Below are 57,671 nucleotides of genomic sequence, written 5' to 3' on the forward strand. Positions count from 1 at the left end.
GCGGGCGGCGCCGAGGCGCCAACCTATGCCCAGCTTTATTCGGGAGCATGGGTCCACCCCACATGTAGTGGGTGTCTGACTTAACCGGATAGGCACGCAGTCATGGTCCGGCATTGCGTCATCCGCGGTCATCGACCGTCCTTCCTTTCTGCGTGCGATACTCGATCAGACCAATCTGTGCTCGACCAGGTTGCGACGCGAATCGCGCGACGCACGCTAAGAATCGCTATTCACTGTCTACAGATGCGATGTCAACAAAAAGCGGCAGATTTACAGATCATTCGCATGATTTTTTTGTAAGCGTGGCGCAAACGACAATCGAGATCCAATGCCCCGAACGCGCTACACCAGCGCGCCGATGCACGATCAATTTGGAAATGGCATTGCCAGCCCTAAGCTTTTTGAAATCTTAACATTTGTAGGGCACAGTTTCCCATCGCGTTTCAGGCATGCGCCGTATGCAGTCACCTTCGCACTTGCAACGCAACCCGATCGGGCGGAACATGGCAGGCGAGCTCATCGTTTTTCGTGAAAGAATCCAGCCCGTGTCCGACCCGATGCCCAATGAATGGCGACCCCAACGCGCGGCGACACCACCGGTCGTCGCCATGCCGGGCTGGGCCACCGCACTCAGGCGCGGCCTCGCCATGCGTTGCCCCGCCTGCGGCGAAGCCTCGGCCTTCGCCGGCTACCTCACCGTGCAACCCGTCTGCCCGCATTGCGACGCACCCCTGGGCCGCGTGCCATGCGATGATGCGCCGCCCTACATCACCCTGCTGATCGCGCTGCATTTCATCATCATCACCATGGTCCTCGCCGATTACGATGGCGGCATGAGCTGGATCACCTCGATGCTGATTTTCGTCCCGCTCACCATCGTGCTGCTGCTTGCCATGTTGCGCCCGATCAAAGGTGCGCTGCTCGCCATCATGCTGAAAATCAACATGCTGCGCCCCCTGCCACCGTCAGTGAAACCGGCCGCAATCGCCCATGGCTGAACCCAGCGCCGGCCGGCTGATCCGCGTCGTCCTCGCTGACGATCCGTCCGGCAGCCTCACCCCGATGCAGGAGGCCGATCGCAACCAGGCGATCGCCGATCTCGCCGCCGATAACAATTTCGCCCTCACCACCCACCCCGAGCGCCAGACCATCCTGCATCTCTCGGTGCAGGATGGCCGCCTCGTGTTCGACATCCGCACCGAAACCGACGAGACATTGCAAACCCTCGTGCTCGCACCGGGACCGTTCCGCTCGATGATCCGCGACTACCAGATGCTGCTCGACAGCTACGCCGCCGCCGTCGCCGAAGGCCGCGAAGCCCGCATCCAGGCGATCGACATGGGCCGCCGCGGCCTGCACAACGAAGGTGCCGAACTCGTCATGGCCCGGCTCGACGGCAAAGTCCTGCTCGATTTCGATACCGCGCGCCGCATCTTCACCCTGGTCTGCGCGCTGCACCGGCGGATGTAGAAAATCCACATTCGTGGTATGCAGGCGCGCAACCTCCAGCGCGGATCTTCAATATGAAAATCGACGGCACCGCCTTTCGCTCCCTCTGGCTCGACGAGACCGACCATTGGTCGCTCCGCATCATCGACCAGACCAAACTGCCCTGGGCGCTCGAAATGCCGCGCCTTGCCACACTCGATGAAGTCGCCCACGCCATCAGCGCCATGCTGGTGCGCGGCGCCCCGCTGATCGGCGCCACCGCCGCCTACGGCGTGGCCATCGCAATGCGCGCCGATCCGTCCGACCACGCCTTGCAACACGCCATCACCACCCTCGCCGCAACCCGCCCCACCGCGATCAATCTGCGCTGGGCGCTCCAGCGCATGCAGGGCGTGTTGCAGGATCACCCGAAGCCCGAACGCGCCGAAACCGCCTATGCCGAAGCCGCCGCCATCTGCGATGAAGACGTCGCCACCAACCGCGCCATCGGCAAACATGGCCTGGCGCTGATCAAATCCCGCGCCACCGCAGGCAAGCGCGTCAACATCCTCACCCATTGCAACGCCGGCTGGATCGCCACGGTCGATTGGGGCACGGCACTCGCGCCGATCTACATGGCGCACGATGCCGGCATCGATGTTCACGTCTATGTCGATGAAACCCGCCCCCGCAACCAGGGCGCCTCGCTCACCGCCTGGGAACTCGGCAAGCACGGTGTCAAACACACCGTCATCGTCGATAACGCCGGCGGCCACCTGATGCAGCGCGGCGAGATCGACATGGTCATCGTCGGTACCGATCGCGTCACCAACGCGGGCGACGTCTGCAACAAGATCGGCACCTATCTCAAAGCCCTCGCGGCGCGCGACAACGGCATCCCCTTCTACGTCGCCCTGCCGTCCTCCACGATCGATTGGACCATCGCCGATGGCCTGACCGACATCCCGATCGAGGAACGCGCCGCCACCGAAGTTACCACCATGACCGGCCGCGCCCTCGATGGCAGCATCGCCACCATCCGCATCGTCCCGAAAGACAGCCCCGCCGCCAACCCCGCGTTCGACGTCACGCCCGCACGGCTGGTCTCCGGCCTGATCACCGAACGCGGTATCTGCACCGCCGATGCGGCTTCACTTGCGGCGATGTTTCCGGAGTATCGGACGCAGGAGGCAGCGTAAGCAGTTCTTTTTTGAAAAAAAGAACCAAAAAACTTTTGTTCGTTGGCGCTGTGCTGTCGGCGCTGTCCGGGTGCGCGGTGCAGCCGGATGCGCATGCGCCGGCGTTTGCTAACAAGCGATACGAGATGTTTTCGCGCGCCGCCGCCATCGCTATCGCGTTGGGTCAGTGGCGTTACTGGGGCAGTCCTGTGGTCGATACCCCACCATCGGCCTACCACCCGGCCGATGCGCAGGCGATGCAGGAACGCGACCCGGGGGATTGGCAGCAGGTCGGCCTCTACTGGTGGCTCGGCATGAACGCCGGCCATTTCTACGACCGCTGGACCGGCAAACACGACGCCACCGGCAAAAAATTCTCCCCCGCCATCAACGGGCGCTTCGCCTGGTCCGCCGCCTTCATCTCCTACATCATGCGCATCGCCGGCGCCGGGCCGGATTTTCCTTACTCACCTAACCACGCCAAATACATCGACTACGCCTGGAACGCTGCCCGCGGCACGATTGCGAACCCGCTGCTGCTGGCGGAAAACCCCACCACCTACGCCCCGGTCCCCGGCGATCTGATCTGCGCCGGCCGCGACCGCGCCAGCACCATCACCTACGCTGCCCTGCCCAGCCACGGCTTCTTCCCCGCCCATTGCGCCATCGTCGTCAACCAGACCCCAGGCATGCTGTCGGTGATCGGCGGCAATGTCGATGACAAAGTCGCGCTCACCCACGTCCCCACCACCACCCGCAACACGCTGCAACACCGCGATGGCACCATCGTCGACCCGCGCTACGACTGGTTTGTGGCGCTGAAGGTGCTTTACCAGCGGTGACACCGGCGTTGAGTATGGCTTTCAGCGCACCTTCATGTAAAAAACCGACCGCCCAGGAAGTCTGCGACAGGAAACGGATTTCGGTGAAAACACTTTGCATATTTGTCGTTATCGCCCCTCTCCTGATCCCTGCCGCATCCGGGAAGGTCGCAAGCCCGCCCCACCGACTCGTGCAGGCGCAGAACCAGTTTGCCCTCGCTCTCTTCCAAAGCCTTCGCCAGCAGGCGGGCAATCTGTTCGTCTCGCCCTACAGCATCTCAACCTCGATCGGCATGGTATTCGCGGGCGCGAAGGGCCAAGCCGCAGCCCAAATCGCCAAACTGCTCCATCTTGACCTGCTCGGCACGATTGGATCACCGAACGCTCTGAAGGCGCGTTATCTGAACGCGGTCCTGCGCGAGACGCACGATCTTTCACACCCAGCCGCCGGCTTCAATCTGCAAGCAGCCAATGCCCTCTGGGGTTCGGCAAATTTCCACTTCAACCGAGCGTTCATTTCGACAATCAAGACCGATTTCGCCGGCAGCCTCAAGCCGATCGATTTTACCAACCCGGCGATTGCGGCGAACCGTATCGACCAATGGGTTGCGCAGCGCACCAATAATAAAATCGAAGGCCTGATCCAGCCGGGCGACATCCGTCCCAAAACGCCGCTGATCCTGACAAATGCGATCTACTTCAAGGCGCGATGGGAGCAACCGTTCGACTATGAGGCAACATACCAAAAGCCCCCGTTCCGCGTCTCGCCGACCAAGCACGTCACCGTCGATATGATGAACCAGATCGAGACATTTCCACTGGCCATCCGTCATGGCGTCAAAATTCTCTCGTTGCCCTACAAAGGCGGCGCGTCGATGATCATCATTCTGCCCGACGATCCGTACGGCCTGCGGGCAGTGCAGGCCCGTTTGACCACCGCGCGCTTGAATGATTGGCTGAACCACAGCGTGAATACGCGGGTCTTTCTCACCTTGCCGAAATTCAAGACATCAAGCACCACGTTCCTCCAATCGCCCCTCGCGTCGATGGGCATGACCCGGGTATTCAACCCGTCTCAGGCCGACCTCGCCGGCATTGCCCCCCAAACCAGGCCCCGCCTCTATATCGGTGACATGATCCACAAGGCGTTCATCAAAATCGACGAAACCGGCACCGAGGCAGCCGCCGCGACAGCCACGGTTTCTGTCGGTGAGGCCGGTATTTCAGATGGACCGCCGCCGCCGAACCCGATCCCTTTTGTCGCAGATCATCCGTTCATCTATTTGATTCGCGACAACAACAGCGGTCTGATCCTGTTCATGGGCCGCCTCGCGAACCCTGCATTGAATTGAATGCAGCCACCCGTGTTTAACCCGAGGTTCAACGACGACTCCGTCCAAAACGTTTAGGAATGTGAAATTCAATGACTGGCACGCAAACCGCCGTTGCCCCGCGGAAGCCTTTTCGGCCATGGTTCGGCTATCTGTGCGCCATGGCGGTTGCCTCTCTCGTCTATATTGCGTGCACGACCGTGTATTATCGCCTCAACGAAACGACCGATAAAACCAGCGTGTTCTATCACTCACTCGGCGATACGATTGCCTTCGCGTTTATCCAATGGCTTGCGGGCGGCTTCCTGTCCGCGATGATCGTCCTGATCATTCCCTGGATTATCGCTGTCAAAATATGTCGTCGGTTACGCGTGGAAGGCCTGTTGCCTTATGCGATGATCGCATTGCTGTTGTCGTTTCCACTGAACCTGTTGTTTTCAATAACGCCGTTCGAAGTCATCGGTAGCTCTGCCTTACCGAGCGTCCGTCTGGCATTGCGTTATCAAGGTGTCAGTTATCTGATCGCCGGCTTGATATTCGGCGTAACCTATTGGATCCTCAGCGTCCGCACGACCCCGCGCCCCTAACCTCAAACAACCAAAAGTTTTTTGCTTCTTTTTTACAAAAAAGAAGTCTTCCTCACTGACCTTCCTCTCCCGGCGCGCGGGAAGTGCCATCCCCCCGCATTTAGCCTATAACCGTCCGATGCCCCGTCATCCCCAACCCACCGACGATCTGTTCGGCGCAGCCCCGCCCCAACCTGGCCGCGGCGGTCCCGCACCGATGGCCGAATCCCTCCGCCCGCACGATCTCTCGGCGGTGGTCGGGCAGGATCATCTGGTCGGCCCGCAGGGCAGCCTGACGCGCATGCTCGAACGCGGCTCGCTCGCCTCGCTCATCCTGTGGGGGCCGCCTGGCGTCGGCAAAACCACCATCGCGCGTCTTCTGGCCGATCGTGCGGGGCTGATTTTCGTGCAGATCTCGGCGGTGTTTTCCGGTGTCGCCGACCTCAAGCGGGTGTTCGAAGATGCCGCCCGCCGGCGCCGCACCGGCGACCGGACGCTGCTATTCGTCGATGAAATCCACCGGTTCAATCGTGCGCAGCAGGACGGGTTTCTGCCGGTGGTCGAAGACGGCACCATCACTTTGATCGGTGCGACCACCGAAAACCCGTCGTTCGAGCTCAATGGCGCGCTGCTCTCGCGCTGCCAGGTACTGGTGCTCAAGCGCCTCGATGATGATGCGCTCGAACTGCTGCTCGCCCGCGCCGAGGCGGCCGCCGGCACGGTTTTGCCGCTCACGCAAGCCGCCCGATCCAGCCTGCGCGCGATGGCCGATGGCGATGGCCGCGCCATCCTCAACATGGCCGAACAGGTGTTCGCCGCGCGCGCTACCATGCCGCTCGACGAGGCCGAACTCACCAACCTCGTCGCCCGCCGTGCTGCTTTGTACGATCGCGACCGCGAGGAGCATTACAATCTGATCTCCGCTCTGCATAAATCGATGCGCGGGTCGGACCCGGATGCGGCGCTGTACTGGCTTGCCCGGATGCTGGTGGGTGGGGAGGACGCGCGGTATATCGCGCGGCGGCTGACACGTTTTGCGGTGGAGGATATCGGGCTTGCCGATCCTGGTGCGCTGAGCCAGTCGATCGCGGCGTGGGAGGCGTATGAGCGGCTGGGGAGTCCGGAGGGCGATCTCGCGATTGCGCAGCTGGTGCTTTATCTGGCGACCGCGCCGAAATCGAATGCGGGCTATCGGGCGTTCGGGGCGGCGAAGCGCGCGGCGCAGGCCACCGGCAGTCTGCCGCCGCCCGCGCATATTTTGAACGCCCCGACCAAGTTGATGAAGGACCTCGGCTACGGCGCCGGTTACGCCTACGACCATGATACGCAGGATGCGTTTTCCGGCCAGAACTACTTCCCCGATGGCATTCCGCGCGAGCAGTTCTATCGCCCCGAGGGCCGCGGCCATGAGCATGAAATCAAGCGCCGGCTGGACCATTGGGCCAAGTTGCGCGATGAGCGCGCATGAGTGTTCAAACCATCACCGTCGAACCCGATCAGGCCGATATGCGGCTCGACCGGTTTCTCCGCCGCCATCACCCGCATCTGACCCAGGGTGCGATCCAGAAACTGTGCCGCACCGGGCAGATCAGGGTCGATGGCAAGCGGGTCGAGGCCTCGGTGCATGTCGCGGAGGGCCAGTCCGTGCGCATCCCGCCGCTGCCAGACCCTGCGGCCGCGCCCAAGCAGCGCCAGATCGTCGCGATGGACCAGTACGACACCAAGGAACTCCTCGCCCGCGTGCTCTACCGCGACGAAGACGTGCTGGTGGTCGATAAGCCCGCCGGCCTCGCGACCCAGGGCGGCAAGGGCATCGCGCGCCATCTCGATGGCATGCTCGATGCGCTGCGCTTCGGCGCGGAAGACCGCCCGCGGCTGGTGCATCGGCTGGATCGCGACACGTCGGGCGTGCTCATCCTCGCCCGCAACGCCTTCGCCGCCGGCAAGCTCGCCGCCGCCTTTCGCGGGCGCGACATGGAAAAAACCTATTGGGCTATCGTCGTCGGCCTGCCGGTGCCGCTGGAAGGCCAGATCGACCTGCCGCTCGCCCGCATCGGCGGCTCGCAGGGCGCGCGCACCAAGCCGGTCGGCCGCGATGCCGAAGGTGCGGTCAAAGCCGTCACCGAATACCGCACGATCGACAATGCCGGCCGCAAATTCTCCTGGCTTGAACTCCAGCCGCTCACCGGGCGCACCCACCAGCTGCGCGCCCATTGCGCCGCGATCAAAACGCCGATCCTCGGCGATGCCCCCTACGGCGAGGACCGCGCCTTTGCCGAAGGCTTCGCGCGCCAGCTCCATCTGCACGCCCGCCGCCTCGTGCTGCCGCATCCGCGCGGCGGCACGCTCAGCGTCGAGGCCGAATTGCCGCCGCATATGAAGGCCGCCTTCGCCAGCCTCGGCTTCACCGCCGACCCCGCCAAAGGGGCCAACAAGCACGGAAAATCCTGATTATCACGACATCGTGAGCACCTCGTTCCGGTTTCGGCGTGGTCCGCCCGGCATTTTTGCCCCATCTGGCAGGGGATGAATTGTGGAGCGTCGCGCAAGCGGCCCCTGCGGGGGGCGCATATCGGATCAGGTCTGGTCGGATCAATTCTGGGCACGGCGCTGCTGGCAGTCGCCGCCATCCCCCAGGCCCGCGCGGCCGACCCGCAGCCCTACCAGGTCACCTTCAAGCCCAGCGGCGACAAGACGCTGGACAGTCTGATCAAAGCCACCTCCAGCCTCGAAACCCTGCGCAAAAAACTGAAAATCGGCCCCTTCGCCCTGATCGGCCGGGCGAAATCCGATCAGGCGAAATTCATCACCGTGCTGGAAAGCGAAGGCTATGATTCCGGCGCCGCACATCTGACCATCGATGGCCACAGCCTGTCCGACCCCGCGCTGCCCCGCCTGCTGCGCCGCGCCCCGGCGACACCGCCGGCCGCCATCGTCGTCACCATCGACAAAGGCCCGCTCTATCACATCAGCAGCATCGCAACCCCCGGCCTGACCGATCCCGCCGCCACCGCCGCACTCGATCTCAAACCGGGCGATGCCGCCAAGGCCGCCCCGGTGATCGGTGCTGCGGCCAAGCTCGAAACCAAACTCCGCAACAGCGGCTACGCCTTCGCCAAGGTCGCCGAACCCATCGCCATCGCCGACACCAAGCGCCACACGCTGGCGATCAAATACCCCGTCACCATGGGCGAACGCGTCGCGATCGGCCAGATCACTTACACCGGCATGCAGCACATGAGCGGCAAGTTCATCGCCCGCCACGTCAAGCTGCGCCCCGGCCAGCCCTATAGCGAAACCATCCTCAACCAGGCGCGCGACAGCCTGCTCGGCCTCGGCGTATTCTCCTCGGTCGCCACCCACACGGCGACCGGCCCCAACCCGCCCGGTGAAGTTCCCGTCACCATTCTGGTCCATGAACAGAAGCTCCACGCCGTCTCGATCGGTGCGGCGTATTCGACTGATCTCGGCATCGATGCCGATCTGTCCTGGATGGACCGCGACCTGTTCGGCGAGGCGCAGAACCTCACCATCTCGCTCGGCGCCACCGGCCTCGGCGGCACCGGCTCGACCCAGAACGCCACCTACGGCAAGCACAACTACGTCATCAAACCCGGCTACGATGCCAAAGCGGTCTACCGTGTCCCCGATTTCATCAACCGCACCCAGTCGATCACGGCGACAATCGAGGCGCTGAAGGAATATCTCCCCGCCTACAGCCGCACCGCCGAGCTTGGCAGCGCCGAAGTCACCTGGAATTTCGCGAAATACTGGTCGTTCGACTACGGCGCCGGCTTCATCTTCGAAAAGGTCGATCAGGAAAACATCAGCCGCAGCTATCGCCTTGGCCAGATCCCGCTGACGCTGCGCTACGACACCGCCAATTCCCTGCTCAACCCGACCAAGGGCGTGAAAATCTCGCTCCACGTCACGCCCACCGTGGCGCTCGGCGCCGGTTCATCCGCCTTCACCATCGCCGAACTGACCGGCAATACCTACATCAATCTCGAAGCCCCCGGCCGCGGCGTGCTCGCGGTGCGCGGCCTGCTCGGGCGCATCTTCGGTGCCAGCCAGTTCCAGATCCCGCCCGACCAGCGCTTCTACGCCGGCGGCACCGGCACGGTGCGCGGCTTCACCTACCAGACCGTCGGCCCGCTGTTCTTCGATGGCATTCCCCAGGGCGGCACCGCGATCGATGCGGTGGAAACCGAATTCCGCCAGCGCATCGGCGCGCATTTCGGCATCGCCCCGTTCGTCGATGCCGGACAGGTCTCGGCCAACGGCACGCCGTTCACCGGCACGTTGCGGGTCGGCGTCGGGCTCGGCGCGCTGTATTACACCGGCATCGGCCCGATCCGAGTCGATGTCGGCGTGCCGGTCAACCGCCCGCCCGGCGGCGCCTCGGTTGCGGTCTATATCGGCCTGGGTCAGGCCTTCTGATGCGCCGCACGCTCAAAATCATCGGCGTCATCATCGCCATCCTGATCGCGCTGCCGATCGTCGCGGTCATCGCACTCGACATCACGCTGAACACCGGGGCAGGGCGCTCTTTCGCCGCAAACAAAATCGACAGCCTCACCGGCGGCGACGTGAAAATCGCAGGCCTGTCCGGCCATTTCCCGAAATACATCGCCGCCCGCCGCATCAGCATCGCCGATGCCAAAGGCACCTACCTCACGATCGATAACATTGTGCTCCGCTGGTCGCCCTTCGCCCTGCTGCACCGTGCCGTCGACGTGCAAGATCTGACCGCGCAGAGCATCGATTTCGCCCGCCTGCCGGTGGCCGCCACGACCAAGCCGAAATCGAAATCCTCCGGCGGCATCCCGATCAAATCCGCGATCATCGACCACCTCGCGATCGAGCGTCTCGCCATCGGCAAACCGGTGATCGGCCACGCCATCGCACTCCGCCTCGGCGGCCACGCGGTCGCGACCTCGCTCACCCATATCCAACTGGCCCTCGCCGCAACATCGCTGGACCAGCCTGGACACTACAACATCGACGCCACGGTCGATCCGCAGACCGTCGCCGCCAAAATCGCCCTGCACGAACCCCAAGGCGGGCTGATCGAATCACTCTCCGGCATCGCCGCCAATAAATCCCTCGCCGGCCCGCTCGATGTCACCCTCGGCCTGAACGGCCCGCGCCATACCGCAGCACTCGACCTCACCGCTGACCTCGGTGCCCTCCATGCCAACGCGACCGGCACCGTCGATCTCTCGCGCACCGCGCCGGGTGGCGATGTCACCCTCACCATCCCCGAAATCGCGCCCTACGCCGCACTCGGCCATCGCCAACTCAATGGCCGCAACGTCCTGCACCTGATCGCGAAAAAATCCGGTACGGCAACCAATATCCATCTGAACGATGCCGTCGAAATCACCAACGGTGCCAAACCCATCCCCACGCTGGTCGGCAAACGCGCCACCATCGCCGGCGACCTCACGCTCGATCAGGGCACCACCACCATCCACCGCCTCACCATCGATGCCGCCGCCATCACCGCCAAACTCGCCGGCATGATCGATGCGAAAACCATCGCCCTGCACGGCACGCTAACCCAGCCCGACATCGCCTTGATCGACCCGCAACTCGCAGGCCACGTCAGCGAACATCTCAAACTCAACGGCCCGCGCACCGATTTCGCACTCAACACCAAAATCGCCGGCGTCATCACCACCAAGGCGATCAAATCAGGCCCGTTCAACCTCGCCATCGCGATGACCAACCTGCCTAAAGCCCCCAAAGGCAGCGTCACCGGCACCGGCTCGCTCGATAACGCCCCCCTCGCCATCGATGCCGATTTCGCCCGCAGCGCCGCCGGCGATATCGATGTCGCGCTCCACCAACTATCCTGGAAATCCCTTACCGGCCACGGCACCATCACCCGCGCCGCCGGTGCCAGGCTGCCGGACGGCAATCTCCACCTCGCCATCACCAAACTCGCCGATTTCGGCCAACTCCTGAACATCGCGCTCGCCGGCTCGATCGATGCCGATTTTGCCCACGCCCAGGGCCAGCCCGCCACCATCAAACTCACCGCCGCCAACATCGCCGAGGGACGCTCGATCGGCGTCACCAAAGCGATCATCGCCGCCAGCCTCGATCACATCGAAACCACCCCCGCGATCGATGCCAGCGCGACCATCACCGGCCTGCGCGCCCCCTCGGTCGCCGGCGGGCTCGATCTCACGGCCAAAGGTACCGAAGCGGCGCTCGACGTCAAAGCCAAAGGCGCATTCAGCAACCTCGCCGGCAAGCCCGCCAACCTCGCCCTCTCCGGCGTGCTCGATGGCAAGGATCGCATCGTCCACCTCGCAACCCTCACCGCCGCCGCCCGCGGCGTCACCGCCCGGCTGCTCGGCCCCGCCACCATCATCGCGAAACCCGGCCTCGCTATTCAGCACCTCGCCCTCGGCCTCGGCGGTCTCGGCGGCAACGCCCGCATCACCGCCAACGGCAGCATCAAACCCACGCTCGATCTCACCGCCACCATCCAGAACCTGCCCGCCGCGCTCGCCCGCGCGGCCGACCCCAAACTCGCTGCCCACGGCATGATCGATGCCAACGCCCACATCACCGGCAGCTTCACCGCCCCCACCGGCACCGTCAAACTCACCGGCCGCAATCTCGGCGTCGCCACCGGCCCCGGCGCCGGCCTGCCCTCCGCCAACCTCACCGCCAACGAAACCCTGCTCGGCCACGCCATGCGCGGCACCATCGCGGCCACGCTCGGCGCCGCACGCCTCGACCTCGCCGGCACCGCGCCGCTCTCGATGACCGGCCCGATGGCGCTCACCGCCAGCCTCACCAATGTCTCGGCAACCCTGGTCCACGCGGTCGATCCGAAACTCGATGCGCGCGGCATCATCAACGCCCACGCCAAACTCGCCGGCACCCCCCGCGCGCCGCGCGGCACGATCGACATCACCGCCCGCGGCATGCGCCTGCTCAACGGCACCACGGCATCGCTCCCCGCCGCCGACCTCATCGCCCATGAAACCCTCAGCGGCACCGCCGCGCGCGGCACCGCCGCGCGCGGCACCGCCCATCTCACCCTCGGCCGCAGCGCCAACCTCGATATCAACGGCACGGTCCCGCTGACCCGCACCGGCGCCATCGCCCTCGCCGTCACCGGCCGCACCGATCTGCGCCTGGTCGACCCGATCACCGAAGCCCAGGGCACCCGTGTCACCGGCATCATCACGCCCGATCTGCACATCGGCGGCACCGCCGCCGCTCCGCAGGCCAGCGGCCGCATCACCCTCACCGGCGCCAGCGTCGAAAACGTCACCTCCGGCCTCGATCTCACCAAAATCGACGCCCTGGTCACCGCCGCCGGCCAGACCATCACGCTCGATCATCTGTCCGCCCAGGCCGGCAAAGGCACCATCACCGGCCAGGGCACCATCGGCCTGCAAGCCCCGATGCCGGTGAACATCCGCATCGCCTTCAACAACGCGAGCCCGATCGCCAGCGATATCATCACCGAATCCCTCGGCGGCGCCGTCTCGATCTCGGGTGCGGTCAAAACCGCCCTGAACCTCGGCGGCACCATCGATATCAACAGCGCCAACATCCAAATCCCCAAAGGCCTGCCGCCCTCGGTCACCACGCTCAACATCATCCGCCCCGGCGTCAAACCGCCACCGCCGCCCGCACCCGCGCCGCCCATCGGCCTCGCGCTCAACATCGTCGCGAAAAACCAGGTGTTCATCCGCGGCGACGGCATCTTCGCCAATCTCGGCGGCGCCCTGCACCTCGCCGGCACCGCCGCCCACCCGATCCCCTCGGGCGGCTTTCACCTCATCCGCGGCTCCTTCAACCTCGGCGGCAAAAATCTCAAATTCACCAAAGGCACCATCGATTTCAACGGCGGCGGCTTCATGCCCCAGCTCGACCTCGAAGCCAGCAATACCGCAGCCGATGGCACCACCTCAACCCTCGCGGTCACCGGCACCCCGACCAACCCGAAAATCGGCCTCTCCAGCAGCCCCACCCTGCCGTCCGACGAAGTGCTGGCCCATCTGCTCTACGGCACCGGCACCCAGAGCCTGTCCGCGTTCCAGGCCGTCTCGCTCGCCGCCTCGCTCGCCCAACTCGCCGGCATCGGCGGCGGCGGCGGCGGCGGCCCGCTCGGCGGCGTCCGCAAAGCGCTCGGCCTCGATGAGCTCTCCCTCGGCGGCGGCGCCAACGGCAGCGCAGCCCCCACCATCAACGCCGGCCGCTACGTCGCCCCAGGCGTCTACGTCGGCGCCCAACAATCAGCGAGCGGGCAGGGGTCTACCGCCAAAGTCGAAATCAACCTCTACAAAGGCCTGAAACTCGACACCAAAGTCGGCACCGGCGGCGGCGCCGCCAGCGACAACGGCGAAAGCATCGGGCTCAAGTACCAGTTCAATTACTGAGTTGGTTCACTGCCGCCGTTGCGCTTTGGCAGGCCGCCAGGCCGATATCTCGTTTCAACGCGGTGCCGTTACGTCGGCTTTGCGGTCAACGTGCTGAGCGCGTTGTTCGCCGCCTCGAACCCGGCGGCAATCAATTTTTGGCGCAGGACCAACGAAATGCCGGTGTCGAAAATCGGCACACCGACCCCTTCGACATAAGCGAGCGCGGTGCCCTCTTTCGGCAAGCTATCCACCACATGTGCGGAATTGGCCAGAAATAGCGTCTCGATATCGCGCATCAATAGCCCGATCAGGCTGGGCGAGCCGACCAGCGGTGTCGGTCTGCCCCCGACAACCACACCGAGGCGGAGTGCCTGATTAAGCTGATCGACGGGGATATCGTCGAACAACCCACCGTCCTGCAACCATGATCCACCGAGGCGGACAGGCGGAAACACCAAGGGAAACGCTGCCGAAGCCATCACCGCCTGCCATAAGGGGATGTCGGGCGTCGTGCCGCTCCGCCAAATCTCGCTCCGCTCCGTGGTGAGGTTGGAGGCGACAATGGTGCAGGGAAACCGCGTCTGCCCCAGTGTCACCTCCCCCAAAGTCTGGCGCAACCACGCCTCGAACGGAGCCGGACTGACCAGTCCTTTGGTCAGCAGTAGCCTGATGCCCGCTGTCAGGTAAAAACGCAGCGGCAGCAGTGCCCGGAAATCAGCAGCGAGATATAACCGCTCCAGCATATCCGGCGTCATGCCAACGGCGTAACTGGCAGCGATGATCGCACCGCCGCTGGTGCCGGCGATTTCCGCCACAGAAAATCCTGCCTGCTCCACGGCACGCAATGCCCCGATATGTGCCCCCAACAACAAGCCCGAACCCGATAGGGCAATCCCGATATCGCGTTTTGTCATGCATCGTATTTACCATAGGGCCAGAGGGGGTAGGCAATCGTAAATACCGGCGGTGGTATCAGCTTAGCAGTTGACCGCCATCGACCACGATGTTTTGCCCCGTGATCCAGCGTGCGGCCGGTGATGCCAGGAACAGGGCGACGTCCGCGATCTCTTCGGCGGTTCCCAGCCGTCCGAACGGGATGGAGGCGAGGGTCGTTTCGTATAATTTCGGATTATCCTGCTTGCGCTTATCCCAGACGCCGCCGGGGAATTCGATGGCGCCGGGGGAAATTGCGTTGACCCTGATGTTCTGGCGCGCCAGTTTTGCCGCTTGCGAGGCGGTATAATTGATCACCGCCGCTTTGGCCGCCGCGTAGGGGCCACTGCGGGTCGACGCGCGCATCCCCGAGATCGACGCGATATTGATGATCGACCCGCCCTCATCAGCCTGCAAGAATGCAACCGCCGCCTGGCTCGCCCGCACGATCGCCATGATATCGACGCGGAGCGAGGCATCCCACCCGGTCTCGTCATCGGTCATCCCAAAGCCCGACGCGTTATTCACCAGCACGTCCATCCCACCCAGCGCCCCGGCCGCCTCGGGAATGAACGCGGCAATCTGCGCCGCATCCGCCAGATCGCACGGGGCCGCGAACACAGCACCGCCCAGCGCGCCGATCGCCTTGCGCGCCGTCTCCAGCCCTTCGGCGCCGCGCGCGCAAATCGCGACAGCCGCGCCCTCGGCGGCAAATCCCTTGGCGATCGCAAGCCCGATCCCCCGGCTGCCGCCCATCACCACCACGCGCCGATCCTTGAACCGCATGCTCATCTCTCCCAAAAAAACCGGGGCTCAAGGCCCCGGCTGTTGTCAAATCAAGCCGCTTTCTGCGCCAGCGGATAATCCGTATACCCCTCGGCGCCGCCCTGATAGAAGCTCGCCATGCTGAGCGGCGGATTGAGCGGCAGATCCGCCGCAAACCGCGCCACCAGATCGGGATTGGCGATATACGCCTTGCCGAACGCCACCGCATCGACCTCGCCGGCCGCAATCGCCGCCTCGGCGCTCTCCTTGGTGAAGCCTTCGTTGCCGATATAAACGCCACCGAACGCCGCCTTCAACTGCGGCCCGATCCAATCCGCCGCCTTGTGCTCGCGCGCCGCAATGAACGCGAGGCCGCGCTTGCCCAATTCGCGCGCCACATAGCTGAACGTCGTCAATTTATCGGAATCACCCATCGCATGCGCATCGCCGCGCGGCGCCAGATGCATCCCGACCCGATCCGCACCCCACACGCCGATCACCGCGTCCGTCACTTCCAGCATCAACCGCGCGCGGTTTTCCAGCGAGCCGCCGTAGCGATCCGTGCGCTGATTGGTGCTGTCCTGCAGGAACTGATCGAGCAGATACCCGTTCGCCCCGTGGATCTCGACCCCGTCGAACCCGGCCAGCTTCGCATGCGCCGCCGCCGCCCGATACGCCTCGATCACGCCGGCAATTTCCGCCGTCTCCAGCGCGCGCGGCGTCACATAGGGCTTTTCCGGCCGCACCAGGCTCACATGCCCCGCCGCCGCGATCGCGCTTGGCGCCACCGGCAATTCACCGTTCAGGAACATCGGATCGGAAATCCGCCCGACGTGCCACAACTGTGCCAGGATCAACCCGCCCTTGCGATGCACCGCCTCGGTCACCAGCCGCCAACCCGCGACCTGCGCGTCCGACCACAGCCCCGGCGTCGCCGCATAACCCACGCCCATCGGCGTCACCGATGTCGCCTCGGAGAGAATCATCCCCGCATCGGCGCGCTGCGCGTAATATTCCGCCATCAGCGCGTTCGGAATCCGCACCTCGCCGGCCCGCGCGCGCGTCAGCGGCGCCATGATGATGCGGTTGCGGAGCGTGAACGCCCCGGCCTTCAAAGGTTCAAATAATTTCGACATGATCAGCCTTTCAGGATGATTTTTCTGGTTCAGGAGCACATTCCGGCCGGTCGAGCGAAGCGCGCAACAGCGCCAGCAACCGCTCGATCGCCAGATCATCACGTTTGTAGAACACATAGGGCCCAACCCGCCGGCCATTGATCAGCCCCGCCGCCTGCAACGCAGCCAGATGGGCCGAAATGCTGGATTGCGATAACGGGCAGGATTGCTCGATCTGCCCGGCGCAAACCCCCAGGCTCAAAGGCTGCGCCTGCTCGGCGAAATACCGTTCAGGCTCACGCAGCTTGGCCAGAATCGCGCGCCGCACCGGATGAGCCAGGGCTTTGATCCCCTCATCCAACCCCTGCGTCGCGCCCGCAATGTCCACAATCGTCATGGACCGATATATAGATCGGACCTACCCGATATGAAGATCGCGACGAACCGATTTGTGCAATGCAGCGATGCGCGGCCGCACCCGCCGCGTCACACCTTCGGCCGCAGCACGATCCGCACGCCGATATTGATCGCCAGCACCACCAGCATCACCAGCAGCGCCGCCGCAAACGCCAGCGCATGCGCCGATTTGTAAGGCTGGTCGATGAAGGTCCAGATCACATAGGTCAGATACCCGATCGGCTGATGGATGAATTTGCCATTCCAGACGTAATTCGACCATCCGGCAGTATAGATCAGCGGCGCCGTCTCCCCCACCGAAATCGCGAGCCCGAGCAACACGCCGGTGATCACCCCGGGCAACCCGGCCGACAGCACCACCCGGAACGCCACCGTCCGCTCCTGCGCGCCCAGCGCAAACGCCGCCTCGCGCATCGCAACCGGCACCCGTTGCAACGACAATTCGGTAATCCGCGCCAGATACGGCACGATCATGATGGCCAGCGTAATCGACCCCGCCAGCGCCGAAAACTGCCAGCCGAACCCGATCACCATGGTAATATAGGAAAAATAACCCAAAACGACCGAAGGCATCCCGGTCAGCGTGTCCGACAAAAACCGGATCACCGAACCCAGCCGGTTCTGCCCGTATTCCGACAAATACAGCCCGGCCCCGACGCCGATCGGCACGGCAAACACCAGCGAGCCGAGCGACAGCACCGCCGTCCCCACGATCGCCGCGAGCAACCCGCCCTTCACCCCGTTGCTCGATGTCGTGAACAGCGTGATCGAAAACGCCGAAGCGCCCTTGATCACAATGGTCAGCACCAGATCCAGCAGCGGCACCGCCACCAGTAGAAACGCGAACCCGCACAATCCCCAGCCGATCGCGCTGATGATCACCCGCCGCCGTTCCAGCGAGGAACGCTTCGGCGCGGCCGCTTCAAACGTTACGGACAAAGGTCGCTCCCCGCACGATCACCCGTGCCAATGCATTGACCGCCAGCGTGATCAGAAACAGCACCAGCGCAATCTCCGCCAGCGATTTCACCGCCATATTGGTCGGATCACCCAGCGCGCTGTCCAGCTGCGACAATATAAACGCCGCCATCGTGCTGATCGGCGTGAACAGCGTCTTCGGCAGATAATTCAGCGCCCCGCCCGAAACCATCAGCACCGCCATCGTCTCGCCCAGCGCGCGCCCCAGCCCGAGCACCACGCCCCCCACCAGCGTCACCCGCACGGTCGGCAGCATGGTCTTGATCACCACCTCGAACCGCGTCGCCCCCAGCGCCACCGCCGATTCCCGCAACTCGCGCGGCACCTGGCGCAGCGCGTCATACAACGTGGTCGCAATGATCGGCGTAATCATCAGCGCCAGCACAATCGCCGCCGCCAGCAGCCCGAAGCCGCTGCCCGTACTGTTATGGATGTTGAAAAACGGAATGAACCCGAGCACCGCGGTAATCCCCGGCCCGATGTAATGCGAAATCAGCGGCGCCAGCACATAAATACCCCACAGCCCGAACACCACGCTCGGCACCACCGCGACCAGCTCCACCAGCAGCGACAGCGCCGGCCGCAACCGCTCCGGCACCGCCTCGGCCAGAAAAATCGCGGTCCCCACCGCCACCGGCAACGCGAACAACAACGCCAGGAACGAGGAAAACAGCGTACCCACAATAAACGCCAGAATGCCGTAATTCGCCCCCAGCGGCACTGAATACCCGCGCGTCACCACCGGGTTCATATATAAATTGCCCAGGCTCCAATCGATCGTACCGATGAACCTGATCCCGTTGAACCCGATCGCCTGCCACGCATACTGCCCAAGAAACAGCACGATCACGAACAGCGCGATCGGAATCAGCAATGCAATCCCGGTCAGCCCCAGTTCAAACCGGCTGCGCTTGCGCTTAATCTGGACGGCGGACGCCGGTGGATCATCGGGCAGGGACATCGATCTTTAACTCCGAATACACCATGACAGGATAAGCTGAACGCAAAGTTAAGCGAAGCAAAGAGTCTTCTTTTTTGTGAACAAAAAAGAAGCAAAAAAAAACTTCATCAATTTGAGCCCGTGCCGCCGCAAACGCCCCAGCCCCAGATAAATAAAAGTTTTTTGCTACTTTTTTACAAAAAAGTAGTCTTCGTCTCCCGACCCTAAAAACAAAAAACGCCCCGCCCGAATCAACCGGGCAGGGCGTCCTGCATCAACGCAATCAGCTACCGATCTTGGCAATCTGCGCGGCCGAAAGCTTCTTCACCGCGGGCGGCAGCGCCTTGAACTCGACCTGCTTCAAATAGCTCTCGTTATTGCCTTCGTTGCTGGCCCAGGTCAGCAGATCCTTCACCGCCTTCGCGGACGCGGCATCCTTCTGCTTGGAATTCACGATCGCATATTCGTAGTTGATGATCGGGTAGCTCATCGCGCCGGGCGCGAACACCAGGCTGATCCGCTCATCCGCCGGCGTCTTGCCGACCAGCTGATCCGCCGCGGCGCTGATCGTCTTGGCGGTCGGCAGCACGAACTTGCCGGCCTTGTTCAGCAGCATCGCCTTGCCGAGATGCGCTTCGGCCACTTCCTTGTAGAACGACACGCCGATATAGGCGATCGCATACGGGTTCTGCTTCAGCGCCTCGACCATGCCGGGGTTGCCGTTCGCACCCAGCCCGCCCTGCACCGCCGGCCACGACACCGTGGTGCCGTAGCCCACCGTGCTCGCCCAGGACGGCGTCGAGAAATCAAGATACTGGCTGAAAATGAAGGTGTCGCCCGAACCATCGGTACGGTGCACCGGAATGATCTGATGATCCGGCAGCTTCAGGCCGGGGTTCAGCTTCTCGATCGCCGGATCGTTCCACTTGGTGATCTTGCCGGTATAAATCCCCGCCAGCACCGGGCCGGAGAACTTGATGTGCTTGTTGTTCAGACCCGGCAGATTGTAGTTGATCGCCTGGGCCGAAATTGCCAGCGGAATGTTCAGAATGTCCGGGTTCTGCTTGATCTGCTGGTCCGACATATAGGCGTCCGAGGCGCCGACCTGCACGACACCGGAAATCGCCTGCGCGATACCCGCACCCGAACCGGTGCTCTGCGTGGTCACCTTCACGCCCGGATGGGCCTTCTCGAAATGCGGCACCCAGATGTTGAACAGCGGATACAGCAGCGACGAACCGGTCTCGACCAGTGAAACACCAGCGGCCTGGGCAACGCCCATGCCGAGGCCGGCGACCAGTGCAGCGGCCGCGGCGGCGCGCAGCAATGTAGAGCGGCGCAGTTTGGAATCAGATCGCACGATGGATCTCCCTTTCGGTTGCGAACAGCACATTGAAAACCTACGGGGCGTTCATCTCGGTAACCCCTGCCGCGCCGTCTAAGCGATCAATCATGACAAGGCGACGGGGTTTCGATGAAGCTTTCATGACATCGTTGCCGCCATCACGATCTTGTTAGCCAATCATGGCTGCGCCTCGCGATGCGCGCGCATCGCCACCGCAATCCGCCCCTCCAGCATTTCCACCGGCGTTTCCAGCGCACTGTAGCGAATCGCCCGCCGCGTCACCTTGCCGTCGGCATCGCTCAGGTGCAGCGTGAACACCGATCGGCTGACAAACGCCCCCGCAATCTCGCCCCACTCATACGCCTCGCGCATCCCCGGCTGCGCCACCAGCGTCACCCCGCCCGGCGCAATGATCGCGCGCGCCCGCACCGCCGGATCAGCCCGCCGCCGCCGCCACGACCCCACCGATGCAATCACGGCCACCACCCCCGCCACCGGCATCAGCAGGCTCGCGATCGTCAGAAACACGCTCGGCACCGCATCGCGCACGAACACCACCGGCCCGACCACCCCGAGTGCCAGAATCATGAACGCCACGATCAACGGCGGCGACGTCGGCGCCGGCCCCGCGCGCAGCGCGAGCGCCTCCTCCGCCATAAACGCAGGCAGCGCCGAACCCTCCGTCATCCCATCATCGATCATTGCGCAACCCTGCCAACAACCTACCCGATTGTCGATCACGCCACCCCAAGCGTACCCTCCCGCCATGGAAGCCGCACCCGACCGCCTGACCCACGCCGCCCTGTTCGAAGGGTTCTTCATCGCCGGCCTGTCCGGTTTCGGCGGCGTGCTGCCCTTCGCGCGGCGCATCATGGTCGATCGCCGCCACTGGCTGACCGATGCCGAATTCGCCGATCTGTTCAGCCTCTGCCAGTTCCTGCCCGGCCCCAACATCGTCAACCTCTCCGCCGCGTTCGGCGCCCGCCACCGTGGCATCACCGGCGCGCTCGCCGCCATGGCCGGCCTGCTCGCCGCCCCCATCACCATCGTCATCACCCTCGGCCTGCTGTTCGAACGCTTCGGCAAAAATCCCCTGGTGCATCACGGCATCGAAGGCCTCACCGCCGCCGCTTCAGGCCTCATCCTCGCCACCGCGCTGAAAATCGCCGGCCCCGCGCTGCGCATCCCCACCGGCCTCGCCATGGTGGTGCTCGCCTTCGTCCTGTTCGCCATCCTCCACCTCGCATTGCCGCTCGTCATCGCGATCGCGCTGCCGATCTCGCTGCTGCTCGCCGCCCGGCGGGTCAAATGATCAGGCGGGTCAAATGATCCTATTGACCCTCGCCCTGCTGTTCGCCGAACTCTCGATCCTCGCGATCGGCGGCGTCGCTAGCACGCTGCCCGCCATGGCCCGCGCCGTGGTCGCCCATCACTGGCTCACACCCGCCCAATTCGCCGCCCTGTTCGGCGTCGCCCAGTCCAGCCCCGGCCCCAACATGCTGATCTCGACCCTGATCGGCCTGCACGTCGCGGGCCTGCCCGGGGCCGCCGTCGCCACCCTCGGCATGATCGGCCCGTCCAGCACCCTCACCGTGCTGGTCTCAGGCGCGTGGCACCGCTTCCGCGAAGCCCGCTGGCGCCGCATCGTCCAGGCCGCCATCACCCCCATCACCGGCGGCATGGTCCTCGCCGCCGCCACCTTCCTGATCCGCGCCGCCGACCACAACTGGCGCCTCGCCCTCATCTCCGGCGCGGTTACCATCCTCACCCTGCGCAGCAAGATCCACCCGCTGGCGTTCCTCGCGATCGGCGCCGGTCTGGGGCTGGTGGGGTTTGGTTAAGGGAGGGAAAAGACTTCTTTTTTGCAAAAAAGAAGCAAAAAACTCTTTGACTCCGGGGCATGGGCGGTTTTCACGAATTGCGCGCAAATTCCAGAAATCTTCCGCCTGCCTTGGTCACAAAAATCGTCAAAACTAACCAAGCGTTATTTTCTCCTTGCCCACCCCCCGCCTGTCGTGGTCATCTGCCCGCGTGAACACCAACGGCCCCGCCCCGCAAGACCTCGCCGCCGACCGCTTCGCCGCGTTCATGGTCTACCTGTGCGACACGCTGATCGCCGAGTCGTTCGAATCCCGCCTGCCCAGCGCGCTGCGCCACCTGCTCTGGTCGCGCCTCACCACACTCGCCGCCCGCTTCGCCCGGCTCTTCGCCGCACCACCGCGCCCGCATCGCCCGCCGCCGCCGCCAACCCCATCCCGCAACCCAAGCCCGCCGCGCCCAAAATCCGCGCCCGCCGCCCCGGTCGACTACATCCTGCCGCGCGGCTTCTTCTGGCTGCGCCACATCCTGCCGGTCCGGTTTCACCGCATCATTTGCGCTCAGGCCGAATTGATCCACCTGCTCGATGATCCGGCCATGATCCAGCTCATCTTCGAAAACCCAGCCCTCGGCCGTGCCCTGCGCCCGCTCTGCCATATGCTCGGCGTCAGCCGCCCACCCCATCTCGCCCCGCCGCCGCGCGCCGTGTCACCCATGCCCCGCCGCAAACGCCCGAAACAAAACCGCAGGATGCCGCCCGGCGCCATCCCGGACCGCATCACCCCACCCGGCCCCGGCAGCCGCTTCTGGCCACCCTGGTACAAACCACTCGAAAATCCCATGTGACGCCAAACCGCCCCGGCACGCCCAAATTGTTACGATATAGCAACTAAACAACCAGCCGCGCCATCACCATCTCAAGCGCCCAAGCCACCGTCGCCGCCCGCACCGCCGCCCGATCGCCGGCAAACACCCGCCGCTCCGCCACCACCCCATCCCGCCCGGCCACCGCGCACCACACGGTCCCGACCGGCTTGCCCGCCGACCCACCATCCGGTCCCGCAATCCCGGTCACCGCCACCGCGACATCCGCCCCCGATCGCGCCCGCGCCCCCGCCGCCATCGCCCGCGCCACCGCCTCGCTCACCGCGCCCTCGGCGGCCAGCACCGCCGCATCCACCCCCAACAGCGCGACCTTCGCCTCATTGGCATAGGTCACGAACCCGAACCCGAACATCGCCGAAGACCCCGCCACATCGGTCAACGCCGCCGCGATCATCCCGCCGGTGCAGCTCTCCGCGCTCGCCACGCGCAGCCCCAGCGCCTTCGCCCGCGCCACCACCGCCGCCGCGCTCACAGCCCGCTCCCCGGCCAGACCAGCCGCAACCCCAGCAAAATCACCGCCACGAACGCCCCCGCAATCCAGTCATCCGCCATGATCCCCCATTCATCCGCCCGCGCATCCGCCAGCGAAATCGGCCAGGGCTTGCGAATATCGAACAGCCGGAACAACAAAAACGCCAGCAGCACACCCGATCCGGTCAGAAACGGCAGCCCCAGCAGCGCGATCATCTGCCCCGCCACCTCATCGATCACGATCCACCCCGGATCGACCGCCGCCTTGCCGGTGCGCGGTATCGCCACCAGCCCGATCACGCTCGCCACCACCACCCCCGCCGCCAGCACCGCATGACCATGATCGAGCAGCACGCACCCGATCACCCCGCCCAGCACCGAGCCGAACGTCCCCGGCGCCCAGCGCGCATACCCCACCCCGCACCCCGAAGCCGCCAGCACCGCGATCTTCATGAGTGCGGCAACCACCGCGCAACCGGATTGCGCGCCGCCTTGCCCGCCAACGCCCGATACACCACGATCCCCTCGGTCACCCGCTGCACATAATTGCGCGTCTCGGCGAACGGGATCAGCTCGATCCAGGTGATCATGTTCACCCCGCCCGAACCCACCGGCAGGCGCGGATCACCGTTCTCCGCCAGCCAGGTCTCCACATTGCGCGGCCCCGCGTTATACGCCGCGATCGCCAGCGGCAGGCAGTTGCCGAACCGGTTCATCAGCGTCGCAAAATACGCCGATCCCAGCCCGATATTCGCCGCCGGATCGCCCATCAACCCCGCCGCCGGCAACCCAAGCCCCGATCGCGCCGCAATCATCCGCGCCGTCCCCGGCATCAGCTGCATCAACCCCTCCGCACCGGACCCGCTCATCGCCCCCGGATCGAAACTGCTCTCCTGGCGGATCAGCGACAAAATCACGCTCGGCCCCACCCCGCCGGACAGCGGATCGGCCGGCACCAGCCCCGCCGGAATCGGCCAGCCCAGCCCGACCAGCATGTCCCCCGCCACACCGGCAATCCGCGCGATCATCACCGCACTCGGCAGTTGCCCCAGCCCTTCCGCGAGCCGGGCATCAAGGTAGCGATCATCCAGCGCCGGTGCGACCTCCGCCATCCGATACAAAAACGCCCGCGCCCGCCGCGGCGCGCCCATCTCGGTCAAAATCACCGCCGCCTGCGGCAATTCCCGCTCGGCGAACCCCGCCTCCTCGGCAACCGTAATCCGCGGCGTCGCAATCGCGCGGATCCGCCCGGCCAGCAGCGCCGGACTCTGCCCCAGCTGCAACGACGCCAGCTGACCATAATACGTATCGGGATACGCGCTCGCATCGCTCAAATCCGCGCGCGCCGCCCCGCCGGTCTCGGTCTGCGCCAGCCAGTAGAACGCCCGCGCCCGCGTGATCACCGCCGTCGAATCATGGCTCAGCGCCAAAAACCACGGCCGCGCCAAAGTCGGATCGTTCAGGAACCGCAACGCGATGAAGCCCGCCAGAAAATCCCGGCTCGCCTTCTGCGCAGCACTTTCCGGCCGCGCCGCCGCAACGATCGCGTAGGCGTCCTTGGCATCATTGGTCTGCAACAAATCCCGCGCCAGCGCCTGGCGCTTGATCCAGAACAGCGCCCGCGCCAGCCCGCTCGCCCGCAGCTCCGCCGCAATCCCCCCCGATTGCCAAAGCGCCAGCTTGCTCGGCTGATCCGGCGCCGCCGCCAGTTGCGCCAGAAACAGCCCCGGCGTCGCCCGTTGCGCCGGCGTCAGCCCAGCGACCAACCCGGCGGCACCGGTCTGCCCCTGCGCCAGCGCCAGCCAGGCCTGCCCGGTCGCCTGATCGCCGGGCGAAAGCAGCGGCAGCATCGCCCGCGCGCCCGAAATATTGCCCGCCAGCGCAAACCGCTGAAACCGCGCCCAGTTGGTCTGCGGCGTCAGCATCGGCGCATATTGCGCGAGAAAAGTGCTGGCATCGACCGAATCGCTATACCCATCGATCCACGCCCGCCGCGCGAATTTCGCCGCCTTGCGCGGATCACTGACATCGAACGCCGCCGCACAGCGCGCATTCGCCGCGGCGGTCACCGGCAGGCGCTGCCCACATTCCTGGCGGACGATCGTGTCATCCGGGTCAGCCGCCAGCGCCTCGCTCCAGCGGCGCGCCAGCACCGCCTGTTCCGGCCAATCCGGATTGCGCGCCATGAACACCCCGATCTGCCCCTCGCTCGCCTCGTCGGGATCGAGCAGCCGGAAGTACGTCACCAGCTTGGCCACCAGCCGGTCCGGCTGCGCCGCCGCCAGACTCTGCGCCTGATCCCAGTTGTTCGACCGCACATCGTTCATGATCGTGACCAGCACCGGATCGGGCGCCGGCGGGGCGACAGTGGCGCCGGCGGCCGGCGCGCGGGCCGCCCCGAGGGTCATCAACAGCGCCAGCAGCATCGTCAGTCTCGTCATGCGGCACAGTTTAGCAGGACTGCCCGCGCGCTCCCATCCCTTGCCCAGCCCCCCGTACTGCGAATAAGTATCGCCCATGGCGGAGACGACAATGTTCCAAGGTTCACTGGTAGCGCTGATCACCCCGATGCAGGCCGACGGCAGCATCGATGAGGCGGCGCTCGAAAATTTCATCGAATGGCAAATCGCCGAGGGCACCCACGGCCTCGTGCCGGTCGGCACCACCGGCGAATCACCGACGCTGAGCCACGACGAGCATAAGCGCGTGGTCGAACTGACCATCCGCATCGCGGCGAAGCGCGTGCCCGTCATCGCCGGCGCCGGCTCCAACGCCACCGCCGAGGCGATCAACCTCGCCCAGCACGCCCAGTCGGTCGGCGCGGATGGCGTCCTGGTCGTCACACCCTATTACAATAAACCCACCCAGGACGGTCTGATCCTGCACTACACCGCCATCGCCGATTCAATCGACATTCCGGTGATCATCTACAACATCCCCTCGCGCTCGGTGATCGACATGAGCGTGGCAACCATGGCCAAGCTCGCCAAACACCGCAACATCGCCGGCGTGAAGGACGCAACCGCCAACCTCTCGCGCCCGCTGCACACCACCGCCACCTGCGGCCCCGATTTCTGCCAACTCTCCGGCGAAGATCACACCGCACTCGCCTTCCTCGCCGCCGGCGGCCACGGCTGCATCTCGGTCAGCGCCAACATCGCACCCCGCCTCTGCGCCGAACTGCACAACGCCTGGCAGCGCGGCGACGTCGCCGCCGCCATGGCGATCCAGGCGCGCCTGCTGCCCCTGCACGATGCCATGTTCGTCGAAACCAACCCCGCGCCGGCCAAATACGCCGCCTCCCTGCTCGGCTACGGCACCCCCGATTGCCGCCTGCCGCTCGCCCCGCTGAGTGAAGCCGCGCGCGCCCAGATGCACGCCGCCATGGTCTCCGTCGGATTGATCAACTGATGGCGGAGCCGAAAAAAAAATCGATGCTGATCTCCCACGGCATCGCAGCACAGAACCGCAAGGCGCGCTTCAACTACACCATCCTCAGCACGCTCGAAGCCGGCATCGTGCTACGCGGCGCGGAAGTGAAATCGCTCCGCATGGGCCGCGCCACTCTCACCGAGGCCTTCGCCGGCGAACGCGACGGCGAGATGTTCCTGTTCAACATGTACATCCCCGAATACCAGGGCGGCGTCCTCTCGCGCTTCGATACCAAAGGCCCGCGCAAACTCCTGCTCAAACGCAAGGAAATCAACACCCTGATCGGCGCCGTCGCCCGCGCCGGCTCGACCGTGGTCCCGCTCGATGTCCACTTCAACCCACGCGGCGTCGCCAAAGTCACGCTCGGCATCGCCGAAGGCCGCAAACAACACGACAAACGCGCGGCTGTCGCGAAACGGGATTGGGATCGGGATAAGGCGCGACTGCTGAGGAACAGGTAAAGCAAGGCGTTCTTTTTTGAAAAAAAGAACCAAAAAACTTTCTGACTCTGGGGCACGGGCGTTTTCAAAGGCACGGACCCAAATTAACAAAGTTTTTTTTGCTTCTTTTTTGTTCACAAAAAAGAAGTTTCTTACTTGCCTTACGCCTCGCCTGAGCGGCACGTTACGCAGCATCGAGCGGCAATCCGGCGTGAAATTACGAGGTTGACATGATCAGCTATTACCCCGCCATCATCGAACGCGGCAGCGACGGTTTCGGGGTCTTCTTCCCCGATCTCCCCGGCTGCACCAGCGCTGGCGACACGGTTCAAGATGCCGCGATCAACGCCGAAGCCGCCCTCCAGGCCTGGCTTGAACTCAGCGCCGAGCACGGCGATTCCATCGCGCCGCCCTCCGACCTCTCGACCTTGGTGCTCGACGACGACGTGGTCGAAGCCGCCCGCATCCTGGTCCGTGCCGAGACCAATTCGCGCTCGGTCCGCGTCAATATCACCTTGCCGGAAGACCTCCTCCACGCGATCGACCGCTACGCCGAACGCAACGGCTTCAGCCGCTCCGGCGTCCTCGCCCAAGCCGCACGAGAACGCCTGCGCGCCTGAATCGATGCTAAGCCCCGATCCGATTCCAAAAAGTTTTTTGCTTCTTTTTTGCAAAAAAGAAGGCCTCACTTAACCTTCCCTCGGAGCACCCCATGGACTGGCAACACAACGGCGTCCGCGTCATCCCCGGCGACCAACTCGACCCCAACACCCCGCAGACCCCGGGCATGAGCCGCGCCGCGGCGATCAACCACGCCCGCGTCGGTGCCCAGAAACTCTGGGCCGGCACCGTCACCATCGACCCCGATGCCAAGACCGGCGCGCATCATCATGGCGCGCTGGAAAGCGTGATCTTCGTGGTGAAGGGCAGGGCGCGGATGCGCTGGGGCGAGCGCCTCGAATTCACCGCCGAAGCCGGGCCGGGCGATTTCATCTTCATCCCGCCCTATGTGCCGCACCAGGAAATCAACGCCAGCACCGATGAACGGCTGGAATGCATGCTGGTCCGCTCCGACAACGAAGCGGTGGTGGTCAATCTCGATATCGACCCGGTCGAAACCCCCAGCGAAGTCGCCTGGATCGACCCGATCCACCAACACCAGCACTGAAAGGCGCCGCCATGACCGAGACCGACAAGGACAGCATCAGCCTGCTCGGCCAGATCAAAGACAAACTGATCGGCCGCAAACAGGATTGGTCGCGCGACGGCCGCGCCCTCACCGGCACCACCGCGCCGCACGCCCAGCGCCTGCCGCCCGGCCAGCGCCTGGTGAGCGACTGGCCGGTGCTCGATCTCGGCATCCAACCGGAAATCCCGCACGCCGCCTTCCGCCTCACCATCGACGGCGAAGTTACCAACCCGGTCACGCTGGACTGGAACGCCCTGATGGACCTGCCGCAGCACGAGAGCGTGTCGGACATGCACTGCGTCACCACCTGGTCGCGCTACGACAACCACTGGCGCGGCATCGCGGTCGCCACCATCCTCGACCTCGTCCAACCGCACAACACCGCCACCCACGTCCTGTTCGAATCGCACGACGACTACACGACCAACCTCACGCTCGAACAATTCGCCGCCGAGGATTGCTACCTGGTCCATACCTGGGAGGGCAAACCGATCACCCGTCAGCACGGTGGCCCGCTCCGCGTCCTGGTGCCGCGCTACTATCTCTGGAAATCGGCCAAATGGGTCCGCCGCATCACCTTCGCTGGCGCCGACCACCCGGGTTTCTGGGAAACCCGCGGCTACAACAACAACGCGGACCCCTGGCTCGAAGAACGCTATAGCTGAACCATGGTCCGATCGGTGATGCTGTTCGAAGCTTCCGGCCTCCGCGTCTCGATGCTCGACGATGCCACTGATCGCGAGGCAGTGACCGAACTATCCGCCGCCTGCGCCGATTACGCCCTGATGGTCACCGGCGCGCCACCGACGCCACAGGACGGCGAGCGGTTTTTCCAGGATTGCCCACCCGGCCGCAGCCTCGATACCATGCTGAAACTTGGCGTTCGGGGCGACTCGAATACGCTGCGATGCCTGATCGATGTCGTGCGTGACTATCCCGAACCGGGCATCTGGTACATCGGCCTGCTGATGGTCCACCCAACCGATCGCCGCACCGGGCTGGGACGATCATTGATCGAAGGGCTGGCACGCCACGCAGCGGGGCAGGGCGCTCAGCGATTGAGCCTCGGCGTGGTCGAGGCCAATAACGCCGCCCTCGCATTCTGGACCGCGCTGGGATTTACCGAATGCCGCCGCACACGAGGCCAGCGGATCGGCAGCCTAGACCATCTGGTCATCGAAATGGACCGCACTCTGGTGCCCGCTTCACGGATCGCGGCACTTCGGCTACCAGACCGCTGAGCGATGCCCCATTCAGGAGACCAACCTATGATCAAAGTCGGTGACAAGCTGCCGTCCATAAAACTGATGACCCCCGGCGCCGAAGGCCCGCAGGAGGTCGATACCGCCGATCTGTTCGCCGGCAAGACCGTGGTGATGTTCGCCGTGCCCGGCGCCTTCACCCCCACCTGCAGTGCCAAGCACCTGCCCGGCTTTACCGAGCATTACGATGCGCTGAAGGCCAAGGGTGTCGATTCCATCATCTGCCTCGCGGTGAACGACGTGTTCGTGATGGGCGCCTGGGCCGCCAGCCAGAAGGGCGCCGATCACATCACCTTCCTGGCTGATGGGTCCGGCATGTTCACCCGCGCGCTCGGCCTCGAGCTTGATCTGGTGGCACGCGGCCTCGGTGTGCGCAGCCAACGCTTCGCTTTGATCGCCAAGGACGGCGTGGTCACCCATCTCGCGGTCGAGCAGGCCGGCGGGTTCGAGGTCAGCCGCGCCGAGGCGATCCTGGAGGCGCTGCCCGCCTGACCATGACCGATGCGCCAGCTCCGGCGCTCTGCGTTGTCGTGCCGTGCTACAACGAAGCCCTGAACGTCGCCCCGATGGTCGCGGCCCTCGATGCCGCGCTCACCGGCATCGCCTGGGAAGTCGTGTTCGTCGATGACGACAGCCCGGACGGCACGGCCGATACGGTGCGCCGCATCGCGCGCACAGACCCACGGGTGCGCTGCCTGCGCCGGATCGGCCGGCGCGGCCTGTCCTCGGCGGTAATCGAGGGGGCCTTGTCGAGTTCGGCCGATTTCATCGCGGTGATCGACGGCGATCTCCAGCACGATGAAACCCGCCTGCCGGCGATGCTGCACAAAGTCGAAGACGGCGCGGATATCGCGATCGGCAGCCGCCACGTCGGCGATGGCGACGCCGCAGGCCTCGCCTCGCCGCTGCGCGAACGCCTGTCCGCCACCGGCATCAGCCTCGCCCAGATGCTCGCCCGCGCCCCGATCAACGACCCGATGAGCGGATTTTTCCTGCTCCGCCGCACCAGGTTCGAGGCGCTGGCGCATCGGCTGAACGGGCAGGGGTTCAAGATCCTGCTCGACCTGCTGCTGGCATCGCCGCAACCGCTGACCATCGTCGAGGTACCGTACCAGTTCCGCCCGCGCACCGCCGGCGAAAGCAAGCTCGACATTCTGGTGCTGGTCCAATTCGCCGGCCTGCTGATCGACAAATCGCTGGGCGGCGTCCTGCCGCTGCGCTTCCTCGCCTTCGCCCTGGTCGGCGCGTTCGGCATGCTGGTCAATCTGGTGGTCACCAGCGCAGCCCGCCATCTCGGCCTCGATTTCGGCACTGCTCAGACCATCGGCACCATCATCGCAATGGTCGCGAATTTCGAGCTGAACAACCGGCTGACCTATCGCACCATGCGGCTGCGCGCAGGCGGCTATTGGCGCGGCCTCGTCTTGTTCATGCTGGTGTGCGGCCTGGGCGCGATCGCCAATATCGGCATCGCGCGCGCGCTGTATCACGACAACACCGCCGGACTCGCCGCGAGTGCGGCGGGTGCGGCGATCGGCGTGGTCTGGAACTACGCGGTATCGGCCACGCTGGTCTGGCGCGCGCGGTGACCCCGCGCGCCTGGCTCATCCTGCTCGCGGCGCTGACCGCGCTGCGGCTGATCGTCGCCGCAATCGTCCCGCTCGCGCCGGACGAGGCCTATTACTGGCTCTGGTCGCGCCACCTCCAGCCCGGCTATTTCGACGATTCGCCGCTGATCGCCTGGTGGATTCGCATCGGAACGTCCGTGTTCGGCTCTTCCATGCTGGGGATTCGCCTGCTCTCGCCGATCAGTGCCGCCATCGGCTCGCTGCTGCTATGGCGCGCCGGCGAGGATCTGTTTCCCGCACGCAGCGCCGGGCTGATGGCGGCGGTGCTGCTGAACGCCACCCTGCTGCTCAACGCCGGCGCCATCGTCACCACGCCCGATACACCTTTGTTATTGTTCTGGACCGCGACACTCGCCGCCGTCGCGCGCTGGCACGCCACCGCCGACGACCGCTGGTGGCTCGCCGCCGGCCTCGCCGCCGGCCTCGCGCTCGATGCCAAATACACCGGCCTGCTCATCCTGGTCGCGATCGGCCTCTGGCTGCTGACCACCCCGGCCGGCCGCGCCGCGCTCGCCCGCCCGCTGCCCTGGCTCGGTCTCGCCCTGTCCTTCGTGGTGTTCGCCCCGGTCATCCTCTGGAACGCCGATCACGGCTGGGCCAGCTTCGCCAAGCAGGGCGGCCGCAGCGCGCATCTCGACCTCGCCGGCGCGCCCGGCCATCTGGCGGGGCTGATCGGCAGCCAGATCGGCCTGGTCACGCCCGGGGTGATCGTACTGATGACCATCGGTCTCTGGTCAGCACTGCGCCGGCGCAGCCCGGCCGGCGATCTGGTCGCCCTCACCGTACTGGTACCCGGCGCGGTGTTCGCCGAACATATCCTCTCGGGTGCGGTCCAACCCAACTGGCCGGCGATCATGATCCCCGGCGCCGCGCTGGCCGCCGCCGGCGCCGCGCCCGGCATCACCCGCCGCTTCCTCACCCCCGCCGCCGCCCTGGGGGCCGCGATGTCCGCTTTGGTCTACGCCCAGGCGATCGCCGCACCGCTGCCGCTCCCGGTCGCGCGCGATCCCACCGCGCTGCAACTCGCCGGCTGGCGCGGCCTCGCCACGGCGCTGGGTGCGCTGGCACGGGCTCATCACGTCGATACCATCGGCGCGGTCGATTACGGTCTGGTCGCCGAACTCGGCCATGATGCGTCACGCCACCTCGCGGTGGTCGGCATCGGCGCGCGTTGGCAGTATTTCGCGCGCCCCCGGCTGAAAGCGGGTCAGACCCTGCTGCTGATCGCGCCGGTTTATCTGCCCACCCCGGTCGCGCCGCGGTTTACCCGCATCGTTTTCCTCGGCACGATGGCGCGCCGGCGCGCAGGTGCGGCGATCCGATCCTACAACGTCTTCGAGGTGACATTCATGGGCCACGCCCAATCCGCCATCATGCGAGCGGCACGATGATCCCGACGCCCGACGATGTGCACCGCGCCGCGGCGCTGATCGTCCCGCATATCGTCCGCACCCCCACGCTGCGTTCGGCGGCACTCGATGAACGGACCGGCACGACCGCGTTCATCAAGGCCGAACCCCTGCAGCGCACCGGCAGCTTCAAGCTGCGCGGTGCCACCAACGCGCTGCACCGCCTGCCGGAAGCGGTGCGCCGGCACGGCGTGGTCACCTATTCCTCGGGCAATCACGGTCAGGCGATCGCCTGCGCCGCCGCGGCGCTCGGCATCGGTGCGACCATCGTGATGCCGGCCGATGCCCCGTCGATCAAGCGCGAAGCGACCGCCGCCTGGGGTGCAACGATCGTGCCGTTCGACCGGCGCACCGAGGACCGCGCCGCGATCGGCCAGGACATCGCGGCGCGCACCGGGGCCACGTTGATCCCGCCGTTCGAGCATCCGGACGTGATCGCCGGGCAGGGCACGCTCGCGCTCGAACTGGTGGCGGATGCGCGCGCGGCCGGCGCCGAGCTTGATTTCATCCTGGTCTGCACCGGCGGCGGCGGCCTCACCGCCGGCTGCGCACTGGCGCTGCAAAGCGTCTCGCCGATGACGCGCCTGATCGCGGTTGAACCCGAAGGCTGGGACGATACCGGCCGCTCGCTCGCCGCCGGCACCCTTATCACCAACGACGGCACCGGTTCACCGCTGTGCGACGCGCTGCTGGCCATGACACCGGGGGCGCTGACCTTCTCGATCAACCAGCGCCTGCTCGCCGGCGCGGTCGCGGTGACCGATGCAGCGGTACTGCGCGCGATCGGTTTTGCGGCACGGCACCTGAAACTGGTCGTCGAGCCGGGCGGCGCGGTGGCGCTTGCGGCCCTGCTCGGCGAAGCCCTGCCGCTCGCGGGCCTGACCGTCGGCGTCATCCTGTCCGGCGGCAATATCGACCCCGCCATCTTTGCCCGCGCATTAACCGACCCCGATTAGTCTTTCGTTAACCCCGCCCCGCGATACTGCCCCCGAAGGCGGTGCAACAACGATGGCTTCAAAGAAACCACGAGCGGGCAAGGCGGGTAATCAGGCGGTCAACGTCATTATCCGCAAGGAAGAGATTGTCGAGGGCGGCCATCACGGCGGCGCCTGGAAGGTCGCTTACGCCGATTTCGTGACCGCGATGATGGCATTCTTCCTGCTGATGTGGCTGATCAACGCAACCACGGAAGCCCAGCGTGTCGGCCTCGCCGATTATTTCAGCCAGGCCAATGTGCTCAATCGTGGCGCCTCCGGTGAGGGCAAGCCGTTCGGCGGCCGCACCCCGTTCGATCATGGCGCCCTCACGTCCGATCTCGGGGCCGTGCGCGTCACCGTCGGGCACAATCCGGTCTCGCCAACCGTGCCGCACGTGCCGCAAGGCCAACAAATCCGCCCGGTCAACGCGACCGGCCAACATCTCGCCAATGTCACGACGACCCAGCAAGGCGCCGCCAAACCCGGCACCGGTGCAGTGCCGAGCATGACACCCCCGCCCGCGGCACCGAGCGTGTCCGCCGTCGCCAACGGCGGCCTCGCCGCGGGCAATCTCGGCCATCGCCGCTTCGCCGCCGCATCCCAGGCGATGACGCAGGCGATCAAAGCCGATCCGGCGCTGCGGGTGCTCTCTCATCAGATCAGTATCCACGAAACGCCGCAGGGCCTCGAAATCCAGATCATGGACACCCACAAGCGGCCGATGTTCAAGCTCGGTTCATCGGAACCCAACGCCATGACCGGCGCGCTGATCCGCAAGATCACGCCGATCCTGGACAAGCTGGCGGACCCGATCAAGATTTCCGGCTATACCGATGCCACGCCCTATATCGGCACCGGCCAGAGCAACTGGGATCTGTCGGTCGAGCGCGCGAACGCGACGCGCCGGCTGATGGAGCAGGCCGGCCTGCCGAAACCGCTGATCAGTGCCGTGGTCGGCTATGCCGACCGCGATCTGCTGCTACCAAAAACGCCGCGCGCCGCAGGCAACCGGCGGGTCGCAATCCTCGTATTGCGTCCCGCGCCGGTGAATGGGGTCAAAACATATGGTGCGACCGCGCCATGACCCGATATTCGAAGATCTGTTTGAATAATTCGGTGAGTGATGCTGACTTTGGGAGGCGTGGCCTTTCTGCTCGTCTGCGTATTCGGGGTGTTTATCGCCACCGGCGGCGCAATCGGGCCGTTAATGAAATCAATGCCGCTGGAATTCGTCACGATCGGCGGTGCCGCGATCGGCACGTTCATCGCCGGCAACTCGATGCACGCCATCAAACACACGCTGGGCGATTTCAAAAAGGTGATGAAGGGCGGCTCCTTCAAAAAGACCGACTACACCGAATTGCTCTGCATGCTGTTCTATCTGGTCCGGCTCGCCTCGACCAAGGGGGCCATGGCGCTCGAAGCCCATATCGAACGGCCGGAAGAGAGCCCGGTATTTCAGCATTTTCCCCGCATCCTGAAAAACCACCACGCGACGGCCATCATGTGCGACTATCTGCGCATGGTCGGCATGAACGCCGATGATCCCCATCAGATCGAAGACGTCATGGCCCGCGAATTACGCAAGACCCTGAACGAGGAATTGCACGGTGCCCACACATTGCAGACCATGGCGGATGGTCTGCCCGCGCTCGGCATCGTCGCCGCCGTGCTCGGCGTCATCAAGACCATGGCCCATATCAGCCAGCCGCCCGCCATTCTCGGCGAAATGATCGGCGAGGCGCTGACCGGCACATTCCTCGGCGTTCTGCTGGCCTACGGCATCGTCAGCCCGCTCGCCGTGCGGATGCGCGGCGTGGTCGAGGAGGATTCGCGCTATTTCGAAGTGATCCGCGCCGTTCTGGTCGCGCATCTGCACGGCAACGCGCCGCAGGTCAGTGTCGAGATCGGGCGCAAAATGGTGCCCAACCTCCACATGCCGAGCTTCGCCGAACTCGAGGAATCGGTGCAGACCCTGAAAATCGGCGCCTGACGATGCGCCGCCTCAATTATCAGCGTCGAGGGCGCGCTGCATGATGATCACATCGAGCCAGCGGCCGAACTTGAACCCGACATCGCGCATCGTCCCGACGCGCTGAAACCCGAGGCTCGCATGCACCCCGATCGAGCCGGTATTCTCGGAATCACCGATCACCGCCAGCATCTGGCGAAACCCGCCGGCCCGCGCATCGCTCAACAGGCGCCCGACCAGCGCCTTGCCGACCCCCTGACCCCGCACGTTCTCGCGGACATACACACTATCCTCGGCGGTGAACCGATAGGCCGAGCGCGGGCGATACTGATCGAAATAAGCAAACCCGAGCAAGCCGGTCGCATCGGTCGCCACCAGCCACGAACGTCCGGCCGCCACGATCTGCCGATGGCGGGCGGCAATCTCCTCGAGGGGAGGGGGGATTTCCTCGAACGTGCCGGTACCCTCGAGCACATGATGGGCATAAATCGCCTGGCACTCGGGCAGGTCCTCGGCGGTCGCGGGGCGGATTTCCATGCGCAATCGACTCCAATTGAACGAGCCCCAGTGATGCCGCCGCCACCGCGGCACCGCAAGGGCCTCGCGGGGATCCGTCCCGCCCGCCGCCGCTAACGCCGTGGAACAACCGGACCATTCGGCTATGGAAGAGGGGACCACTTGTGTGCTATTATCGAGACCGGGTTGGAGATTTGATCTATTTCATTGAATTCGACCACCGTTTCTGGTCTGTTGCAGTGCGGCGTAAGCCGTGCGCATCTCAATCGCGTTCGCTACACATTGATCGTCACCCGGTCAGACCCTAACCGGGCCAATACAAGGGACAGCTCGCCCCATGAATGATATCGTCGACAGCGCCGGCGCCGCCTCCCCCGATCGCAGTAGCGAGGAGACCGAAGCGGAACACGTCCGCATCCTCGCGGTCAAGGCCGCCGCACGGTTCCACGGCGTCGATCTCGATACCGAGACGCTGACGCTCGATCCCAAGGACCCCGCGCCGTCCTCGCCGCATCTGGTCGAATGGCTGCGCGAATCCGGCCTGTGGGCGCGCTGATGGTCTCCAACGATCGCGACCGCTCAATCATCTTCGTGCGCGACCCGCGCGCGCCGCTCGGCTCGGCGCCGATCGCGGTCGATGAAATCCAGCTGCGCCAGGTCTGGGATGGCGCGGTGCTGCTGATCCGCGGCGAACGCGACGGCCAGGATGTCGAGCCGCCGTTCAATTTCTCTTTGCTGTGGCGCATGGTCCTGATCGAAAAGCGCATCCTGCGCGATGTCGCGATCAGTTCGATCACGCTGACCATTCTGCAGGTCCTGCCGATCCTGATGATCATGGTCGTGCTGAACACCGTGATCATCTACAAGAGCATCAACACCCTCATTCTCGTCACGCTGATCTTCATCGTCTGCATCCTCTGGGAAGCGCTGCTCACCTGGGGCCGGCGCATGATGCTGGTCATTCTGTCCACCAGGATCGACGCCAGGCTCAACCTGATGATCTTCGATCGGCTGATGACCCTGCCGATCGATTTCTTCGAAAAAAACCAGGCCGGCGATCTGTCCTACAAAGTCGGCCAGATCTACCGGGTGCGCGATTTCATCACCGGGCGGCTGCTTTCGACCTTCATCGACATGTTCATGGTCGCGTTGATCCTGCCGATCCTGTTCTATCTCGATGCCTTCCTGGCCTGGACCATCCTGATCGCGGCCGGCATCATCGCCGTCATCATCACCGCGTTCCTGCCCGCCATCGCGCATCTCACCGGCAAGATCATCGCGGCGGAAAGCCTTAAGGGCGCCGTCCTCGTCGAGAGCATCTACGGCATCCGCACTGTCAAGGCGCTCGCGCTGGAAAAAGTGCGCGCCGATGAATGGGATGCCCGCGTCGCCGAAACCAGCCGCCTCAACATGCAGATGGGCAAGCTCTCCAACTGGCCGGTCGTGCTGTCGCTGCCGTTCGAACGCTATGCCCAGGGCGGCGTCCTGCTGCTGGGGGGCTACATCGCGGTGACCTCGCAGAATCCGCTGGCGCTGGGCGGGTTGGTCGGGTTCATGCTGCTCGGCGGCCGCGTCGCCGGTCCGCTGGTCTCCTTCGCCCGGCTGATCCAGGATGCGCAGGAAGCCCGCGCCGCCATCGCCATCGTCGGTCACGTGTTGAACCGCCCGACCGAGCGCCGCGCGCTCAACACCGGCCTGCGCCCGCAGTTCCGCGGCTCCGTCGCGTTCGAAAACGTCACGTTCAGCTACGAGGGCACCAAGACTCCGGCGCTGAACAAGGTCAGTTTCGCGGTTCCGGAAGGCACCATGCTCGGCATCGTCGGGCGGTCCGGCTCGGGTAAATCGACCGTGACGCGCCTGCTCCAGGGCATCAACCGCGAATACACCGGCGCGGTCAAAATCGACAACACCGAGCTCCGCGAGATCAATCTGCGGCATCTGCGCAGAAGCTTCGGCGTGGTGCTGCAGGATAATTTCCTATTCCGCGGTTCGGTGCGCGACAATATCATCGCCGGCCGCCCCGGCCTCAGCTTCGAGGACGCGATCCGCGCGGCAAGGCTGGCCGGTGCCGAAGAGTTCATCGAACGTCTGCCGCAGGGCTATGAAACCTTCATCCAGGAAGGCTCGCCCAACCTGTCCGGCGGCCAGAAGCAGCGCCTCGCGATCGCCCGCGCCCTGATCGCCGACCCCCGCCTGCTGATCCTCGATGAGGCGACCAGCGCGCTCGATCCGGAAAGCGAGGCGCTGATCAACGCCAACCTGCTGCGGATCGCCAGCAACCGGACCATGGTGATCATTTCGCACCGCCTCGCCTCGCTGGTCGAATGCGACCAGATCCTGGTGATGGATTCGGGCCAGGTGGTCGACCTCGGCAAACATGGCGAGCTGGTCGAACGCTGCGCGATCTATCGTCATCTGTGGTTGCAGCAGAACCGCCATATGAACCCCGAAGGGGCGCGCAACGCGCCGACCCCGACACTCGCGCAGGGAGACTGAGCTTATGGCAAACCCCACCCCGCCGCGCCCATCCGGCGCGACCGGCTCCGGCCTCGCCCTGGCCAGCCCCGGGCAACTCGGCGACACGCCGATGGCCCTGCTCGAGTTCCAGTCGCCCACCGCCGCCGTCATCGCGATCCCGGTGCCCGCGATCTCGCGCTACACCGCCCTCATCGTCACGGCGATGGTGTTCGCCCTGCTCATCATCGCCTCGACCGTCCGGGTCAGCAAAGTGGTCACCGCCCAGGGCAAGCTGATCTCCTCCGCACCGACCATCATGCTCCAGCCGTTCGACACCTCGATCGTGCAGTCGATCGATGTCCGCGAAGGCCAGATCGTCCACAAAGGCGAATTGCTCGCCCGGCTGAACCCGACCTTCGCACGCGCCAACCTCACGGCGTTGCGCGCGCAGGTCGTCGCCCTCTCGGCCCAGCAGGCAAGGCTGGTCGCCGAAGCCACGGGTAAAACCTACGCGCCGGCCCACCCCAACCCTGCCCAGGCGCTGCAGGCCGCGATTTTCGCGAGCCGCAAGGCCGAGCGCACCTACACGGTCGAGAATTACGACCAGAAAATCGCCGAGCTCCACCTGATCGTGACCAAGAGCGTGCAGGAAGCCGGGTTCTTCAAAAAGCAGGTCGGCGTCGCGCAGGACGTCGAGAATATGCGCAACCAGCTGCAGAAAATGCAGGTCGGCAGCAAGCTCAACTCGCTGCTCGCCTTGAACGACCGCCTGACCGTGTCGAGCTCGCTATCGAGCGCGAGCGAGCGCGATCTGGCCGCCCAGCGCGCCGAACGCGACGCGTATGAGAAAAAATGGTCGGCCGCCGTCTCCGAAGATCTCGCCGAGACTACGAGCAAGCTGGTCACGGCGCAGCAGGATCTGTCCAAGGCGCAGTTGCAGAGCCAGCTGGTCGTGTTGCGCGCCCCGCGTGACGCCATCGTGCTCACGGTGGCGCATGTGTCGGTCGGCTCGGTGCTGCAATCGGGTGAGAAATTCATCTCGCTGGTCCCGGTCGATGCGCCGCTCACGGTCGAGGCCGATATCAGCGGCACCGAATCGGGCTATGTCCATATCGGCGATCCGGTCACGATCAATTTCGACACGTTCGATTTCCTGCGTTACGGCTCGGCCAAGGGCACGCTGAAATCGGTCAGCGCCGACAGTTTCAGCCCGGAACAAACCCCGGGCGAGGGCGGCTCGGCGCTGCCGAACCGGCCGCATTCGCTGTATTATCGCGCCGATATCTCGCTCGACGAGTTGATGCTGCACAACGTGCCGCCGGGCTTCCGCCTGGTGCCCGGCATGCCGCTGAACGCGAACATCAAGGTAGGACGCCGTACCATCATGTCGTATTTCATCACCAAGATCATGCCGGTCGCTTACGACAGTTTGCGTGAGCCCTGATCGGCGCGCGTAGCAGTCATGCTGAACGCGATCGATAAACTCGCCGCACTGTCACCAAGGCGCGCTTTCAAGCGGGCAGGGGAGCTGGCCGGCGAGCAACAATGGCAGCGTGCGGCGCGGCTCTACAGCATCGCCGCCGAAGCCGGTCTGGCCGAAGCGCAATTCGCCCTCGGCGAAGCCTACATGGCCGGGCGCGGCCTGTCGCAGAGCCCGCGCGAGGCCGCCCGCTGGTTCCAGCGCGCCGCGGAAGCCGGCCATGTCGACAGCCAGTGCCGGCTCGCCGGTATGTTTATCCATGGCCTGAAGGCACCGTCGGCCGGTCAGGCGGGCTCGCTGTTCGGCGATCATGCCCAACCCAGCGAAACCGCGAATGCGGCCAATTACCCCTCGGCGCTGATCTGGGCCCGCCGCGCGGCCAAGGCAGGCTCCGCCGATGGCGAGGCGCTGCTCGGCTATATCCTGTCGAACGGGCCGGACGATATCCGCGATCCGGCGGCGGCCGAACTCTATTATCGCCGCTCGGCGGCGCAAAACTGGCCGCAGGGCCATCTCGGCCTCGGCATGATCCTGATGCGCGGGGCCGATACCGCCGAAAAAACCGTCGCCGCGATGCGCGAGTTCGAGGAGGCGGTGAAGGCCGATCTGCCGACCGCGCATTATCTGCTCGGCGTCATCCACGAGCAGGCGGTCGGCGTCCTGCCCGATCCGGCGCGCGCTTTGACCCATTATCGCAAGGCCGCGATCCACGGCATCCGCAACGCCCAGGCCAAGCTCGGTGCCATGCTGCTGGCGGGCCACGGCTGCGCGCCGGACCCGATCGAGGGTGAATCCTGGCTGCGCCGCGCCGCCATCGCGGGCGATCCGGAAGCGGCCGCGCTGGTGGCCGATTTATATGCCCGCGGCGGCGCCCTGCCGCCCAATTATGCCGAAGCCGCGCTCTGGTTCCGCGTCGCCGCCGAAGCCGGGCACCGCGTCGCGGCGCGCGCCTTGGGCATGCTCTACCTCACCGGCGCCGGCGTCGCGCGCGACCCCGAGGAAGCCGCCCGCTGGCTCGCCCGCGCCGCCCAACAGGGCGACATCATCGCCGGCGCCGATCTCGGCAATCTGATGCTCCGCGGCGATATCCGGCAATCCTCGGTCGATGGCCTGCCGATCCATGAATGGTTCGAAAAAGCCGCCGAATCAGGCGATCTGATCGGCGCGTTCAACTACGGCGTCTGTTTGGCCGAGGGCGTCGGCGTCAAGCGTGACGACGCCCGCGCCGCCATCTGGCTCCGGCGCGCCGCCGAGGGCGTGGTCAACGCCCAATACTGGTACGGTCGTCTCCTGTTCGAGGGTCGCGGCATCCCGGCCGATCTGGTCGAGGCGCACCGCTGGATCGCCCGCGCCGCGGAAACCGGCATGGTCGAGGCGCTGGCTCTGCTCGCCGAAATGAAGCTGCACGGCCACGGCTGCACGCGCGACCACGCCAGCGCGCGCGACATGTTCCTCCGCGTCGCCGCCAATGGCCATGCCGGTGCGATGTTCGCGCTCGGCGCCCTCTACGGCGGCGGCCACGATATCCCGACCGACCGGATCGAGGCGCAGGCCTGGTTTGCCAAGGCGGCGGCGCTAAACCACCCGGTCGCGCAACTCATGCTCGGGCGCTACCTGCGCAAGGGATTGGCCGGCCCGCTCGACCCGGTGCAGGCGGCGCACTGGCTCAACCGCGCCCTCGCGCAGGGTATCGACGAGGCACGGATCGACCTCGCCGAACTCGCCTTACCGGACGCGCCACAGCCGCGCCAAGCCGCCGGGGATTGAGCACCGCCGACCCCGATGCCGTCCGGCAGCGTCGCCACGCCGAGGCTGCGGATGCCTGGGTGCGCGGCCGTAAGGCGCTTAATGCCGGCGATCTGGCAACTGCCTTGTTCTGGCTCGAACGGGTCGGCCGCATCGCGCCGCAGGACCCGCGCGCCGCCTTCGAACGCGCGCTGACCCTTGCCGCCATCCAGGACCCCGCGGCTGAGCCCGCGCTCCACGCCATCGCCACCGCGCATGATCTGGCTGGTGCCTGGCTCGCCCTGGCGCGGGTGCGCTGGCGCGCGCATGATCGTTCGGGTGCCGCGACCGCGCTGGCCACGCTGTTCCAGCGCCATGAACTACCTGACGATCCCGATCTCGCCGCCTTCGCCGCTGCCGTGGCCGAGGCCGCCGGTGCGCCCGGCTGGTGTGCGATCGCCGATGGCGCGCTGGCACTCCACGCCGCCACGCCGACCATCCGGGCCGATGGCGTGGAGTGCCCCGGCTTGCCGCGCAAGCTCGCCCATATCTCAACTTTGCAGATCGAGGCCGCCGGGATTCCGCTGCTCGGCAGCACGCTCAACCTCGCCACGCTGCGCCGCACCGGCGGCATCGCCCATGCCGAGCGCGGCGGCATCACCGGCTGGGTCACCCACCCGGCCGCGCCCGACCGCGCCCCGAAACTGGAATTGATCGACCGGCACGGCACGTCGCGCGCCATCCATCCGCGCCGCCGCCTGCCACCGGATGCGCCGGCGTGGTTCCTGCCGCGCCACGCGTTCCGCATCGGTGCCAAGGTGTTGCAGGGCCTGCAACCGCCGTTCCGGATCGTGACACCCGACGGCACGCTGCTGCACGGCACCCCGCTCGATCCGGCGATGCTGACCGATCTGGCGCCGTTCCGCGCGCGTAGCCGCCCCCGCACGAAGCCCGCCACCGCCGGTCTCTGCGCGGTGATGCCGGTCTATCGCAACGCCGCCGCCACGCTCGCCGCACTGCGATCGCTCTACGCGGCGCTCGGCCCGAAGCGTGTCGGCACCGTGCCGATCGTGGTGGTCGACGATGCGAGTCCTGAGCCCGATCTGGTCCGCATGATCGATGCCGAACACCAGGTCGGCCGCATCCATCTGCGCCGCCATCGCCACAATCGCGGCTTCCCCGGTGCGGCCAACGCCGGCATCAGCGCCGCGCGCCGCCTGCTGCCGGGCTGCGACATCCTGCTGCTGAACGCGGATATCCTGATCCCGCCCGGCGCACCGGCGCGCTTGCAGGCAGCGCTTTACGCCAGCGATGCCATCGCGAGCGCCACGCCGCTGTCGAACGAGGCGACCATCCTGAGCTACCCCGCGCCGCAGGGCGGCAATCCACCGCCCGACCTCGCGGCAACCATCAGGCTCGACCGTCTGGCCCGCCGCGCCAATCCGGCCGGCATCGTCGAGATCCCGACCGCGATCGGCTTCTGCATGGCGATCCGCCACGATGCGCTGGACGCCACCGGCCGGTTCGATCAGCGCCTGTTCGCGCAAGGCTATGGCGAGGAGAACGACTGGTGCCGCCGCGCGGCGGCACTTGGGTTCCGCCACGTCGGCGTCCCAGGCGTCTACGTCGCGCATCATGCGAACACGTCGTTCGGCGCCGCGGCATCCTCGCTCTGCGCGCGCAATCTCACGATCCTCGAACGCCGCCACCCCGGCTATCACGCGCTGATCGCCGCCCATCACGCCGATGATCCGCTGCAACCCGCGCGCTTTCGGCTCGATCGCGCGCGGTTTCAATCCGCCACCAGCGGCACCGGCGCGGTCGTGCTGGTCTCGCACGACCACGGCGGCGGCATCGCCCGGGTCATCGCGGCGCGGATGGCATCGCTGCGCGCCGCCGGCCTGCGCCCGATCCTGATCCAGCCCGATTTCAGCGATCCGGCCAGCCGCGCCAGCTTCATCGGCACCGCAAGGCTGACCGACGATGCGCCGCAGGACTACCCGAACCTATGCTACGCGATGCCCGACCGGTTTGCCGCCCTGGTCGCGCTGTTGCGCCGCGAAACGGTGCGCCATGTCGAGTTCCACCACACGCTCGGCCACCACCCGATCATCCGCGATCTGGCCACGGCGCTCGATGTGCCGGCCGAGCACATCATCCACGACTACGCCAGTTTCTGTAAGCGGGTGAACCTGATCGGCCCGGCCCGGCGCTATTGCGGCGAGCCGGATGTGGCGGGGTGCGATGCCTGCATCGCCGCCGCCGGCAGCGAACTGACCGACCCGATCAGCCCCGCCGCCCTGGTCACCCGCTCGCGCGCCGAGTTCCGCGCCGCGCGCCGGATCAGCGTGCCCTCAGCCGATGTCCAGGCGCGGCTGCAACGCCATTTCCCCGGCATCAAACCCACGATCACGCCCTGGGAAGACGATACCGCGCCGCTCGCCCTGCGCGCCCCGCCGACAGCCGGCGCGCGGCTGATTGCGGTGGTCGGCGGCATCGGTCCGGCCAAAGGGTTCGATGTGCTGCTCGATTGTGCGCGCGATGCCGCTTCGAACAACCTGCCGCTGCGCTTCGTGCTGATCGGCACCAGCGAGGATGATGCCGCGCTGATCGCAACCGGGCGCGTCCTGATCACCGGCGCCTACCAGGAAGGCGAGGCGGCCGGGCTGATCGCGCGGTCCGGCGCGCAGCTCGGTTTCCTGCCCTCGATCTGGCCCGAGACCTGGTGCTTCGCGCTGAGCGAGGCGTGGCGCGGCGGCTTATACGTCGTCGGGTTCGACCTCGGCGCCCCGGCGGCGCGCATCAAAGCCACAGGGCGCGGATTTCTGCTGCCGCTCGGCCTGCCGACCGCACGGATCAACCAGACCCTGCTTGCGTGGCGGCCAAATTTAGGCAATCTCAATAATCGTATACAACCTCTGATGAGTTCCGCCCCCGCTCCCACCCCCGCCGACGCCAACCAGCCATCTTAACGGAGACGCCTTGATGTCCAAAGCCGCCGCCAAGTCTGCACCCCAGGCTGGAACTGCCCCTGCGCCCGCACCGGAATTGCAGGCCGGCTCGATCCAGGAGCTGAAAGTCTCGGGTCACTTAATGACGCTGGACACTGGCTTGTTCTGCATCATCAACGAGGCGAATGCCGGCGCGGCGCTCGATCAGGGCCTGCCGGGCGTGCGGATTTCGCCGCCGCCGCTGGGCGTCAACGGTGTCGAGATCACCGGTTTCCGCGCGGATGGCTGGCTGACCGGCCAGGGCGATGCGGCGCTGGTGCGCGTCGCCAAGGGGCCGGCGCAGGTGCTCGTCACGGTCTATCAGGTCGCCGGCCGCGCCGATGCCGCGCCGCGTTTGCAGGTGATGCGCCTCGCCCAGGGCATGGCCGCCCCGGCCGCGCCCGCCGTGACCGAACCGGTCGCGATGGACGTGCTCGCCCATATCCAGACGCGCGGCGATGTGGGTGCGAAATTCGGCGACTGGCTGGGTGAAGCGGGCTCGGGCAACTGGATCGAAGGCATCGGGATCGTGGCACCCGCGGGCATCGCGCCGGAGGATTTGTCGTATCAGGCGGTCCTCGGTCGCGGCTGGCTGTCCCCCTGGGTCGCCGCCGGCGATTATTGCGGCAGCCGCGGCATGGCGCTGCCGCTGCTCGGGCTGCGGGTGCGGCTGGAGGGCAAGGCCGCCGAGGCGTTCGAATTGTCCTGCGAGGCGAGCTTCGTCGATGGGTCGAAGGCCGGGCCGGTCGCCAGCGATGAAACCTGCGAGGCGGACAGTCTGGCAGCGCTCGAAGCCGTTCGCCTGACCCTTGTGCCCCGCGCCAAAATCAAGGCGGTCGCGCGCGGCCGACGCTGAGCGGCGCGCCGTGAAATTCCTGTTCGTTCACCAGAACTTCCCCGGCCAGTACCTGCACATCGTCCGCGATCTGCTGGCCGAGGGTGGTCATGAAATCGTGTTCATGACCGAACCGAACCGTAACCACATGGCCGGGGTCCGCAAGGTCACCTACGCCCGCCCGCCGGCAACCCACGCGGCGGTGCACCCGAGTGCCCGCGAATTCGACGTCGCGATGCGCCGCGCCGAGGCTGGCTACGCCGGCGCCAAGCAGATCAAGGCGCTGGGATTCGTGCCAGACATCATCATCGGCCATCACGGCTGGGGCGAACTGCTCAATCTGGTCGATGTCTTTCCGGGCGTACCGATCCTCGGCTATTTCGAATTCTATTACCGGCTCGATGGCACGGATGTGAATTTCGACCCGGAATTCATCATGCCGGAAGCCCAGTTCGGCGCGGTGCGGGCGAAAAACGGCGTCAACCATCTGGCCATCGCGCTCGAACAATACGGCCAGACCCCCACCGCCTGGCAATGGCAGACCTACCCCGCCTGGGCGCGCGACCGCATCACGGTGCTGCGCGAGGGCGTCGATCTCGACATCTGCAAGCCCGATCCTGCGCTGCGCAAACAGAAACTCTCGATCGGCCCGCTGACCGTCGGGCCGAAACAGCGGCTGATCACCTACGTCGCGCGCAACCTCGAACCCTATCGCGGCTTTCACACCATGATGCGCGCGCTGCCCGCGATCCTGCAGGCGCGCAAGGACGTCGTGGTCTCGGTGGTCGGCGGCGATGAAGTCAGCTACGGCGCTGCGCCCACTAGCGGCACCTGGCGATCGGAACTGCTGGCCGAGGTCGGCGACCGGCTCGATCTGTCGCGCGTGCATTTCATGGGCCGCGTGACGTATGAAGATCACGTGAAACTTTTGCAGCGCTCGGACAGCCACATCTACTTCTCCTACCCGTTCGTCGCCTCCTGGAGCCTGCGCGAGGCGCTGGCGGTCGGCGCGCCGGTCATCGGGTCGGATACCGCAACCGTCACCGAATTCGTGCACGACGGCGCAACCGGGCTCGTGACCCCCTCGCTCGATCACGCGGCCCTCGCCGATACCACGCTGCGCATGCTCGAAGATCGCGCCCTGGCGGCGAAACTTTCGGCCGGCGCGCGCGACTACGCGACGGAAAACCTCGATATGAAGCGCTACCTGCGCGCATTCCGCGCCGAAATCGAACGCATCGTCGGCAAAAAAATGACGGCCGAAATCCACCCGCCGCGCCGCACCGCCAAGGACGTACCCAAAACCAAGACCGCCAAGGCCCCGAAACCCAAAGCAGTGCAGCCGCCGCCACCGCCGGCCCGTAAACGCCGGGTCGTCGCGGCGTGATGCCGACCAGCCAGGGAGAGACCACGACGCCCGCCGGGGTCACCATCGTCGATCATCCGCTCGTCGAACATAAACTCACCCTGCTGCGCAGCCTCGCCACCCCCACCGGCGATTTCCGCCGCCTCGCCCGCGAAATCAGCCTGCTGATGGGCTACGAAGTGCTGCGCGACCTGCCGCTCCAACCGGTCGATATCCAGACCCCGATGGAGCCGATGATCGCGCGCCAGGTCTCGGGCAAGAAACTCTGCTTCATCTCGATCCTGCGCGCCGGCGACGGTATTCTGGGCGGCATGATCGACCTGGTGCCCTCGGCCCGCATCGGCCACATCGGCCTCTACCGCGACCCGGTCAGCCACGAGCCGATCGAATACTACTTCAAAGTCCCCGAAGACATGGCCGAACGTCTCACCATCGTGGTCGACCCGATGCTCGCAACCGGCCACTCCGCCGCCGCCGCCATCACCCGCCTGAAACGCGCCGGCGCTGCCGCCATCAAATTCGTCTGCCTGATCGCCGCCCCCGAGGGCGTCGCCGTGCTGCGCGCCGCCCACCCAGACGTCCCGATCTTCACCGCCGCACTCGATCGCGAACTCGATGAACACGCCTACATCCGCCCCGGCCTCGGCGACGCCGGGGATCGGCTGTTTGGTACGAAATGAGGTTGGGGGCAAGAAGGCCAGGGGGCTCTGCCCCCTGGACCCCCGTTAAAGGCGGAGCCTTTAAAATCCACTAGTTTTAGGCGAGAGGAGGGCTGTGCAGGCCAGATCGGTTGAAACTCCGAGACAGCGCCCCTGGCCTTGCTGTCCTCAGCCTCACCTCACACCAACCAGGAGACCCCGCCGTGACCGGACCATACAACCAGCCGACCAGTGCGAACGAGATGCCGCGTTTTGCGGGGATTGCGACGATGATGCGTCTGCCGCAGGCGGCGAGTGCGGCCGGGCTGGATGCGGCGTTCATTGGGGTGCCGATGGATATCGGCACCTCCAATCGTTCGGGTACGCGGTTTGGACCGCGGGCAATCCGTTCGGAATCGGTCATGTTGCGGCCGTACAACATGGCGACGGGTGCGGCCCCGTTCGAGCGGATGCAGGTGGCTGATCTGGGTGATATCGCGACCAATCCGTACAATCTCGAAAAATCGATCGGGCTGATCGAGGCGGGGATTGCCGCGGTGATCGCGCATGAGTGCATCCCGCTGATACTGGGGGGCGACCATACGTTGACCTATCCGGTGTTGCGCGCCATGGCGGCGAAGCATGGGCCGGTCGGGTTCATTCACATCGATGCGCATGCGGACGTGAACGACACGATGTTCGGCGAGCGGATTGCGCATGGCACGCCGTTTCGTCGCGCGGTCGAGGATGGCGCGATCGATCCGCATCGTGCGATCCAGATCGGGTTGCGCGGCACCGGCTATTACCCGACCGATTTCGACTGGCAGCGCGAACAGGGGTTTCGGGTCGTCCCGGTCGAGGAGTGCTGGCACCGCTCGCTGACGCCGTTGATGGCGGAGGTGCGCGCCACGATGGGCAGCGGGCCGGTTTATCTGACCTATGACATCGACAGCCTCGATCCATCGGTTGCGCCGGGCACCGGCACGCCGGAAATCGGCGGTCTGAGCACGATACAGGCGCTGGAGATCATTCGCGGCTGTGCCGGGCTCAATTTGGTCGGTGCCGATCTGGTCGAGGTCGCGCCGGCCTATGACACGACCGGCACGACGGCACTGATCGGCGCGAATCTGCTCTATGAAATGCTGTGCGTGCTGCCGGATCGCCGGCCTGAAGCGCGATAATCCGCGCTGACCGGGCGGCATGGACGGGATTGCTTGACCCTGAAGCGGCTTCACGGTTGATAATGCGGTGATGGCGCCGATGCGCCGGGTGCAGCAGCTTCACAGGAGACGCCCATGAACACGCCGCACGAGAGCGAGCACGACCATGCCGGCCACGATCATGCCGGGCATGATCACGCGGGTCACGATCACGCCGGCCACGATCATGGGCCGGGCGGTCACCATCATCATGCGCCGCCGGCGGGGTTCGACGGCGCATTTGCCTTCGGCGCTTTGCTCAACGCGGGCTTCGTCGCGGCCGAAGTGGTGTTCGGCATTGCCGCCCATTCGGTGGTTCTGCTGGCGGATGCCGCGCATAATCTGGGCGATGTGCTCGGCCTGTTGCTCGCCTGGGGTGCGGCGGCGCTGGGGCGGCGCCGGCCGAGCCGCCTGCGCACTTACGGCTTCGGGCGCAGTTCCATCCTCGCCTCACTGACCAATGCGGTCGTGCTGCTGGTCGGCGTCGGTGCCATCGCGGTCGAGGCGATCCAGCGTCTGGTGATCGGCGTGCCGCACGGTGCGGTCGGCAGTGACACCATCATCATCGTCGCGGCCGCCGGCATCGCCATCAACGGCGTCACGGCGTGGCTGTTCGCCCGTGGCCGCAAGGGCGATCTGAACGTGCGCGCGGCCTTCACCCATATGGCGGCGGATGCGGTCGTTTCGCTCGGCGTCGTCATATCCGGCGTGATCATCCTGTTCACCGGGTGGACCTGGGTCGATCCCGCCGCGAGCCTGGTGGTGGCGGGTCTCATCCTGGTTTCCACCTGGTCGGTCCTGCGCGACAGCCTCGACCTCGCGCTCGACAAGGTGCCCGGCAGCGTCGATGCCGAGGCGGTGCGCCGCTACCTCGCCGCGTTGCCCGGCGTAAGCGAGGTGCATGATCTGCATATCTGGGGGCTGAGCACCACCGACATCGCATTGACGGTGCATCTGGTCCGCCCCGGTGCCGCGATGGACGATGCCTTGCTGCACCGCACCTGCGACACGCTGCGGGATCGGTTCGGCATCGGCCACGCCACGGTGCAGATCGAGGATGGCGCGTCCGGCCAGATCTGTGCCCTGTCCCCCGAGCATGTGATATAATCGTGCCATGAACACCGAAGCGCTGTTTCTGATCGTGGGTGTCGCCGGCGTCGGCGTGCTGCATACCATCGTGCCGGATCACTGGGTGCCGATCACGCTGATCGCCCGCCAGCGGGGCTGGTCGCGCGGTGAGACGGCGCGTGTCGCGTTCCGGGCCGGGATCGGCCATGTGCTGTCCACCCTGGCGATCGGAATCGCGGTCTGGATTGCCGGTGCCGCGTTCGCGGTGAAATTCGGCGGCTTCGTTGATGCCGCGGCGAGTCTCGCGCTGATCGCGTTCGGTGGCTGGATCGCTTTTTCATCGCTCCGCGAGATGCGCGGCGGCGCGGACCATGGCCATCATCATGGTCACAGCCATAGCCACGGTCACAGCCACGCGCGGACCACCGATGCGATCCACGGGCCCGAGCAGCAGATCATCGATACCGGCCACGGCACCATTCTGCTCTCGATCTTCGAGACCGGCGCGCCGCCCCGCTTCCGGCTCACCGGACCGGATGCCGATGCCGTGCATATCGAGACGCACCGCGACGATGCCGCGCAGCAAACCTTCGCGATGGTCAATCGCGGCGCGTATTGGGAATCGCTTGATGATATTCCCGAACCGCATGGCTTCGCGGTCACCATCACCATGGCGCACGGCGGCCACGCCCATCGTTACGACACGGCATTCGCCGAACATGACCACGGCGATCATGCGCACCACCATCATGCGCCGCCGAGCGATGCGCTCTATCAGCCGGCGGGGGGCGATGTCGCGGTGATGCTGCGGCACGTCCATGTCCACCGGCACGGGTCCGGCCCGGCGCACAGCCATCTGCACGATCATGACGGCACCACGATGCATGATGTCGCGATCGACGGCGGTGACGCGCCGTTGCACGAACACGCGCATAAAACCTCATCGCGCACCGCGTTGATGCTGATCCTGGGCTCCTCGCCGATGGTCGAAGGCATTCCGGCGTTTTTCGCTGCCGGCAAATTCGGCTTCGGCGTGATTGCGATCATGGCGATCGTGTTCGCGATCAGCACGATCGCAACCTATGTCGCGCTGTGCATCGCCTCGACCGCGGGTTTGCAGCGGATCAGCCTCGGCCCGCTCGAGCGCTACGGCGAGGTGCTGAGCGGCGCGTTCATCGTGCTGGTGGGCGTGGTGTTCTGGGTGTGGCCGGTTATCTGACCGCCGCACATCCGGTGCCTCATAGCGGCTGCGTGATCATCCGGAACAGCGCGGCGGCAGCGTAGGCCAGCGCGAACCCGGCACCGGGGCCGATGATCCAGCCGCGCCCGATGCCGCGCAAGACCTTCGCATCGATCGTCTGGCGCCCGCGCGCGAGGCCGGCGCCGGCCATCGCACCGATCAGCGCCTGATTCATCGAGGTGAAATCCCCGAACGCCACCGCGCCGAGCACCACCAGCGCCTGCACGGTCTGCGCCGCGGTCGCCATCGTGGGGTCCAGTTTCACCACATCGAACGCGACGCGCTCCAGCAGCGGGCGGCCCCACGTCAATACGCCCGCCGCGAGACCGATGCCGCCGCTGATACCGGCTGTGAGCACGCCGGCGACATGCGCCGACAGAAATACCGCCGTTGCGTTCGACACATCATTGGCCCCCATCGTCAGTGAGGCGATGGCCCCCGCGCCGACCAGCGCTTGCCCTATGATCGGCGCGCGCCGATGCGCGGCAAGGGCCGGAATCCGGTCGAACAGGCGGGTGAACAGAAACCCGCAGCCGCAGGCGATGAACGGTGCCAGCACCCACAGCAGCGCGAGGTGCACAATCGCGGCCCAATGCACCCCCAGCCGCAGCGCGATGCCGGCACCGACCAGCGCGAACACCAGGATCTGGATGGTCGAGGTCGGAATCCGGCGCCGGGTGAATACCGTCGTCAGCGCGAAGGCGGTGCCGATCACGATGATCGCCGGAACCGTGCCCAGCCCGCCCTTGAGAATACCGTGCCCGACATGGACCAGAACCCCATGGCTGAACATCGCCGCGCCGATCAGCGTCGCAATCGCCATCAACCGCAGGGCGGACGTCCGGTCGATCGATCCGGTGGCATAGGGCATGCCCATGCACGCGCCGGTATAATGAGCACCCATGCTCCAGGCGAAGGCGAGTGAAGTCAGTATCAGCAGGCCTGTCATGATCATCGGTTTATCCGGCCGGCGATCCGGCCACCCTTCCTGACCGACCAGCGAGACCGCACCGGCCGATATCATCGTCGCATCGGCGGCCGCGTCGGCCTGCAGCGGCGCCCTCCATAATGGAGCGCCATCGCCACAGCAATCGTGCCATCTCTCAGCACGATGCGCCACCGCGGGCGACAAAACCTGGCCGCCAAAATCGTGCGCGCCATCAGAACGGCACGATATCGTCGAGAATCTGCTGGCCGACCCTTGGCGACTGCTGGCCGCTGATCAAGCCGCGGCCGCCATAGGATATGCGTGCTTCGGCCAGTTGATTCGCCTGGACGATATTGTTGCTCGCAATGTCCTGCGGGCGGCAGATGCCCGAGACGGTCAGGACCCTGAGTTCATTGTTCACTCGCATTTCCTGGCGGGCGACGACGACGAAATTGCCGTTCGGCAGCACCTGTGTGATCTCGCCGGCCAAAGACAGGGTGACACTCTCATTCCGCTGGATCTGTCCGGTTCCGGTCGAATTGCCGGCCCCCGATACCGAAACGAGGCTGGATGGATTGACGCCCTTGCCCAGCACCCGCGGGATCAAACTCTCCAACCCGAACAGGTTTGGCACACCCATCGATTCAGAGCCGGTACGGCCCAGCGTCGTCTGGTCTTTCAGCGTCGCGGCATCGTTGATGTTGACGGTGATCGTGATGATGTCGCCCACCCGCGATGCCCGTTGATCCTTGAAAAACGCTCGCGCCCCGCGCCGCCACAGACTGTCGGGTGCGCTCGGCACATCGCGGAGCGGTGGCATCGGCATGCTCACTGGCCGCCAGGTTGCGGCTTGCGTCGGATTGGTGATCGGCGTCATCGGCGGCGCATGGCCGACATAGGACAGGTTCGAGAACGCACCACAACCACCCAGCGACAAAACCGAAATCACCGCCCCGATCGCGCGCGCATAACGGCCGCCATGATGGTAGGTCGCATCGCGCCTCACGGCTGACGCCCGGCAAGGTCATAATACGGATTGGCATTGTCGCCCCGGGTCGGCATGCTGCCCGGCAGCACATGCGCATGGTCTGGTCCATCGACCACGGCCTGCACGATTTCGTGGGACGACGGGTTGATCACCGGGATCACATGACCCGATCCGCCGGCCGCCAGAGCGACGCCCTGCGCGGTGACTTCAAGCCCCGGCATATCCACCGCCAGGCTCACCGTGGCGCCGCGCGCGACCAGGATGGGGTCGGCGATCATGCGGCGCGACAACGGCATTCCTTTGAGGATCGATTGACTGACCTGCATGCCGATGACGCGCGAAAGCGTCCTGATCGCGTCGTGCCGGTCATCATCCTGCGCTACCCAGGTCAGCCGCACATCGCTGTCGTTCAGTATGTCGCCGCGGGACAGATCATGCGTTGCGATCACCCGTTGCGTTTCGGGTTTTGCAACACCGCCGATCGTCGTGGTTACTGTATCCATCCGCGGCGCCGCGATGTGGGCAATGGCCCGGAAAGCTCCGGTATTGCGATCGAAAACCATTTGATCGATCGAAATATCCGGCCGGGAATTCGGCGGCACCATCGGCAGTTGTTCGCCTTCGAGGTTGATCGCTACATGACCCGCAGCCCCCGCCTGCCGCAAGGCCCGGCTTACCGCCGCGACGATCCGATCATGCCCGATTGGTGAGCCGGGGCGCTCGATCGAGACGGATTGATCGGAATCGCCGGGAAACCAGGCAACGCCATACCGCAGCGCGATCGCCGCCAGTTGCCGGCTGCCGACCACGATCCGTGCACCAGGGAGCGGTGCCGGCCCCAGCACCGCATCGGCGTTGATCCCGGCGTGATGGAACAGATCTTTCAGCTCGACGACGGGCCGGTCGATCAACACCAACGTGCGAGCCGACGGTGCGGATGGTGCGGCGGATATCGATGATGGCTGCTCTGCGGATTGCGCGATTGCAGCGGGTGCGCCAGCAACCATCGCGATAAACAGCAGGAAAGATGCGCGTCGGATCGACCGGGATGTCATGTCATCACAGCTGCGTCAGTGTGTTCAACATCTGGTTCGACGTCGTGATCACTTTGCTGTTCATCTCGTAGGCGCGCTGTGCCGTGATCAGGTCGGTGATTTCACTGACGACATTGACGTTGGAGTTTTCCACGAAGCCCTGCTGGACCGAACCGAAACCGGGCGAACTCGGAACCGCCGTCACCGGCGAACCGGATGCCGCGGTCTGGATGAGCAAATTGCCGCCCTGCGCTTCGAGCCCCGCATCGTTCGGAAAGGCCGCGAGCTGGAGCTGGCCCACGGTTTGCGGCGCCGTCTGGCCCGACAGGCTGACCTGCACCTGTCCTGACGCGTTGATCGTGACGTTGGTGGCGTTGGACGGAATCTGGATGCCCGGCTGCACGATATAACCATCGGCCGTCACGATTTCCCCGCTCGGCGACAGGCCGAACGTGCCATCACGCGTATAGGCCGTCTGTCCGGATGGCAGCGTGACCTGAAACCACCCGTTCCCCGAAATGGCGAGATCGAGCGAATTGTTGGTCTGCTGCAGATTGCCCTGCTGATCGATGCGATAGATCGCCGCCGTCTTGACCCCCAGCCCGATCTGGGTGCCGGAAGGCACGATCGTGCCGGCATCCGAACTGTTCGAACCGGCACGCCGCAGATCCTGATACAGCAGGTCCTGAAACTCGACCCGCTGGCGTTGATATCCGGTCGTGGTCATGTTGGCGATGTTGTTGGCGATGACTTCAACATTGGTCTGCTGGGCCTGCATGCCGGTTGCCGCGATATCGAGAGCGCGCATTCATGATCTCCAAAAAAAGCGTAAAATTAGCTGGTGGTCGCGCCGAGAATCTTGCTGATCGCCGACTGATCGCGCGCTCGTTCCGCCGTAACGAATTGCGCGATCATGCGGAAATTCTGACTGGCCTCGATCATTTTGGTGATTTCGACGATGGGCTGAACATTCGAACCCTCAACGGCGCCTTGCACGATGCCTGGATTGGCACTCGGCACCGGCGGTACTGTCGTTTGAAACAGATTGCCGCCCTGGTCCTTGAGCGTTTGCGGGTCGGGAACGGTCACCACGCCGACCTGACCGATGATGCCTTGCGCCGTGCTGATCGTGCCGTCCGCCGCGATCGTCAGCGTGCCGCTTTGCGGCGGGACCGTGATCGGCTGGCCTCCGGCGTCGAGCAGGGCATCGCCCGAGGCATTCGCGATCGTGCCGTTCGGCAACAGGCCGAACCGGCCATCGCGGGTCAGACGCGGGCCATTGGCGGTCGCTACCGTGAAATAGCCGCCGCCGGGCAGTGCCAGATCGAGCGGGTTGCCGGTCTGGTGCACGGCGCCCGGCGTGGCGTCGCGCCACGTGCCGATGGCTTGGGTGTATGATAATTTCGATCCGCCCGGCGGTGCGGTGACGCCGCGCATCCGATCGATCCAGGCGGCGGATTTGAGGTGGATCGCCTCGTAGCCGGGTGTCGCCACGTTTGCGATGTTGTTCGCGATCACGTCCACCGTGCGCGACGCGGTGATCATGCGCGAGAGAATGATACTGGTTGTATTATCCATTAGTCCTGTCACCGTTTTGGGACGTATCGGGTCGTTCGTCTGAAGCGGAACATGACGATGAAAGCTTAACAATCACCTAAAGAGCCCAGTGTTTTTTTGCCGTGGAGATATCCGCGATCGATCCGGCGCGGACCCTTGACTCCTGCAAAAACTAGAACAAAATAAGAACATGATAAACCGCACTCCCTCAATAATCGGACCCAGACGCGATCGGTTCGGTGTTCAGGACACGGACGATGCCGATCTCAGCCCTGATCCCGCTCGGCGTTTCCCGATGGAGGCCTTCATGCGCGGCGCCGTCCACGACATTGCCGGCGGCGATGCCACTTTGGGATTCGCGGTGGTGTGCCTGGCCGGCACGGTCGGCGTGCCGATCGTGTGGACCGGTGGCCGGCTCGATCTGTATCCGCCCGGTCTGGCCTGGTGCGCGCTCGACCCGGCACGACTGATCCTGGCCGAAACCCCGCATGAGTACGAACGCCTGGGCGCGCTCGAAATCGCGCTGCACGGCGGCATGCACGGGGTCGCGGTGGTCGAAACCGTGTCCCGCCTGGCGGCACGCCGGTTGTCCCTGGCGGCCCGCAGCGGCGGGGGGATCGGCCTGGTCCTGCGTCATCGCAGCGCCGGCGATTCAACCGCCTTTGCCGCCCGATGGCGCATCAGCGCGGCACGCTCCGGGCCGGACGGCGCGGCGCGCTGGTGTGCGGAATTGCTCTACGCACGGGGCAGGCCCCCGGGTGTTTTTCTGGTCGAGGTCGATCGCCATGCATCGCCGCCTGCTCTCGTTATGGTTCCCCAGCGTCCCCCGGCATCCCGACCCGCCGCATGGCGACAGCGGGCCGGATGAGCTGGATCTGCATGCGCTCGCCTTGTGGTGCCAGGCTTTCACGCCGCTCACTGCGGTCGACCCGCCCGATGGTCTTCTGCTCGATATCACCGGCTGCGCCCATCTGTTCGGTGGCGAGGCCGGATTGCGGGCAAGGCTTGCCGCGCTCTGGCCAGGGGCAAGGCTCGCAATCGCCGATACCGCCGCCGCCGCCTGGGCGCTGGCCCGCTATGGTCAGGCCGATACGCAGCCCCTCGCCGATTTGCCGCTCGCGGCGCTGCGCATCCCCGATGGCATGATCGCGCGGCTGCGCCGGCTCGGCATCAGGCGGATCGGCGAGTTGGCCGCACTGTCGCGCGGCGAGATCAGGGCGGGGTTCGGCGCCGATCTGCCGCTCAGGCTCGATCGTCTGCTCGGGCGCGCCCCGGAGGCGATGCTGTTCCTGAGTGCGCCGCCGTCGTACCGGGAGGTCGAATATCACGCCGAACCCTTGCTGGCGGCAGAGCAATTGCAGGCGGCGCTGGCCCGGCTCGCGCATAAACTATGTGCGGGTCTAGCGGCTGCCGAAGTGGGTCTGGTTGGCCTCAAAACCGGGTTTCACCGCATCGATGCGCGCGTGATCCGGCTTCGGCGTTGAGGCCATCGTGCTTTCCGCCGAAACCGCCCCGCTGGTGATGACCCAGCCCGAACTCGGCGGTGCCGCCGCCCCGCAGCATGCCCGCACGATCGACCGGTTGATGCGCCGCGCCCGCCTGTCCCGGTTTGCGCCGGATCAGACCCATATCCCGGAATTCGCAGCCCATCGCGTGCCGGTCACCACGCCGGAATCGCAATGGTCCGCCCCCTGCCATCCCCGACCGCTGCGCCTGTTCGAAAGACCGGAACCGATCACGGTGATCGCGCCGGTGCCCGACGATCCACCCCGCATGATGCAGTGGCGCGGCGCGAGCCATCGGGTGGTCCGCGCAACCGGGCCGGAGCGCATCGCGCGTGACTGGTGGCGCCACGATCCGCCGCCCACCCGCCCCGAAGCGGAGCGGGTGCGCGATTATTACGTGATCGAAAACGAGGCCGGCCAGCGCTTCTGGGTGTTCCGCGCCGGGCTGCACG

54 protein-coding genes and 1 pseudogene (1 of these 55 running past the window's edge) are annotated in these 57,671 nt (G+C 65.6%); 38 read left to right on the plus strand and 17 right to left on the minus strand.

The annotated features are described in order from the left end of the window. The first annotated feature begins 557 nt into the window (after positions 1–557). The 10 genes from B7X49_RS03930 (at position 558) to B7X49_RS03975 (ending at position 13,735) form a co-directional block, all read left to right on the plus strand. Positions 558–998 (plus strand): DUF983 domain-containing protein, encoded by a 441-nt coding sequence (locus B7X49_RS03930; protein WP_286838348.1) that lies wholly within the window; start codon positions 558–560, stop codon positions 996–998. Then, a complete protein-coding gene (locus B7X49_RS03935) occupies positions 991–1,470 on the plus strand; it encodes a UPF0262 family protein (RefSeq protein WP_029311170.1) in 480 nt (159 codons plus the stop codon). The genes B7X49_RS03930 and B7X49_RS03935 overlap by 8 nt, the downstream gene beginning before the upstream one ends. A gap of 53 nt (positions 1,471–1,523) precedes the next feature. After that, entirely contained in the window at positions 1,524–2,627 is a 1,104-nt protein-coding gene (mtnA, locus tag B7X49_RS03940; protein WP_286703505.1) for an S-methyl-5-thioribose-1-phosphate isomerase, read from the plus strand. A 125-nt stretch (positions 2,628–2,752) separates the two neighbouring features. After that, positions 2,753–3,448: a DUF2272 domain-containing protein gene (locus tag B7X49_RS03945; RefSeq protein WP_286703506.1), complete on the plus strand. Its 696-nt coding sequence runs from the start codon at positions 2,753–2,755 to the stop codon at positions 3,446–3,448. Positions 3,449–3,618: 170 nt separating this feature from the next. Then, positions 3,619–4,779 (plus strand): serpin family protein, encoded by a 1,161-nt coding sequence (locus tag B7X49_RS03950; RefSeq protein WP_286703507.1) that lies wholly within the window; start codon positions 3,619–3,621, stop codon positions 4,777–4,779. A gap of 71 nt (positions 4,780–4,850) precedes the next feature. Further along, positions 4,851–5,345, plus strand: a complete 495-nt coding sequence (locus tag B7X49_RS03955) for a hypothetical protein (protein ID WP_286703508.1) — start codon at positions 4,851–4,853, stop codon at positions 5,343–5,345. A 118-nt stretch (positions 5,346–5,463) separates the two neighbouring features. Beyond that, positions 5,464–6,792, plus strand: a complete 1,329-nt coding sequence (locus tag B7X49_RS03960) for a replication-associated recombination protein A (RefSeq protein ID WP_286703509.1) — start codon at positions 5,464–5,466, stop codon at positions 6,790–6,792. Next, entirely contained in the window at positions 6,789–7,775 is a 987-nt protein-coding gene (locus B7X49_RS03965) for an RluA family pseudouridine synthase (protein WP_029311174.1), read from the plus strand. The genes B7X49_RS03960 and B7X49_RS03965 overlap by 4 nt, the downstream gene beginning before the upstream one ends. 75 nt (positions 7,776–7,850) lie before the next feature. Further along, the gene (locus B7X49_RS03970) at positions 7,851–9,764 is read left to right on the plus strand and encodes an autotransporter assembly complex family protein (protein ID WP_286703510.1); all 1,914 of its coding nucleotides are present in this window, start codon (positions 7,851–7,853) and stop codon (positions 9,762–9,764) included. After that, entirely contained in the window at positions 9,764–13,735 is a 3,972-nt protein-coding gene (locus tag B7X49_RS03975) for a translocation/assembly module TamB domain-containing protein (RefSeq protein ID WP_286703511.1), read from the plus strand. Before B7X49_RS03970 ends, B7X49_RS03975 begins: the two co-directional genes overlap by 1 nt. A 68-nt stretch (positions 13,736–13,803) precedes the next feature. Here the strand turns inward: B7X49_RS03975 and B7X49_RS03980 are convergent, their stop codons facing one another. From B7X49_RS03980 to B7X49_RS04015, 8 genes are all read right to left on the minus strand, one after another. After that, a complete protein-coding gene (locus B7X49_RS03980) occupies positions 13,804–14,631 on the minus strand; it encodes a patatin-like phospholipase family protein (protein ID WP_286703512.1) in 828 nt (275 codons plus the stop codon). A gap of 58 nt (positions 14,632–14,689) precedes the next feature. Beyond that, positions 14,690–15,436 (minus strand): SDR family NAD(P)-dependent oxidoreductase, encoded by a 747-nt coding sequence (locus tag B7X49_RS03985; protein ID WP_286703513.1) that lies wholly within the window; start codon positions 15,434–15,436, stop codon positions 14,690–14,692. Between the two features lie 50 nt (positions 15,437–15,486). After that, positions 15,487–16,551 carry an alkene reductase gene (locus tag B7X49_RS03990; protein ID WP_286703514.1) on the minus strand — a complete coding sequence of 355 codons (1,065 nt, stop codon included), beginning with the start codon at positions 16,549–16,551 and terminating at the stop codon, positions 15,487–15,489. A gap of 10 nt (positions 16,552–16,561) precedes the next feature. Continuing rightward, entirely contained in the window at positions 16,562–16,927 is a 366-nt protein-coding gene (locus B7X49_RS03995; RefSeq protein WP_286703515.1) for a helix-turn-helix transcriptional regulator, read from the minus strand. 89 nt (positions 16,928–17,016) lie between these two features. Further along, on the minus strand, positions 17,017–17,886 hold the full coding sequence (gene pstA, locus B7X49_RS04000; RefSeq protein WP_029311181.1) for a phosphate ABC transporter permease PstA: 870 nt from the start codon (positions 17,884–17,886) through the stop codon (positions 17,017–17,019). Then, entirely contained in the window at positions 17,870–18,886 is a 1,017-nt protein-coding gene (pstC, locus tag B7X49_RS04005; RefSeq protein ID WP_051657226.1) for a phosphate ABC transporter permease subunit PstC, read from the minus strand. The genes pstA and pstC overlap by 17 nt, the downstream gene beginning before the upstream one ends. Before the next feature lie 262 nt (positions 18,887–19,148). After that, positions 19,149–20,225 (minus strand): phosphate ABC transporter substrate-binding protein PstS, encoded by a 1,077-nt coding sequence (gene pstS / locus B7X49_RS04010; protein WP_286703516.1) that lies wholly within the window; start codon positions 20,223–20,225, stop codon positions 19,149–19,151. Between the two features lie 162 nt (positions 20,226–20,387). Then, positions 20,388–20,912, minus strand: coding sequence for a hypothetical protein (locus tag B7X49_RS04015; protein ID WP_286703517.1), 525 nt, complete (start codon positions 20,910–20,912; stop codon positions 20,388–20,390). 64 nt (positions 20,913–20,976) lie between these two features. On the opposite strand from B7X49_RS04015, the gene B7X49_RS04020 reads away from it, so the two are divergent. From B7X49_RS04020 to B7X49_RS04030, 3 genes are all read left to right on the plus strand, one after another. Then, positions 20,977–21,522, plus strand: coding sequence for a chromate transporter (locus B7X49_RS04020; protein WP_286703518.1), 546 nt, complete (start codon positions 20,977–20,979; stop codon positions 21,520–21,522). A 13-nt stretch (positions 21,523–21,535) separates the two neighbouring features. Continuing rightward, on the plus strand, positions 21,536–22,051 hold the full coding sequence (locus B7X49_RS04025; protein WP_286703519.1) for a chromate transporter: 516 nt from the start codon (positions 21,536–21,538) through the stop codon (positions 22,049–22,051). 190 nt (positions 22,052–22,241) lie between these two features. Next, positions 22,242–22,874, plus strand: a complete 633-nt coding sequence (locus B7X49_RS04030; protein WP_286703520.1) for a hypothetical protein — start codon at positions 22,242–22,244, stop codon at positions 22,872–22,874. 43 nt (positions 22,875–22,917) lie between these two features. Here B7X49_RS04030 and B7X49_RS04035 read toward each other — a convergent pair whose 3' ends face one another. Genes B7X49_RS04035 through B7X49_RS04045 form a run of 3 tightly spaced genes read right to left on the minus strand, consistent with a single transcriptional unit; the run spans position 22,918 to position 25,825 of the window. Further along, positions 22,918–23,385 carry a CinA family protein gene (locus B7X49_RS04035; RefSeq protein ID WP_286703521.1) on the minus strand — a complete coding sequence of 156 codons (468 nt, stop codon included), beginning with the start codon at positions 23,383–23,385 and terminating at the stop codon, positions 22,918–22,920. Beyond that, on the minus strand, positions 23,382–23,837 hold the full coding sequence (locus tag B7X49_RS04040) for a phosphatidylglycerophosphatase A (RefSeq protein WP_286703522.1): 456 nt from the start codon (positions 23,835–23,837) through the stop codon (positions 23,382–23,384). The genes B7X49_RS04035 and B7X49_RS04040 overlap by 4 nt, the downstream gene beginning before the upstream one ends. Continuing rightward, positions 23,834–25,825: a lytic transglycosylase domain-containing protein gene (locus tag B7X49_RS04045; protein WP_286703523.1), complete on the minus strand. Its 1,992-nt coding sequence runs from the start codon at positions 25,823–25,825 to the stop codon at positions 23,834–23,836. The genes B7X49_RS04040 and B7X49_RS04045 overlap by 4 nt, the downstream gene beginning before the upstream one ends. A 91-nt stretch (positions 25,826–25,916) precedes the next feature. Between B7X49_RS04045 and dapA the strand changes: the two genes are divergently transcribed. From dapA to motA, 12 genes are all read left to right on the plus strand, one after another. After that, complete coding sequence (gene dapA, locus B7X49_RS04050) at positions 25,917–26,795, plus strand: 4-hydroxy-tetrahydrodipicolinate synthase (RefSeq protein WP_286703524.1); 879 nt, start codon at positions 25,917–25,919, stop codon at positions 26,793–26,795. Beyond that, the gene (smpB, locus tag B7X49_RS04055; RefSeq protein ID WP_029311192.1) at positions 26,795–27,277 is read left to right on the plus strand and encodes an SsrA-binding protein SmpB; all 483 of its coding nucleotides are present in this window, start codon (positions 26,795–26,797) and stop codon (positions 27,275–27,277) included. Before dapA ends, smpB begins: the two co-directional genes overlap by 1 nt. A 209-nt stretch (positions 27,278–27,486) precedes the next feature. Further along, entirely contained in the window at positions 27,487–27,876 is a 390-nt protein-coding gene (locus B7X49_RS04060) for a type II toxin-antitoxin system HicB family antitoxin (protein ID WP_286703525.1), read from the plus strand. Between the two features lie 92 nt (positions 27,877–27,968). Next, positions 27,969–28,424 carry a cupin domain-containing protein gene (locus tag B7X49_RS04065; RefSeq protein WP_286703526.1) on the plus strand — a complete coding sequence of 152 codons (456 nt, stop codon included), beginning with the start codon at positions 27,969–27,971 and terminating at the stop codon, positions 28,422–28,424. A gap of 11 nt (positions 28,425–28,435) precedes the next feature. Continuing rightward, positions 28,436–29,110: a molybdopterin-dependent oxidoreductase gene (locus tag B7X49_RS04070; RefSeq protein WP_286703527.1), complete on the plus strand. Its 675-nt coding sequence runs from the start codon at positions 28,436–28,438 to the stop codon at positions 29,108–29,110. Positions 29,111–29,113: 3 nt separating this feature from the next. Further along, the gene (locus B7X49_RS04075) at positions 29,114–29,686 is read left to right on the plus strand and encodes a GNAT family N-acetyltransferase (RefSeq protein ID WP_286703528.1); all 573 of its coding nucleotides are present in this window, start codon (positions 29,114–29,116) and stop codon (positions 29,684–29,686) included. A 27-nt stretch (positions 29,687–29,713) separates the two neighbouring features. Continuing rightward, positions 29,714–30,199, plus strand: coding sequence for a peroxiredoxin (locus B7X49_RS04080; protein WP_286703529.1), 486 nt, complete (start codon positions 29,714–29,716; stop codon positions 30,197–30,199). Between the two features lie 2 nt (positions 30,200–30,201). After that, positions 30,202–31,296, plus strand: coding sequence for a glycosyltransferase family 2 protein (locus B7X49_RS04085; protein ID WP_286838364.1), 1,095 nt, complete (start codon positions 30,202–30,204; stop codon positions 31,294–31,296). Continuing rightward, complete coding sequence (locus tag B7X49_RS04090) at positions 31,293–32,726, plus strand: glycosyltransferase family 39 protein (protein WP_286838367.1); 1,434 nt, start codon at positions 31,293–31,295, stop codon at positions 32,724–32,726. The genes B7X49_RS04085 and B7X49_RS04090 overlap by 4 nt, the downstream gene beginning before the upstream one ends. Continuing rightward, positions 32,723–33,700 carry a threonine/serine dehydratase gene (locus B7X49_RS04095; protein ID WP_286703532.1) on the plus strand — a complete coding sequence of 326 codons (978 nt, stop codon included), beginning with the start codon at positions 32,723–32,725 and terminating at the stop codon, positions 33,698–33,700. The genes B7X49_RS04090 and B7X49_RS04095 overlap by 4 nt, the downstream gene beginning before the upstream one ends. 52 nt (positions 33,701–33,752) lie before the next feature. Then, on the plus strand, positions 33,753–34,805 hold the full coding sequence (locus tag B7X49_RS04100) for a flagellar motor protein MotB (protein WP_286703533.1): 1,053 nt from the start codon (positions 33,753–33,755) through the stop codon (positions 34,803–34,805). A 39-nt stretch (positions 34,806–34,844) separates the two neighbouring features. Beyond that, positions 34,845–35,714 carry a flagellar motor stator protein MotA gene (gene motA, locus B7X49_RS04105; RefSeq protein WP_286703534.1) on the plus strand — a complete coding sequence of 290 codons (870 nt, stop codon included), beginning with the start codon at positions 34,845–34,847 and terminating at the stop codon, positions 35,712–35,714. Positions 35,715–35,726: 12 nt separating this feature from the next. Here motA and B7X49_RS04110 read toward each other — a convergent pair whose 3' ends face one another. Then, the gene (locus tag B7X49_RS04110) at positions 35,727–36,230 is read right to left on the minus strand and encodes a GNAT family N-acetyltransferase (RefSeq protein ID WP_286703535.1); all 504 of its coding nucleotides are present in this window, start codon (positions 36,228–36,230) and stop codon (positions 35,727–35,729) included. Between the two features lie 316 nt (positions 36,231–36,546). On the opposite strand from B7X49_RS04110, the pseudogene B7X49_RS04120 reads away from it, so the two are divergent. The 10 genes and pseudogenes from B7X49_RS04120 (at position 36,547) to B7X49_RS04165 (ending at position 51,186) form a co-directional block, all read left to right on the plus strand. Further along, positions 36,547–38,705 (plus strand): annotated as a pseudogene (locus tag B7X49_RS04120) (peptidase domain-containing ABC transporter). A 4-nt stretch (positions 38,706–38,709) separates the two neighbouring features. Beyond that, positions 38,710–40,110, plus strand: a complete 1,401-nt coding sequence (locus B7X49_RS04125) for an HlyD family type I secretion periplasmic adaptor subunit (protein WP_286838376.1) — start codon at positions 38,710–38,712, stop codon at positions 40,108–40,110. An 18-nt stretch (positions 40,111–40,128) separates the two neighbouring features. Beyond that, positions 40,129–41,913: an SEL1-like repeat protein gene (locus tag B7X49_RS04130; protein WP_286703538.1), complete on the plus strand. Its 1,785-nt coding sequence runs from the start codon at positions 40,129–40,131 to the stop codon at positions 41,911–41,913. Further along, a complete protein-coding gene (locus B7X49_RS04135; protein WP_286703539.1) occupies positions 41,910–44,843 on the plus strand; it encodes a glycosyltransferase in 2,934 nt (977 codons plus the stop codon). The genes B7X49_RS04130 and B7X49_RS04135 overlap by 4 nt, the downstream gene beginning before the upstream one ends. Before the next feature lie 13 nt (positions 44,844–44,856). Beyond that, the gene (locus tag B7X49_RS04140) at positions 44,857–45,717 is read left to right on the plus strand and encodes a hypothetical protein (protein ID WP_286703540.1); all 861 of its coding nucleotides are present in this window, start codon (positions 44,857–44,859) and stop codon (positions 45,715–45,717) included. Positions 45,718–45,727: 10 nt separating this feature from the next. Beyond that, entirely contained in the window at positions 45,728–47,083 is a 1,356-nt protein-coding gene (locus tag B7X49_RS04145; RefSeq protein ID WP_286703541.1) for a glycosyltransferase, read from the plus strand. Then, positions 47,083–47,742: a uracil phosphoribosyltransferase gene (gene upp, locus B7X49_RS04150; RefSeq protein WP_286703542.1), complete on the plus strand. Its 660-nt coding sequence runs from the start codon at positions 47,083–47,085 to the stop codon at positions 47,740–47,742. The genes B7X49_RS04145 and upp overlap by 1 nt, the downstream gene beginning before the upstream one ends. Before the next feature lie 182 nt (positions 47,743–47,924). Beyond that, on the plus strand, positions 47,925–48,881 hold the full coding sequence (speB, locus tag B7X49_RS04155) for an agmatinase (protein WP_286703543.1): 957 nt from the start codon (positions 47,925–47,927) through the stop codon (positions 48,879–48,881). 114 nt (positions 48,882–48,995) lie between these two features. Beyond that, the gene (locus tag B7X49_RS04160) at positions 48,996–50,006 is read left to right on the plus strand and encodes a cation diffusion facilitator family transporter (protein ID WP_286703544.1); all 1,011 of its coding nucleotides are present in this window, start codon (positions 48,996–48,998) and stop codon (positions 50,004–50,006) included. A 7-nt stretch (positions 50,007–50,013) separates the two neighbouring features. Continuing rightward, positions 50,014–51,186, plus strand: coding sequence for a hypothetical protein (locus B7X49_RS04165; RefSeq protein WP_286703545.1), 1,173 nt, complete (start codon positions 50,014–50,016; stop codon positions 51,184–51,186). A gap of 19 nt (positions 51,187–51,205) precedes the next feature. On the opposite strand, the gene B7X49_RS04170 is transcribed toward B7X49_RS04165, so the two are convergent. The 5 genes from B7X49_RS04170 to B7X49_RS04190 form a co-directional block, all read right to left on the minus strand. Beyond that, positions 51,206–52,162 (minus strand): inorganic phosphate transporter, encoded by a 957-nt coding sequence (locus B7X49_RS04170; RefSeq protein WP_286838379.1) that lies wholly within the window; start codon positions 52,160–52,162, stop codon positions 51,206–51,208. Positions 52,163–52,367: 205 nt separating this feature from the next. Then, the gene (flgH, locus tag B7X49_RS04175) at positions 52,368–53,093 is read right to left on the minus strand and encodes a flagellar basal body L-ring protein FlgH (RefSeq protein ID WP_029311214.1); all 726 of its coding nucleotides are present in this window, start codon (positions 53,091–53,093) and stop codon (positions 52,368–52,370) included. Positions 53,094–53,137: 44 nt separating this feature from the next. Then, entirely contained in the window at positions 53,138–54,130 is a 993-nt protein-coding gene (flgA, locus tag B7X49_RS04180) for a flagellar basal body P-ring formation chaperone FlgA (protein ID WP_286838381.1), read from the minus strand. A gap of 52 nt (positions 54,131–54,182) precedes the next feature. Next, positions 54,183–54,965: a flagellar basal-body rod protein FlgG gene (gene flgG, locus B7X49_RS04185; protein WP_029311216.1), complete on the minus strand. Its 783-nt coding sequence runs from the start codon at positions 54,963–54,965 to the stop codon at positions 54,183–54,185. Between the two features lie 26 nt (positions 54,966–54,991). Continuing rightward, complete coding sequence (locus B7X49_RS04190) at positions 54,992–55,735, minus strand: flagellar hook-basal body complex protein (RefSeq protein ID WP_286703548.1); 744 nt, start codon at positions 55,733–55,735, stop codon at positions 54,992–54,994. 286 nt (positions 55,736–56,021) lie between these two features. On the opposite strand from B7X49_RS04190, the gene B7X49_RS04195 reads away from it, so the two are divergent. The 3 genes in view from B7X49_RS04195 to B7X49_RS04205 are tightly spaced (at most 7 nt apart) and all read left to right on the plus strand, a layout consistent with a single transcriptional unit that may run on beyond the window. Continuing rightward, positions 56,022–56,582, plus strand: coding sequence for an ImuA family protein (locus tag B7X49_RS04195; RefSeq protein ID WP_286703549.1), 561 nt, complete (start codon positions 56,022–56,024; stop codon positions 56,580–56,582). Beyond that, positions 56,500–57,198 (plus strand): hypothetical protein, encoded by a 699-nt coding sequence (locus B7X49_RS04200; RefSeq protein WP_286838385.1) that lies wholly within the window; start codon positions 56,500–56,502, stop codon positions 57,196–57,198. Before B7X49_RS04195 ends, B7X49_RS04200 begins: the two co-directional genes overlap by 83 nt. Positions 57,199–57,205: 7 nt before the next feature. After that, on the plus strand, positions 57,206–57,671 hold the 5' portion of the coding sequence (locus B7X49_RS04205; protein ID WP_286838387.1) for a hypothetical protein. The gene runs 44 nt beyond the window's last position; the window shows 466 of its 510 coding nt (coding positions 1–466); its start codon is at positions 57,206–57,208; the stop codon falls past the right edge of the window.

The organism is Acidiphilium sp. 34-64-41 (assembly GCF_002282635.1).
In the GTDB taxonomy this organism is placed as follows: domain Bacteria; phylum Pseudomonadota; class Alphaproteobacteria; order Acetobacterales; family Acetobacteraceae; genus Acidiphilium; species Acidiphilium rubrum.

Coding starts and splice junctions, on each gene's coding strand:
- B7X49_RS04110 (WP_286703535.1), bottom strand. CDS start 36,230: ATGGAAATCCGCCCCGCGACCGCCGAGGACCTGCCCGAGTGCCAGGCG.
- B7X49_RS04165 (WP_286703545.1), top strand. CDS start 50,014: ATGAACACCGAAGCGCTGTTTCTGATCGTGGGTGTCGCCGGCGTCGGC.
- B7X49_RS04060 (WP_286703525.1), top strand. CDS start 27,487: ATGATCAGCTATTACCCCGCCATCATCGAACGCGGCAGCGACGGTTTC.
- B7X49_RS04045 (WP_286703523.1), bottom strand. CDS start 25,825: ATGACGAGACTGACGATGCTGCTGGCGCTGTTGATGACCCTCGGGGCG.
- B7X49_RS04095 (WP_286703532.1), top strand. CDS start 32,723: ATGATCCCGACGCCCGACGATGTGCACCGCGCCGCGGCGCTGATCGTC.
- pstC (WP_051657226.1), bottom strand. CDS start 18,886: ATGTCCCTGCCCGATGATCCACCGGCGTCCGCCGTCCAGATTAAGCGC.
- B7X49_RS04190 (WP_286703548.1), bottom strand. CDS start 55,735: ATGGATAATACAACCAGTATCATTCTCTCGCGCATGATCACCGCGTCG.
- B7X49_RS04200 (WP_286838385.1), top strand. CDS start 56,500: ATGCATCGCCGCCTGCTCTCGTTATGGTTCCCCAGCGTCCCCCGGCAT.
- B7X49_RS04170 (WP_286838379.1), bottom strand. CDS start 52,162: ATGATCATGACAGGCCTGCTGATACTGACTTCACTCGCCTTCGCCTGG.
- B7X49_RS04085 (WP_286838364.1), top strand. CDS start 30,202: ATGACCGATGCGCCAGCTCCGGCGCTCTGCGTTGTCGTGCCGTGCTAC.
- B7X49_RS03995 (WP_286703515.1), bottom strand. CDS start 16,927: ATGACGATTGTGGACATTGCGGGCGCGACGCAGGGGTTGGATGAGGGG.
- B7X49_RS04040 (WP_286703522.1), bottom strand. CDS start 23,837: ATGAAGATCGCGGTGCTGGCGGCTTCGGGGTGCGGGGTGGGGTATGCG.
- dapA (WP_286703524.1), top strand. CDS start 25,917: ATGTTCCAAGGTTCACTGGTAGCGCTGATCACCCCGATGCAGGCCGAC.
- B7X49_RS03990 (WP_286703514.1), bottom strand. CDS start 16,551: ATGTCGAAATTATTTGAACCTTTGAAGGCCGGGGCGTTCACGCTCCGC.
- B7X49_RS04100 (WP_286703533.1), top strand. CDS start 33,753: ATGGCTTCAAAGAAACCACGAGCGGGCAAGGCGGGTAATCAGGCGGTC.
- B7X49_RS03985 (WP_286703513.1), bottom strand. CDS start 15,436: ATGCGGTTCAAGGATCGGCGCGTGGTGGTGATGGGCGGCAGCCGGGGG.
- B7X49_RS03975 (WP_286703511.1), top strand. CDS start 9,764: ATGCGCCGCACGCTCAAAATCATCGGCGTCATCATCGCCATCCTGATC.
- B7X49_RS04080 (WP_286703529.1), top strand. CDS start 29,714: ATGATCAAAGTCGGTGACAAGCTGCCGTCCATAAAACTGATGACCCCC.
- B7X49_RS04070 (WP_286703527.1), top strand. CDS start 28,436: ATGACCGAGACCGACAAGGACAGCATCAGCCTGCTCGGCCAGATCAAA.
- B7X49_RS03965 (WP_029311174.1), top strand. CDS start 6,789: ATGAGTGTTCAAACCATCACCGTCGAACCCGATCAGGCCGATATGCGG.
- B7X49_RS04020 (WP_286703518.1), top strand. CDS start 20,977: ATGGAAGCCGCACCCGACCGCCTGACCCACGCCGCCCTGTTCGAAGGG.
- B7X49_RS04195 (WP_286703549.1), top strand. CDS start 56,022: ATGCGCGGCGCCGTCCACGACATTGCCGGCGGCGATGCCACTTTGGGA.
- B7X49_RS04160 (WP_286703544.1), top strand. CDS start 48,996: ATGAACACGCCGCACGAGAGCGAGCACGACCATGCCGGCCACGATCAT.
- B7X49_RS03930 (WP_286838348.1), top strand. CDS start 558: ATGCCCAATGAATGGCGACCCCAACGCGCGGCGACACCACCGGTCGTC.
- B7X49_RS04025 (WP_286703519.1), top strand. CDS start 21,536: ATGATCCTATTGACCCTCGCCCTGCTGTTCGCCGAACTCTCGATCCTC.
- smpB (WP_029311192.1), top strand. CDS start 26,795: ATGGCGGAGCCGAAAAAAAAATCGATGCTGATCTCCCACGGCATCGCA.
- B7X49_RS04015 (WP_286703517.1), bottom strand. CDS start 20,912: ATGATCGATGATGGGATGACGGAGGGTTCGGCGCTGCCTGCGTTTATG.
- upp (WP_286703542.1), top strand. CDS start 47,083: ATGCCGACCAGCCAGGGAGAGACCACGACGCCCGCCGGGGTCACCATC.
- B7X49_RS03960 (WP_286703509.1), top strand. CDS start 5,464: ATGCCCCGTCATCCCCAACCCACCGACGATCTGTTCGGCGCAGCCCCG.
- B7X49_RS04140 (WP_286703540.1), top strand. CDS start 44,857: ATGTCCAAAGCCGCCGCCAAGTCTGCACCCCAGGCTGGAACTGCCCCT.
- flgG (WP_029311216.1), bottom strand. CDS start 54,965: ATGCGCGCTCTCGATATCGCGGCAACCGGCATGCAGGCCCAGCAGACC.
- B7X49_RS03935 (WP_029311170.1), top strand. CDS start 991: ATGGCTGAACCCAGCGCCGGCCGGCTGATCCGCGTCGTCCTCGCTGAC.
- B7X49_RS03955 (WP_286703508.1), top strand. CDS start 4,851: ATGACTGGCACGCAAACCGCCGTTGCCCCGCGGAAGCCTTTTCGGCCA.
- B7X49_RS03980 (WP_286703512.1), bottom strand. CDS start 14,631: ATGACAAAACGCGATATCGGGATTGCCCTATCGGGTTCGGGCTTGTTG.
- B7X49_RS04075 (WP_286703528.1), top strand. CDS start 29,114: ATGGTCCGATCGGTGATGCTGTTCGAAGCTTCCGGCCTCCGCGTCTCG.
- B7X49_RS03945 (WP_286703506.1), top strand. CDS start 2,753: ATGTTTTCGCGCGCCGCCGCCATCGCTATCGCGTTGGGTCAGTGGCGT.
- B7X49_RS03970 (WP_286703510.1), top strand. CDS start 7,851: ATGAATTGTGGAGCGTCGCGCAAGCGGCCCCTGCGGGGGGCGCATATC.
- B7X49_RS04125 (WP_286838376.1), top strand. CDS start 38,710: ATGGCAAACCCCACCCCGCCGCGCCCATCCGGCGCGACCGGCTCCGGC.
- B7X49_RS04065 (WP_286703526.1), top strand. CDS start 27,969: ATGGACTGGCAACACAACGGCGTCCGCGTCATCCCCGGCGACCAACTC.
- mtnA (WP_286703505.1), top strand. CDS start 1,524: ATGAAAATCGACGGCACCGCCTTTCGCTCCCTCTGGCTCGACGAGACC.
- motA (WP_286703534.1), top strand. CDS start 34,845: ATGCTGACTTTGGGAGGCGTGGCCTTTCTGCTCGTCTGCGTATTCGGG.
- flgA (WP_286838381.1), bottom strand. CDS start 54,130: ATGGTTGCTGGCGCACCCGCTGCAATCGCGCAATCCGCAGAGCAGCCA.
- B7X49_RS04130 (WP_286703538.1), top strand. CDS start 40,129: ATGCTGAACGCGATCGATAAACTCGCCGCACTGTCACCAAGGCGCGCT.